The sequence below is a fragment of the Shewanella sp. Pdp11 genome, assembly GCF_002838165.1.
GTDB lineage: Bacteria > Pseudomonadota > Gammaproteobacteria > Enterobacterales > Shewanellaceae > Shewanella > Shewanella hafniensis.
Genome location: NZ_CP015194.1, coordinates 2,299,141 through 2,356,811, shown reverse-complemented (window position 1 = coordinate 2,356,811; position 57,671 = coordinate 2,299,141). Strand labels below are relative to the sequence as shown.

49 protein-coding genes (2 of these 49 only partly in view) are annotated in these 57,671 nt (G+C 46.9%); 10 read left to right on the top strand and 39 right to left on the bottom strand.

The window, feature by feature from the left end:
- The 9 genes from AYJ58_RS10425 to AYJ58_RS10385 all read right to left on the bottom strand — a co-directional run.
- Positions 1-432 carry the 5' portion of an SDR family oxidoreductase gene (locus AYJ58_RS10425; protein WP_106650065.1) on the bottom strand. 327 nt of this gene lie to the left of the window's left edge, so the window shows 432 of its 759 coding nt (coding positions 1-432); its start codon is at positions 430-432; the stop codon falls past the left edge of the window.
- Positions 433-456: 24 nt separating this feature from the next.
- A complete protein-coding gene (gene mmsB, locus AYJ58_RS10420; RefSeq protein WP_106650064.1) occupies positions 457-1,359 on the bottom strand; it encodes a 3-hydroxyisobutyrate dehydrogenase in 903 nt (300 codons plus the stop codon).
- 176 nt (positions 1,360-1,535) lie between these two features.
- On the bottom strand, positions 1,536-2,687 hold the full coding sequence (locus AYJ58_RS10415) for an enoyl-CoA hydratase/isomerase family protein (protein WP_106650063.1): 1,152 nt from the start codon (positions 2,685-2,687) through the stop codon (positions 1,536-1,538).
- A complete protein-coding gene (locus AYJ58_RS10410; RefSeq protein ID WP_106650062.1) occupies positions 2,687-3,460 on the bottom strand; it encodes an enoyl-CoA hydratase in 774 nt (257 codons plus the stop codon). The genes AYJ58_RS10415 and AYJ58_RS10410 overlap by 1 nt, the downstream gene beginning before the upstream one ends.
- 59 nt (positions 3,461-3,519) lie before the next feature.
- Entirely contained in the window at positions 3,520-4,677 is a 1,158-nt protein-coding gene (locus AYJ58_RS10405) for an acyl-CoA dehydrogenase family protein (protein WP_106650061.1), read from the bottom strand.
- Between the two features lie 127 nt (positions 4,678-4,804).
- Entirely contained in the window at positions 4,805-6,304 is a 1,500-nt protein-coding gene (locus AYJ58_RS10400) for a CoA-acylating methylmalonate-semialdehyde dehydrogenase (RefSeq protein WP_106650060.1), read from the bottom strand.
- Between the two features lie 132 nt (positions 6,305-6,436).
- Positions 6,437-7,627: a thiolase family protein gene (locus AYJ58_RS10395; protein WP_106650059.1), complete on the bottom strand. Its 1,191-nt coding sequence runs from the start codon at positions 7,625-7,627 to the stop codon at positions 6,437-6,439.
- Between the two features lie 299 nt (positions 7,628-7,926).
- Entirely contained in the window at positions 7,927-8,868 is a 942-nt protein-coding gene (gene metA, locus AYJ58_RS10390; protein WP_106650058.1) for a homoserine O-acetyltransferase MetA, read from the bottom strand.
- A 70-nt stretch (positions 8,869-8,938) separates the two neighbouring features.
- The gene (locus AYJ58_RS10385; RefSeq protein WP_106650057.1) at positions 8,939-9,358 is read right to left on the bottom strand and encodes a YbaY family lipoprotein; all 420 of its coding nucleotides are present in this window, start codon (positions 9,356-9,358) and stop codon (positions 8,939-8,941) included.
- Between the two features lie 117 nt (positions 9,359-9,475).
- Here AYJ58_RS10385 and AYJ58_RS10380 point away from each other — a divergent pair, with 117 nt between their 5' ends.
- Positions 9,476-10,219, top strand: coding sequence for an SDR family NAD(P)-dependent oxidoreductase (locus AYJ58_RS10380; RefSeq protein ID WP_106650056.1), 744 nt, complete (start codon positions 9,476-9,478; stop codon positions 10,217-10,219).
- A gap of 96 nt (positions 10,220-10,315) precedes the next feature.
- On the opposite strand, the gene ompW is transcribed toward AYJ58_RS10380, so the two are convergent.
- On the bottom strand, positions 10,316-10,960 hold the full coding sequence (gene ompW / locus AYJ58_RS10375; protein WP_198555651.1) for an outer membrane protein OmpW: 645 nt from the start codon (positions 10,958-10,960) through the stop codon (positions 10,316-10,318).
- A gap of 512 nt (positions 10,961-11,472) precedes the next feature.
- Complete coding sequence (locus AYJ58_RS10370; protein WP_443019237.1) at positions 11,473-12,156, bottom strand: nucleotidyltransferase family protein; 684 nt, start codon at positions 12,154-12,156, stop codon at positions 11,473-11,475.
- 227 nt (positions 12,157-12,383) lie between these two features.
- On the opposite strand from AYJ58_RS10370, the gene AYJ58_RS21915 reads away from it, so the two are divergent.
- Positions 12,384-12,527, top strand: coding sequence for a hypothetical protein (locus AYJ58_RS21915; protein ID WP_198555649.1), 144 nt, complete (start codon positions 12,384-12,386; stop codon positions 12,525-12,527).
- 82 nt (positions 12,528-12,609) lie between these two features.
- Here the strand turns inward: AYJ58_RS21915 and maiA are convergent, their stop codons facing one another.
- The 5 genes from maiA to phhA form a co-directional block, all read right to left on the bottom strand.
- Positions 12,610-13,260: a maleylacetoacetate isomerase gene (gene maiA / locus AYJ58_RS10360; RefSeq protein WP_106650053.1), complete on the bottom strand. Its 651-nt coding sequence runs from the start codon at positions 13,258-13,260 to the stop codon at positions 12,610-12,612.
- Positions 13,261-13,346: 86 nt separating this feature from the next.
- Positions 13,347-14,333 carry a fumarylacetoacetate hydrolase family protein gene (locus tag AYJ58_RS10355; RefSeq protein WP_106650052.1) on the bottom strand — a complete coding sequence of 329 codons (987 nt, stop codon included), beginning with the start codon at positions 14,331-14,333 and terminating at the stop codon, positions 13,347-13,349.
- A gap of 385 nt (positions 14,334-14,718) precedes the next feature.
- Entirely contained in the window at positions 14,719-16,257 is a 1,539-nt protein-coding gene (gene tyrR, locus AYJ58_RS10350; protein WP_006085271.1) for a transcriptional regulator TyrR, read from the bottom strand.
- 266 nt (positions 16,258-16,523) lie between these two features.
- Positions 16,524-16,862: a 4a-hydroxytetrahydrobiopterin dehydratase gene (locus AYJ58_RS10345; protein WP_106650051.1), complete on the bottom strand. Its 339-nt coding sequence runs from the start codon at positions 16,860-16,862 to the stop codon at positions 16,524-16,526.
- Between the two features lie 146 nt (positions 16,863-17,008).
- Positions 17,009-17,809: a phenylalanine 4-monooxygenase gene (phhA, locus tag AYJ58_RS10340; protein ID WP_106650050.1), complete on the bottom strand. Its 801-nt coding sequence runs from the start codon at positions 17,807-17,809 to the stop codon at positions 17,009-17,011.
- A gap of 323 nt (positions 17,810-18,132) precedes the next feature.
- Here phhA and galU point away from each other — a divergent pair, with 323 nt between their 5' ends.
- The 6 genes from galU (at position 18,133) to AYJ58_RS10310 (ending at position 25,302) form a co-directional block, all read left to right on the top strand.
- Positions 18,133-19,041, top strand: coding sequence for a UTP--glucose-1-phosphate uridylyltransferase GalU (galU, locus tag AYJ58_RS10335; RefSeq protein ID WP_106650049.1), 909 nt, complete (start codon positions 18,133-18,135; stop codon positions 19,039-19,041).
- On the top strand, positions 19,041-20,054 hold the full coding sequence (gene galE, locus AYJ58_RS10330) for a UDP-glucose 4-epimerase GalE (protein WP_106650048.1): 1,014 nt from the start codon (positions 19,041-19,043) through the stop codon (positions 20,052-20,054). Before galU ends, galE begins: the two co-directional genes overlap by 1 nt.
- 91 nt (positions 20,055-20,145) lie before the next feature.
- The gene (gene napF / locus AYJ58_RS10325; protein WP_106650047.1) at positions 20,146-20,628 is read left to right on the top strand and encodes a ferredoxin-type protein NapF; all 483 of its coding nucleotides are present in this window, start codon (positions 20,146-20,148) and stop codon (positions 20,626-20,628) included.
- A 111-nt stretch (positions 20,629-20,739) separates the two neighbouring features.
- Positions 20,740-21,189: a bactofilin family protein gene (locus AYJ58_RS10320; protein WP_106650046.1), complete on the top strand. Its 450-nt coding sequence runs from the start codon at positions 20,740-20,742 to the stop codon at positions 21,187-21,189.
- 316 nt (positions 21,190-21,505) lie between these two features.
- A complete protein-coding gene (locus tag AYJ58_RS10315; protein WP_106650045.1) occupies positions 21,506-22,480 on the top strand; it encodes a LysR family transcriptional regulator in 975 nt (324 codons plus the stop codon).
- Positions 22,481-22,986: 506 nt separating this feature from the next.
- Positions 22,987-25,302: an OmcA/MtrC family decaheme c-type cytochrome gene (locus AYJ58_RS10310; RefSeq protein ID WP_106650044.1), complete on the top strand. Its 2,316-nt coding sequence runs from the start codon at positions 22,987-22,989 to the stop codon at positions 25,300-25,302.
- Between the two features lie 142 nt (positions 25,303-25,444).
- On the opposite strand, the gene AYJ58_RS10305 is transcribed toward AYJ58_RS10310, so the two are convergent.
- From AYJ58_RS10305 to AYJ58_RS10270, 8 genes are all read right to left on the bottom strand, one after another.
- Complete coding sequence (locus AYJ58_RS10305) at positions 25,445-26,128, bottom strand: DUF2982 domain-containing protein (protein ID WP_106650043.1); 684 nt, start codon at positions 26,126-26,128, stop codon at positions 25,445-25,447.
- A 57-nt stretch (positions 26,129-26,185) separates the two neighbouring features.
- Positions 26,186-26,887 carry a YdcF family protein gene (locus AYJ58_RS10300; RefSeq protein ID WP_106651798.1) on the bottom strand — a complete coding sequence of 234 codons (702 nt, stop codon included), beginning with the start codon at positions 26,885-26,887 and terminating at the stop codon, positions 26,186-26,188.
- Between the two features lie 217 nt (positions 26,888-27,104).
- Positions 27,105-28,022 (bottom strand): fructokinase, encoded by a 918-nt coding sequence (gene mak, locus AYJ58_RS10295; protein ID WP_106650042.1) that lies wholly within the window; start codon positions 28,020-28,022, stop codon positions 27,105-27,107.
- A gap of 61 nt (positions 28,023-28,083) precedes the next feature.
- Positions 28,084-28,890 carry a 3'(2'),5'-bisphosphate nucleotidase CysQ gene (gene cysQ / locus AYJ58_RS10290; protein WP_106650041.1) on the bottom strand — a complete coding sequence of 269 codons (807 nt, stop codon included), beginning with the start codon at positions 28,888-28,890 and terminating at the stop codon, positions 28,084-28,086.
- Between the two features lie 366 nt (positions 28,891-29,256).
- Entirely contained in the window at positions 29,257-30,375 is a 1,119-nt protein-coding gene (gene rfbD / locus AYJ58_RS10285) for a dTDP-4-dehydrorhamnose reductase (protein ID WP_106650040.1), read from the bottom strand.
- Positions 30,376-30,390: 15 nt separating this feature from the next.
- Positions 30,391-31,161 (bottom strand): phosphatase, encoded by a 771-nt coding sequence (locus tag AYJ58_RS10280; RefSeq protein WP_106650039.1) that lies wholly within the window; start codon positions 31,159-31,161, stop codon positions 30,391-30,393.
- 50 nt (positions 31,162-31,211) lie between these two features.
- A complete protein-coding gene (locus AYJ58_RS10275) occupies positions 31,212-34,433 on the bottom strand; it encodes a DEAD/DEAH box helicase (protein WP_106651797.1) in 3,222 nt (1,073 codons plus the stop codon).
- A gap of 267 nt (positions 34,434-34,700) precedes the next feature.
- Positions 34,701-36,560 carry a DUF885 domain-containing protein gene (locus tag AYJ58_RS10270; RefSeq protein WP_106650038.1) on the bottom strand — a complete coding sequence of 620 codons (1,860 nt, stop codon included), beginning with the start codon at positions 36,558-36,560 and terminating at the stop codon, positions 34,701-34,703.
- A 568-nt stretch (positions 36,561-37,128) separates the two neighbouring features.
- Here AYJ58_RS10270 and cspE point away from each other — a divergent pair.
- Positions 37,129-37,338 (top strand): transcription antiterminator/RNA stability regulator CspE, encoded by a 210-nt coding sequence (cspE, locus tag AYJ58_RS10265; RefSeq protein WP_106650037.1) that lies wholly within the window; start codon positions 37,129-37,131, stop codon positions 37,336-37,338.
- A gap of 108 nt (positions 37,339-37,446) precedes the next feature.
- Here the strand turns inward: cspE and AYJ58_RS10260 are convergent, their stop codons facing one another.
- Positions 37,447-39,393 carry a monovalent cation:proton antiporter family protein gene (locus tag AYJ58_RS10260; RefSeq protein WP_106650036.1) on the bottom strand — a complete coding sequence of 649 codons (1,947 nt, stop codon included), beginning with the start codon at positions 39,391-39,393 and terminating at the stop codon, positions 37,447-37,449.
- 170 nt (positions 39,394-39,563) lie between these two features.
- Between AYJ58_RS10260 and dgcS the strand changes: the two genes are divergently transcribed.
- Positions 39,564-40,454, top strand: coding sequence for a diguanylate cyclase DgcS (gene dgcS / locus AYJ58_RS10255; protein WP_106650035.1), 891 nt, complete (start codon positions 39,564-39,566; stop codon positions 40,452-40,454).
- A gap of 281 nt (positions 40,455-40,735) precedes the next feature.
- Here dgcS and tilS read toward each other — a convergent pair whose 3' ends face one another.
- The 14 genes from tilS to frr form a co-directional block, all read right to left on the bottom strand.
- Positions 40,736-42,166 (bottom strand): tRNA lysidine(34) synthetase TilS, encoded by a 1,431-nt coding sequence (tilS, locus tag AYJ58_RS10250; RefSeq protein ID WP_106650034.1) that lies wholly within the window; start codon positions 42,164-42,166, stop codon positions 40,736-40,738.
- Positions 42,167-42,207: 41 nt separating this feature from the next.
- Positions 42,208-45,681, bottom strand: coding sequence for a DNA polymerase III subunit alpha (gene dnaE / locus AYJ58_RS10245; RefSeq protein ID WP_106650033.1), 3,474 nt, complete (start codon positions 45,679-45,681; stop codon positions 42,208-42,210).
- 164 nt (positions 45,682-45,845) lie between these two features.
- On the bottom strand, positions 45,846-46,478 hold the full coding sequence (rnhB, locus tag AYJ58_RS10240; RefSeq protein WP_106650032.1) for a ribonuclease HII: 633 nt from the start codon (positions 46,476-46,478) through the stop codon (positions 45,846-45,848).
- Complete coding sequence (gene lpxB, locus AYJ58_RS10235) at positions 46,478-47,656, bottom strand: lipid-A-disaccharide synthase (RefSeq protein WP_106650031.1); 1,179 nt, start codon at positions 47,654-47,656, stop codon at positions 46,478-46,480. Before lpxB ends, rnhB begins: the two co-directional genes overlap by 1 nt.
- 220 nt (positions 47,657-47,876) lie before the next feature.
- A complete protein-coding gene (lpxA, locus tag AYJ58_RS10230) occupies positions 47,877-48,647 on the bottom strand; it encodes an acyl-ACP--UDP-N-acetylglucosamine O-acyltransferase (protein ID WP_106650030.1) in 771 nt (256 codons plus the stop codon).
- Positions 48,644-49,108 carry a 3-hydroxyacyl-ACP dehydratase FabZ gene (fabZ, locus tag AYJ58_RS10225; RefSeq protein WP_106650029.1) on the bottom strand — a complete coding sequence of 155 codons (465 nt, stop codon included), beginning with the start codon at positions 49,106-49,108 and terminating at the stop codon, positions 48,644-48,646. Before fabZ ends, lpxA begins: the two co-directional genes overlap by 4 nt.
- Positions 49,109-49,139: 31 nt before the next feature.
- A complete protein-coding gene (gene lpxD / locus AYJ58_RS10220) occupies positions 49,140-50,165 on the bottom strand; it encodes a UDP-3-O-(3-hydroxymyristoyl)glucosamine N-acyltransferase (protein WP_106650028.1) in 1,026 nt (341 codons plus the stop codon).
- Positions 50,166-50,168: 3 nt separating this feature from the next.
- Entirely contained in the window at positions 50,169-50,666 is a 498-nt protein-coding gene (locus AYJ58_RS10215) for an OmpH family outer membrane protein (RefSeq protein ID WP_011846353.1), read from the bottom strand.
- A 64-nt stretch (positions 50,667-50,730) separates the two neighbouring features.
- Positions 50,731-53,214 carry an outer membrane protein assembly factor BamA gene (gene bamA / locus AYJ58_RS10210; protein ID WP_106650027.1) on the bottom strand — a complete coding sequence of 828 codons (2,484 nt, stop codon included), beginning with the start codon at positions 53,212-53,214 and terminating at the stop codon, positions 50,731-50,733.
- 31 nt (positions 53,215-53,245) lie between these two features.
- Positions 53,246-54,616, bottom strand: coding sequence for a sigma E protease regulator RseP (gene rseP, locus AYJ58_RS10205; RefSeq protein WP_106650026.1), 1,371 nt, complete (start codon positions 54,614-54,616; stop codon positions 53,246-53,248).
- Between the two features lie 39 nt (positions 54,617-54,655).
- Positions 54,656-55,846 carry a 1-deoxy-D-xylulose-5-phosphate reductoisomerase gene (ispC, locus tag AYJ58_RS10200; RefSeq protein ID WP_106650025.1) on the bottom strand — a complete coding sequence of 397 codons (1,191 nt, stop codon included), beginning with the start codon at positions 55,844-55,846 and terminating at the stop codon, positions 54,656-54,658.
- Positions 55,847-55,850: 4 nt separating this feature from the next.
- Positions 55,851-56,708 (bottom strand): phosphatidate cytidylyltransferase, encoded by an 858-nt coding sequence (locus tag AYJ58_RS10195; protein WP_106650024.1) that lies wholly within the window; start codon positions 56,706-56,708, stop codon positions 55,851-55,853.
- A gap of 20 nt (positions 56,709-56,728) precedes the next feature.
- Positions 56,729-57,556 (bottom strand): polyprenyl diphosphate synthase, encoded by an 828-nt coding sequence (gene uppS, locus AYJ58_RS10190; protein WP_106650023.1) that lies wholly within the window; start codon positions 57,554-57,556, stop codon positions 56,729-56,731.
- A gap of 82 nt (positions 57,557-57,638) precedes the next feature.
- Positions 57,639-57,671 carry the 3' end of a ribosome recycling factor gene (gene frr / locus AYJ58_RS10185; protein WP_106650022.1) on the bottom strand. It continues 525 nt past the right edge of the window, so the window shows 33 of its 558 coding nt (coding positions 526-558); the start codon falls outside the window, past its right edge; the stop codon is at positions 57,639-57,641.

Here is a 57,671-nt window from a genome sequence, read left to right as displayed (position 1 = left end):
CACGCCCGCTTGACCGGATTCAATCATGGCCGCTGCCGCTTCACGACCGCAGAGGAAGCTACCCGTCAAGTTCACATTGATCACAGATTGAAATTGCTCGAATGACATACGGTCGGTGACTTTGCCGTCTTTGGCCTTGACTAACAGGCCATCGCGCAGAATACCGGCGTTGTTCACTAACACGTTAACTTGGCCAAAGTCTTCGAGAATATAGGCAAAACCTGCCACGACGTCTTCTTCGTCGGTAATGTCTAAGGCATAACCTTGGACTTCAGTGTCCGATCCAAGCTCAGCGCAAGCTCGCTCGAGTTTTTCTTGGTCCACGTCGATAAGCGCTATCTTAGCACCCGCCTGCGCAAAATTTTGCGCCATTGCCAGACCTAAGCCACCCGCGCCGCCAGTAATGACGACAACCTTATCTTTTAAATCCATCTGGTTATCCCTTGTTAACTATGTCTATTTTTTAAGTTGTGCAAATTGTTCAAAAATACTGGAAAAATCTCGGCGGCCGTTGCCTTGTCTTGCATGATTAACATACAAGCTGCGGGCTAAAGCGCCCATTGGCGTGCTGGAGTTGCTCAATAATGCGGCTTCTTGGGACAGACCGAGATCTTTAACCATCAAATCTACCATAAAGCCGCCCTGATAGCCCTTAGAAGAAGGTACAGTCTCCATCACACCTGGGCAGGGATTGTACTTCTCTAACGTCCAGTTGCCACCACTGCTGACCTTCATAATGTCGGACAAGACTTTAGGATCGAGACCATGGTCAATGCCCATTTGCAACGCCTCTGAAGTACCGACCATCAACACAGATAACAGCATGTTATTGCAGATTTTAGCGACTTGTCCCGCACCTGGGCCACCGGCGTGGAATATGTTCACCCCCATAGCTTTCAGCACTGGCTGACCCCGCTCAAATGCGCTATCGGAACCACCACAAATAAAGGTTAAAGTGCCCGCCGCCGCGCCTGCAGTGCCGCCAGAAACCGGTGCATCCATAAACTCTATGCCGCTTTTAGCCGCTTCGGCCGCCACTAATTGCGCGCTTTGCGCATCTATGGTCGAGCAATCGATCAGTAAAGTATCACCCGCAACGACCTCGAGCAGGCCTTTGTCTGTGCCATTGCCTAAATATAAATTTTTCACATGCTTACCCGCAGGCAGCATAGTGATCACTACATTGGCACCCGCCGCCGCGCCGCAAGCCGTACTAGAAACAAAGGCCCCTTGCTCGGCAAGGCTTTGCATGGCTTCTGGGACTAAATCAAATACGCGAACCGTCATGCCCGCTTTTAATAAATTGGCTGCCATTGGGCCGCCCATATTACCTAAACCGATAAATGCTACTGTACTCATGCTGTCACTCCTGTGTGCTGTTCTCTTTTTAGTGTAGTGATACTGCTAGTATGTTGATTATGCTGTCGTTATCACAGAGTAAAGCGAACTTGGCTGAGCCTATACACTCAGCACTATTCAAGTCCGCGCTAATCAAGTCAACGCTTAGCCAACTCTATGCACAATTAACTCAACGCTTAGCTCAGTTGGCTAAAGGGATGCGCCTCGCCCCAAGGGGAAGTCAATATTTGCTCAAGTACAGCGGTAGGCACTGAGCTAAAATCCTTAAAGCGCCACTGGGGTTGTCTGTCTTTATCAATCAAGAGTGCGCGAACCCCTTCGCAGAAATCACCATGGGCACACACGTTAACGCTGACGGTTAATTCCCATTTAAAACATTCAGCTAGGCTTAACTTAGTACCAAGTTGTGATTGGATATTAACCAGATGCCAGCTGATAGGACTGCCTGCAAGGAAGGTATCGCGCGCCTTCATTAACCAAGCATCTTCCGAGGCTAATGTCGACATACGCATGACGATATCCTCCAAGCTGCCTGCCATCAGTCGATCGATATTATCTTGGCTATCCGCCAATACACTTTCGCCCTTCGGGATATCCACTTGATTAGATAACTCGTTGATCATGCTATCTAAGCGTTGATGATTAAGCGCAGGTGTATCGCTCCAATCTAAGGTGGCCATGGCATCGAACATCAGTTCTTTGTCGTCACGGTTCAGGTAATGATCCGCAAGGCCCACATAACAGGCATCGGCAGCATTGAGTTGATAGGCAGTGAGCCCTAAAAACAGTCCCATTTTGCCCTGCATGCGATTAAGGAAATAACTGCCGCCCACATCGGGGTAAAGGCCAATCGTCACTTCAGGCATAGCAATGCGCGAAGTTTCGGTAACGACTCTGTGGCTCGCGCCCGCCATCAAACCGAGCCCGCCGCCCATCACAATCCCATCGCCCCACACCAACACAGGTTTGCCAAAGGTATGCAGTAGATAATCGAGACGATATTCCTCTTCGAAGAAAACCTTCGCCTCCTCAGTCACTTGTCCCTTCGCGGCAATGGATGCATGGTATAAAGCACGCACATCACCCCCCGCACAAAATGCCTTCTCACCGCTGCCATCTAACACGATACAAGCGATAAGTGAGTCTTTCTTCCATAGATTGAGCTGCGCCGTCATAGCGCGCACCATGTCTAAATCTAAGGCGTTGAGGGCTTTTTCCACATTGAGTGTCACCACCCCAATCAACTTACCGGACGCGGTGGCTAAGGTTTGAAACACCACGTTTTGCGTGGTCGTGGCCTGATTTACCTTATCTACTACATTAGTCATTAGCGGTTCTTCCAATCAGCTTTACGTTTGCCCAAAAACGCATTCACGCCTTCGGCCTGATCTTCGGTATCAAATAACCCGACAAATAATTCACGCTCAATCGGCAGCGCTTGGCTACGCGCCATAGTGCGGCCCGCTTGAATGAGTGTCTTGCACGCGGTGACGCTGCTTGGGCTTTGGTTGGCCACTTTCGTTGCAAGGGCAATTGCCGCATTGAGCGCTTCGCCCGTTTCAACCACTTCTTCAACTAAACGCAGATTCAAAGCCTGAGTCGCATCGACGCGCTCACCGCATAAAATAATCCGTTTAGCCCAACCTTCACCGACTAAAGCGGTCAAATTCTGGGTGCCACCCGCGCAAGGTAATAAACCCACTGTCGCTTCAGGCAATGCCATTACAGCTTGGATTTCAGCGATACGAATATCGCAGGCCAGTGCGACTTCTAAGCCGCCGCCCATGGCATAGCCGTTAATCGCGGCAATCGATACACCGCGAAATTGACTTAGGGTTTCAAAAGCTTCGCCAAAGTGCTTTGCCATCGTCGCCGCATTGCCTTTGTCGCCGTCACTAAACAGCTTTAAATCGGCACCGGCAGAGAAAAACTTTTGCCCTTGGCCCGTTAACACTAAGGCATAAATTTCTTTATTCGCGTTCAGCTCAAGCACTTTGGCTTTGAGCGCCTGCAAACTCTCGGCGGTCCAAGTGTTTGCCGGTGGATTATTCATCGTCAGAATGGCCGTATGGCCTTCGATACGTTCTACTAAATATTCCATCTATATAGACTCCTTTTATGTTATCGCCAACCGATAAGTCACACTGCTTGCGAGTGGACTTAGAGGATTTGTCCTGCGTTTTCATCGAGTAAACGACGGGCGATAATTAAGCGCATAATTTCGTTGGTGCCTTCTAAAATTTGGTGTACACGCACATCACGGAAATGACGTTCCAGCGGGTACTCCCTTATATAACCATATCCGCCATGAATTTGCAGCGCCGCATCACAGACTTGAAAGCCCACATCGGTGGCAAAACGCTTCGCCATGGCGCAATAGGCAGTGGCTTCAGGATCGCTGCTGTCGAGTTTAAAGGCCGCAAGGCGCACCATTTGGCGGGCTGCGACTAATTCTGTCGCCATATCGGCAAGTTTAAATTGCAATGCTTGGAAAGCCGCTAACGGTTTACCAAATTGCTGACGCTCATTCATATACTGAGTTGCACGCTCCAGCGCCGCTTGCGCAGTGCCTACTGAACAGGTCGCGATATTGATACGTCCGCCGTCTAAGCCTTTCATCGCGAAGGCAAAACCTTGGCCTTCTTCACCGAGCAAATTCGCGACTGGCACGCGCACGTTTTCAAAGGTGATTTGGCGGGTCGGCTGGGCATTCCAACCCATTTTATCTTCAGCTTTACCGTAGATAACGCCAGCGGCATCTGCTGGGATCGCAATCGCTGAAATACCCTTAGGTCCAGCTTGGCCTGTGCGGCACATCACTACCAATAGCTCGGTAGCGCCCGCTCCTGAGATAAACATCTTCGAGCCTGAAATCACATATTCATCGCCGTCGCGCACCGCTTTGGTTTGCAAAGATGCGGCGTCCGAACCCGCACCCGGCTCAGTTAAACAATAGGACGCTAACATTTGCCCTGTGGTTAACGGCTCAGACCAAGTCTGACGCAGGGTTTCAGTTCCCCAAGTTGTCACCATCCAAGTGGCCATATTGTGAATGGTCAGCATGGCCGTGGTCGCGGTGCAGCCCTTGGCGAGCTCTTCAAAAATAATCGAAGCATCAAGGCGCGATAAGCCCATGCCACCTTCAGATTCTGGCGAATAGAGTGAGCAAAAACCCAGCTCACCGGCTTTTTGGATCACGTCTTTGGGGAAATGATGTTCTTCATCCCACTTAGCCGCGAAAGGCGCTAACTCATCTGCGGCAAATTGGCGCGCCAGATCGGCAAACTGGCGTTGGTCATCATTGAAATTAAAATCCATTGGGCTCTCCTATGACTCTGTGGTCACTTTTTTATTGAATAAATTGGGCGCCGTGAAGACGCCGTGGTTTATCGATTAATCACTGAGCTTCATCACTGAGCTTCATCACTGAGCTTTGCGTACGAGCTTAGCGTAGATTAATGCTCATGTTTGGCGTAGACGCCACGGCGATATCGGACTCGAACCAGCGAGAAGTGATGGTCTTAGTCTCGGTATAGAAACGCACCGCTTGTTTACCGTAAGCATGTTGATCGCCGTAGAAACTGCCCTTCCAACCGGTAAATGAGAAGAATGGCAATGGCACAGGAATAGGTACGTTAATCCCCACTTGGCCGACTTCGATTTCATGCTGATATTTACGGGCCGCAGCGCCGCTGGCAGTAAAGATAGACGTGCCGTTGCCATACGGGCTGGCGTTGACTAATTCGATGGCGGCTTCTAATGAGTCTGATTCCATGCAGCACAATACAGGGCCAAAGATTTCTTCCTTGTAGATGCTCATGTCGGTAGTGACTTTATTGAACATGGTTGGGCCGATCCAGTTGCCTGACTCATAACCTTCCACAGTAAAATCGCTGCCATCGAGTAAACACTCGGCGCCTTCATCAATCCCCTGCTTGATAAGCTTCAGCACCCGCGCCTTAGCGGCTGGGCTGATAACCGGGCCATAACCTGCTTCTTTATCGTCCCATAAACCTGGGCGAACCTTGGCTAAGGCTTCTTTTAACTCTGGGATCCACTCTTTAGCGGCGCCAACAAACACGGCAACCGAAATCGCCATACAGCGCTGACCCGCCGCGCCCACAGAGGCGCCAACTAAGTTATTGATCACTTGCTGTTTGTTCGCATCTGGCATGATAACGCAGTGGTTTTTCGCGCCCGCAAAGGCTTGTACGCGTTTTAAGTTATCGGTACCGGTTTTATAAATATATTGGCCCACAGCCACAGAACCGACGAAGGAAATCGCTTTAATCGCAGGGTCTGCCAGCAGAATATCGACGGCAGTTTTGTCGCCATGCACTAATTGCAATACGCCCTTAGGTGCGCCCGCTTCAACAAACAGTTCAACAAGGCGCTGCGGCGTCATAGGATCTTGTTCTGAAGGCTTTAAAATGAAGGTGTTACCGCAGGCAATCGCCAGTGGGAACATCCATAACGGGATCATCGCAGGGAAGTTAAATGGCGTAATACCGGCACACACACCGAGCGGTTGGGTGTAGCTGTAAGTATCAATTGAACGCGCGACGTTCTCGACGGTTTCGCCCATCAATAATGACGCTACGTTACAAGCGTGTTCAGCGACTTCGATACCGCGCCATACATCGCCCTTGGCATCCTCGAAGGTTTTACCGGTTTCCTTTGCAAGAATGGTCGCCAGTTCGTCGTGATGTTCTTTTAGCAGATGTTGATAACGCAACATGACGCGCGCACGTTCAGAGACTGGCACTTCTTTCCACGTTTTGAAAGCGGCTTTGGCGCTAGCAATGGCAGCGTGAACTTCTTCGCTCGTAGCAGCATTAATCACGGCAATCGGCGAGTTATTCGCGGGATTGGTGACAATAATCTGCGATGTGCCCGTACCTTGGGTAAACTCACCGTCAATGTAATGCTTTACTTGTGTGGTCATGTTGCAATCCTTTCCTTGTAGAGTGATGGGCTGGCGGTGCGATATTATGATTATCCTCAAGGGAAGTGATTGCCCTTGCCAGCCCCGTCTTGTTGATTTAACTAAAACCTGATTTGACAAAAACCTTTGCGATTAAACCTCAATCGCCATCGCCGTCGCTTCACCACCGCCGATACACAGCGAGGCGACACCGCGTTTAAGGCCGCGGGCTTTTAATGCATGAATTAAGGTCACCAGTAAACGTGAACCTGAGCAGCCAATAGGATGACCTAAGGCGCAGGCGCCGCCATTGACGTTGACTTTAGCCACATCTAAACCCAGTTCAGACACGGCAAGCATAGTCACCATGGCGAAGGCTTCATTGATTTCGAATAAATCGACGTCATCCGTTGACCAACCCACATTAGCCAGCAATTTCGCCATAGCGCCGACAGGTGCAGTGGTAAAGAGTGAAGGCTCTTGGGCGTGGGTCGTGTGGCCTTTAATGGTGGCTAATACCGCTAAGCCTAAACGCTCAGCTTCGCCGCGAGAGGTCAGCATTAATGCCGCTGCGCCATCGGAAATCGAGCTAGAGTTTGCCGCTGTGATAGTGCCATCTTTGGTAAAGGCTGGACGCAGCGTAGGAATTTTTTCAGGGCGGGCATTACCGGGTTGCTCGTCGGTATCGATAGTCACATCACCGCGACGATCACTGACTGTGACTGGGGTGATTTCGGCTTTAAAGGCGCCCGAGTTAATCGCGGCATTGGCTTTTTCGAGCGAGCTTAGGGCAAAAGCGTCCATCTGCTCGCGGGTGATACCAAATTCATCGGCAGTTTTCTGGGCGAACGTCCCCATGGCGCCACCCGTGTAGGCATCTTCAAGGCCATCTAAAAACATATGGTCTAACACTTTGCCATGGCCCATGCGCATGCCGCCGCGGGCTTTATCGAGTAAATACGGCGCTTGGCTCATGCTTTCCATGCCGCCTGCGATCACCACTTTTGCACTGCCAGCTTTAATCAAATCGTGGGCTAACATGACCGTCTTCATGCCTGAGCCACAGACCTTGTTCACTGTGGTCGCACCAACGGATAAGGGCAATCCCGCACCCAAAGTTGCCTGACGTGCTGGCGCTTGACCTAAGCCTGCGGGTAATACGCAGCCCATCAAGACTTCATCAACATGCTCACCCGCCAATTGCGTTTCCGCTAACAAGCCTTTAATGGCCGTCGCAGCTAATATGGGTGATGCTACGGATGATAAGTTGCCCTGAAACCCGCCCATTGGGGTCCGTTTAGCCGCAACGATAACGATATCTTGATTTAACTGTTCAGTACTCATGAAGGCTCCAACCTAAATTGACCACGAAACCTAGCAGCAGTCTCGGGACGTTTAATAAAATCGACAATAAAACCACTCTGACGTTTACGCGAACGTAAAGCAAGTATCTAATAGTCTAATGTGCAGATTTTATCGAGGGAAAATGTCAGTAAGGATTTACAGCAAAGCAGAGATTAAGCGCAGTCAAACGTGGACGGCAGGATCTAAGGGAGAGATAGGAGAGATAAATGAAGGGCTTTTGGGTATCAGACTAAGTCACATCCATGTGACCACATCACCCTAAGAGGCTAAACAACACCTTAGCGAGACTCCCACGGTGTCATCGCCGTCATATCGCTTAAATCGTAAGGAGTTAACTGATAGACGTAGTAGTTAAGCCAATTACTGACCAGCAGGCTACCGTGGCTGTGCCAGCGGGCAATGGCGTCGGCTTTAGGGTCATCATTGCGATAGTAATTTTGTGGCACATTTGGATTTAAGCCCTGGGCTAAATCCCTGCGATATTCATCATTTAAGGTCGATTTTTGATATTCAGGATGGCCCATCACAAACAAGTTACGATTATTGCGGCTAAGGACCAGATAAGCGCCTGCCTCATCGGATTCGGCGAGCACTTGCAACTGCGGGTGTTGTCTAATTTCTTCCACATCCATCTCGGCAAAACGCGAATGGGGTGCAAAGAACTCATCATCAAAACCACGCAGCAGTGGGAAATGCTGAGAAGTACGGCGATGCACGAATACGCCAGAACGCTTCTGTTGCAATATTTTTCGATTTAAACCATAGAGGTGATACAAGCCCGCATGGGCCGCCCAGCATAAAAACAACACTGAGGTGACATGCTCTTGCGACCAGTCGATGATTTCACGGATATGATCCCAATAAACCACATCTTCAAAATCGATTTGCCCAAGCGGCGCACCTGTGATGATAAGACCATCGTAATTTTTATGGCGCACGGCTTCAAAGTCACGGTAGAAAGTATTCATGTGATCGATGGAAGTATGCTTGGATTCTTTGTCGTGAATGCGCAATAAATCCACATCGACTTGTAAAGGCGTGTTGCCCAGTAAGCGCAGTAACTGGGTTTCTGTCTCGATTTTATTGGGCATCAAGTTCAAAATCAGCACCTTCATCGGCCTGATATCTTGATTCGCCGCCCGCGTCTCGGACATAACGAAAATATTTTCTGACTCTAACACTTCTGCTGCGGGCAGATGATCTGGAATTCTAACCGGCATACCGCGCCTCTTCTGTTCGTAAATACCAACGGATTCGGCGCGTATGTCAGCTCACTTCTGAGCGGGCTAACTAGCCACCGACTTTCTCTAGCAGTATCGTCATTGGCTCAGTCGAATTGAGGTCAATATGATAGGCTTGAGTATTAATAAACAATAACTTATCACCGAGCATTATCCGTGCACCTATGGCATAAGTGTGCCCAGGTTGGAACTGATCGCTGCCAATCGCAAAACTAAATGGCGTGGGTGTTGCTGCACCTTGTTGTACACGCTCCGCCATCACTATGGCTGGCACATCCATTTTTGAGACATCGAGCAATTGCACTACGACCTTAGCTTCGGCGGGCAGAGCAATCCGTTCGCGATACAAGGTCTCGCCTTTTATCTCCACGATAGCATTGGGTGTCGCACAACCCGATAACACACCCATTAGCGCCATTAATGCTAAAGCGGTAAATCTCAACGCGCTTAAACGCAACCATTTGTTCATTTTGTTTCTCCTAATCATACATAAAGACTTCTAGATGTCCATACGCCCAAGCTATAAATCTTGTCTTGGCGAACATATCTTCCTATCATAAGCCACCATTTCGTTGCCGAAAAACCTATGACCCAAGCAACTGCAGTCATTGTGGGAGCTAGCTCACAATTAAGTCGTGAAATTGCAAAGCAATTGGCAGATCAACAGGTTGAATTAGTCTTATTCGCCCAAGATCCAGAATCACTCCGCGATTTTGCCTTATCCTTGCCAACAAAAGTACAAGTATTTTCACTTCAAATTGAACAGCCTCAAGCTATTATCACTCAACTTGAATCCGTCTGGCAGAGTCTGGGCGGCGCGCACTTAGTCTTAGTCAATACAGGTCTCAATAGTTATGACCCTGAGCTGCCTTGGCTGCCAGAGCAAGACATTATCGATGTCAATGTGCGAGGTTTTGCCGCTATCTGCAATACGGCATTTAGACTATTTCGCGAGCAAGGTTATGGACAACTGGCGGCAATAAACTCTATCGCAGGTTTGCGCGGTGGCCCAAGTGTGGCCTATCACGCCTCAAAAGCCTTTGGGCAGAATTACCTTGAGGGCTTAAGTATGCATGCTCAGCGCCTTAAGCTACCGATTACGATTACCGATATCCAACTTGGTTTGCTCGATAAAGCCGCTATGCAGCAAAGTGCGATGTGGCTTGCACCATTGCCACAAGTCGCAGCACAAATCATCAAGGCGATGAAACAAGGCAAACGCCGCGTCTATGTGACCAAACGCTGGCGCCTCGTCGCTTGGCTCACCATATTATTACCCGAATTTATCTATAACACTCGCCACTGGAAAGCTAAAAAGCCAAAGCGCTAAATCGGCTTAGCCTAAGTGGAACAGAACATGGCGCGATAAAAAGTGCACAAACGAAAAAGGAGCCTAAGGCTCCTTTTTTACGCTTATCTAAGTGGATTAGAAAGTGTAACCCACGCTGACCATATAAACCCATGGGTTGATATCGGTGTCGATAACTACAGTGTCACCAGATAATTTAAACTTCACATCGCTGCTAATTTGCGCGTACCACACTGAAGCGTTCAGTAACCAGTTTTTGTTAACCTGATAGTCAACACCCGCTTGTGCCGCTAAGCCCCACGAAGTGCTCATGCTCAAGTCAGTTAACGCACCACCTAAATCATTAGTGAACTCATTGTCGAAGAAATTAGTGTAGTTCACACCAACACCCACATATGGACGTAATTTAGACTGTGCATCACCAAAGTAGTACTGCGCCACTAAAGTAGGCGGCAAATGTTTAGTTTCGGCAATCTTAGTGCCACCCAAAGAAACGTCATGGCTGAATGGCGTAGCCGCTAATAACTCTACCCCAAAGTTATCTGTCAGCATGTAGCCGAAGTTCAAACCCAATTGAGTGTTATTGCTAATTTGGAACTCGCCCTTACCCGCAACATCATCACTTGATTCGTTTGGCGCAACAACCACAGCACCCGCACGAACGATAATGTCACCTGCTTGGTGAGCCGATACAGTAGCAGAAAAACCAGCAGCTAAAAGGGTGGCAGCGATCAGTGTAGAAACAGTGTTTTTGTTCATCATCATACTCCATATGTACAACATAGGTTTTTGTTTTAAATTACATCCTTAACAATTGACGCTTACACTGCCAGAGAAGTGCGACCACTTTATTGATCCAAATCAAAGTGAATGAGCAATACTCATTTCTAGGTACTGCACATGGGAGCTGAATCACGAAATTCAAACATTTATCGACAGTACACCTTTGTTTTCTGTGAGCTAAGTTCTTTATTAGTCATCACTAATGACTACAGCAAGAGGTAGAGAACATTAGTAAAATAAACATTTAAGTAACAATAAAAAGCACTTAGCTGAGGGGATTTGGCCATTAAGTTCAAATTGATGGGACTAGATGAGGAAGAATAGAAGCAGAAAACGGCCGAACCTAAACGGCTTAAGGATGATACCCATACTGTTAGCGGTCTTAATTAGTGAGTAACTCAATTGAGTCGCTAAATTACATGGGACGAATTGAGTCAGATGCTTGAGTCGATTTAGGAGTGAGTGAGAGATAAAGTGGGTGAATGAGAAAATCAGCTTGTGCGGTAACACTCAAGCAAAGGATACCGAGTGAGCCACCCCTTAGTCGCAACTCTGTGTTCAAACACGGATAATGATCGCTTTGGATTAGCACTCAGTTTGAGTGCAAACAAGGAGTTCAGCCCAAAGGGAGCCACCAGCTCAATATCATAAGACGCGGGATGATTTTTCATCCCAACACAAGTCTGAGTCTCAGCCTTAATCTGAGTCTGATCATCAGATTCTGTATCGACAGCTTGATAGCTTACCCCGATTGCGGTTTCAAGCTCTGGCCAATAGGACATAGCATCAACACAAGATGTGTAAGCCATGTCTTGATTTCGAACATGCATGCGCGCCTGATTCTTCACCGACCAAGGTAACTCAGGGGCAAGCTGATTGAGATAAGTTTCAATTGCCAGATCCCGCTCGGGGCTGATATCTAACGGGCAAAAATAGATCAGATCGATATCGTTCAGTGGACTCAACTCAAATCCGTGCAAGCGATCCCAGACTAAATTACGGACAAATCCCGCTGCCAGACACCACTGCGGCATTGAGTGTACTTTGGCACATTGAAGCGCGAGTTCAAGCGCCCTCACCCGCTCGCAGTCTTGAGCTATCCATTCGAGTAATTGATGCTCTAGCGCTGCTTCACTCATTGCATCATTCATAACATTATTCGTAGCAACACTCATGACATTACCCCTAGCACCACTCATAACAGTATCGCCCGCTTCAATATCAGATAAAAACACGGGAAAGACATTAGGCTTACTCCACTTCGTCATCGGTTTCTGAGCACTTTACGACCTCATGACAGAGTAAATAAACGAGACTATAAATCGGTGCCATCACCGCAAAACAAATCCAAAACCCATAGACATCTTTGTCTAGCAAATTAACGCTAACAGTAAAGATGGGCATGAACAGTAGCATCCATTTAATTACATTGAGTTTGTACCGTATTGGCTTATCACAGTGGCAGCAGCGTCCTTCCTTAATCGGCACATCCTTAGCGCCGAGTTTACCTTTGCAATACGGACATTTTTTACTGAAAAGCATTTAAACTCCATCGCTGAGATTAGACTCGCAAAGCAAGTCTCATCATCCATTCTTTCTATTCGTAAAAACCGTATCCGCGCAATTCGTTACACCGCATCCGCTTGACGCTCTGGGGCCGCATCGGCAAAGGCTTCAAGCTGATTACATTCAGCCCACACGCGCATGATATTGGGATAAGGCGTTAAATCCACATTAAAACGCTGGGCGTTATACACCTGCGGCACTAAACATAAGTCGGCTAATGTCACTGTATCTCCAAAGCAATAACGACCACTGTGCCTAATCAACAATGTTTCTAAGGCTGCAAAACCACTCGCAACCCAGTGGTGATACCAAGTATTTTTAGCCGCTTCATCGACCCCTAAGGTTTGGGTTAAATACTGTAATACCCGCAAGTTGTTTAATGGATGAATTTCACAGGCTACCGTGAGCGCCATGGCGCGCACATGGGCACGTTCAAGAGCCGATGCAGGCAATAATGGGGTTTGTGGATGTATTTCATCGAGATATTCAATAATGGCTAAGGATTGCGACAAAGCATCCATATCTAACTCATCATCCAACGTTAAGGTTGGCACTAACTCGAGCGGATTTAGTGCAGTATAAGCCGCTTTATGCTGCTCGCCGCCATCACGTACAAGATGCACTGACAACTGCTCGGCTGAAATCCCCTTAAGATTGAGGGCGATGCGAACTCGATACGCCGCGCTTGAGCGCCAATAACCATAAAGTTTCATATTTTCATATCCTTATAAAAGTCAGTATAAAAACGGGGCAATTAAGCCCCGTTAGTTTGAGTCGATGTGCCCTTTAAGGGAAAGCTTTAGGCTTTGTATTCAACCACTTTTTGATCGATAGAACCGAAAATCGTTACATTGTTGTCATCAAGCATTTCGATGCGAACAGTGTCGCCAAAACGCATAAATGGTGTAGTGGCTTTGCCTTCTGCAATCACTTCTAACATACGTTTTTCAGCTAAACAGCTAGAGCCTGCGCTACGGTCATAGTTAGAAATAGTACCAGAGCCAATAATCGCACCTGCGCCCAATGGACGGGTTTTCGCCACATGTGAAACTAACTGGCTGAAATTAAATGTCATATCGACGCCCGCATTCGGACGACCAAATAATTCACCATTTAAATAGGTGATCAGCGGTAAATGCACTTTCGAATCTTCCCAACGGGCGCCCAGTTCATCCGGTGTCACAGCCACAGGCGAAAAACTGCTCGATGGCTTAGATTGGAAGAAACCAAAGCCTTTTGCCAACTCACCTGGGATTAAGTTACGCAGTGACACATCGTTAACTAGCATCAACAATTTAATGTGCTTAGCTGCATTGGCAGTGCTCACGCCCATAGGCACATCATCGGTAATAACCGCAATTTCAGATTCGAAATCGATACCCCAGTCTTCACTCGCCAGTGGAATATCGGCTTTAGGGGCAATAAAACTGTCTGAACCACCTTGATAGAACAGCGGATCTGTCCAGAAGGTTTCAGGCATTTCTGCGCCGCGAGCCTTACGGACTAGCTCAACGTGATTCACATAAGCACTGCCATCGGCCCATTGGTAGGCACGCGGTAGTGGCGACAAACACTTAGCTTCGTCAAACGCTTGCGCGTTATCTAACATGCCTTCATTTAACGCGTCGTACAATTCTTGCAATTGCGGTTTCAGTAAATCCCAACCGTCGAGTAATTGCTGCATAGTGTGGGCAATAGCAGGAACGGCAACCGTTTTAGTGAGATCGCGGCTAACTAACATCAACTGACCATCGCGGCGACCATTGTTATAACTTGCAAGTTTCATATTGGCTCCAGTGCTCTTCGGCTAGGCGTACAATTTTATTGTGCTGGAAAACGCGCGGCGTCATTCAGCTTATATTCGGCGATTTTAATCGGACTCTTTGACTCATTAAGGGCGCACACGTTACGCACTCCGCGCCAACAGAGGCACGCCCTTTTGCTTGCTTTAACGTATTTGTTGCGCGTAGAAATACCCGAAGCTGGCGCAGATTCCTATAGCGTGACCCAAATCACATTTAGGTCAATTATTTCACATTTCGTAAACTAATCATTACGTTTATAACCTAGTTGCCGCTTATCAATATCTCGGTAAGCAATATGCCTGAAAAGTCGGCAACTAAGTGGAACGATACTGTTACATCTATCGCGTCAAGCTAGCAATACTCGGCTTAACGACGCTTGGCTATCTTGTACTCACGCAGCTTATTGGCAATAGCGGTGTGCGACACCCCGAGCTTTTTCGCTAACTGCCGAGTACTCGGATAGGCTGGATATAATCGACGCAACAGACTCGCTTCAAACTGCTTCATCGCATCGTCGAGATTGCCTTCAAACTCATTGTCAAAGTAACCAAAACCTTCGGCGTAGGACGGCAATTTTAATTGTTCGACCGTCAACTCGGCCGAACCATCCCACATAGACACAGCTCTAAATACTGCGTTCTTTAATTGGCGTACGTTACCTGGCCAAGCGTAGGTGAGTAAATGATCGCGGCACTGGGCCGAAATCCGCCGCACTGGGCTAGACAACTGTTGGCTGTAATGTTCGAGGAACATTTCCGTCAGTGGAATGATATCGACTTTACGCTCGCGCAGTGACGGTATGTGATAACTCAGCACATGGATGCGATAGTACAAATCTTCCCTAAACTCACCGGTTTGGCACAGTTCGGCTAAATTCTTCTGGGTTGAGCAGATGATCCGCACATCGGCACGGACTTCTTCATCGCCACCAATACGTCTAAAGGTACCATCTTGCAATAGACGAAGCAGCTTAACTTGGGCGGCCTTGGACATCTCAGCCACTTCATCGAGAAATACTGTGCCGCCCTTGGCTTCTTCAAAGAAACCCCGTTTAACGACTTTGCCCTGGCTGACATAACCGAATAGTTCTTCTTCGGCGGCGCTGTCGGGCAGAGCGGCGCAATTGATGGCGATAAAGGGTTTCTCGCGGCGCATGCTGGCATCGTGGCTGGCTCTGGCCATTAATTCTTTGCCAGTACCCGTTTCACCTGTGATCAATAAAGGCGCATCGAGCTGGGCCATCCGCCGCGCTTGCTTAAGCACTTCCTTCATTTTGTCACTGCTGGCTAATACATTTTCAAAGCCAGTGGTTTGATTCTGCAGCGCGTTAAATTGTTTTCCAACCCGCGCGGGGGATTTTAGCGACACCACAGCGCCAACTAAGATGGTTTTTTCATCCTCATCGGGCAGATAAATCGGCAGCATTTCGGCTAGATATTCGTTTGGACCAATTTGTACCCTCGCCGCTTGCGGTAAGACTTGGCTTTCACTCAACCAGCGGCTGAAATTAAAACCTTGCACCCAATGATTGAGCGACTCTTCGAGCACTTCGTGCTCACCCATGCCGATATTGAGCAAGGCGGACTCGTTAACGATACGGATACGCGCTTTGGCATCGATGGAGAAAACGGAGTCGGGTAAGGTTTTGAGCAAGGTTTTAAGGGCGTAATGTTCCTGCTCTGAGGGCATAAACGAAACCGTACGCACATCATGGACACTTTCCACTTTGCGGATCTGAGGCATCAAGGCACTTAAGGTTTCAAAACTGATTTCGGCAAATTGTAAGTACAGGAATCCTTGGTTACTGGCATCAATAGCAATTAAATTAATACCATAACGCTCTAACACGACTAAGATATCTTTGGCTAAACCAACACGATCCTGACAGCTGACTTCCAAGCGCATAATGACTGATATTCCCTTTTTTGATTCGAATTTTGGGGATAAACCGTGCAGAGCTATTTTTCGCCTTAAGCTTTACAACAAAAATGACGCTTGCTAGGCAAGTTGTTACCTTAACGAAAACGTCAGCGATGAGGGTAAATAGCAGAGCCCGTATACGTTAGAAGGTTAAACAGAAAGTGGCAAGCCTAGTTTACAGTTGAATTGTAACAGGAAGAAAAAATCAGCATCGAAAATAGATTAAAATGCTGATTAAATTGATTAAATAATTAACCTAGTAACTGGTCTGTCTTGGCGGCCATGATGAAGTCATTCTTATGTAGGCCCTTAATAGAGTGTGACCACCAAGTGACGGTTACTTTGCCCCATTCAGTGAAAATGCCTGGATGATGGAATTCTTCTTCCGCTAAATCCGCCAGCTTATTCGTGAATGCCATCGCCAGTTTAAAGTTTTTAAACTTGTAGACACGCTCAAGCTGCATTACGCCGTCACGCACTTGCACGCCCCAGTCGGGGATCATACGAATAAGTTCGGCCAATTCTTCATCGGTCACTTTTGGTGCATCGGCTTGGCACGCTTCACATTTCATATTCGATAACGCAGTCATACATACTCCTGTTGGCAACATTGGTAGGGATTTTCTGTTGCACTTTACTCATTTTCTATTAATAACTTAAATCGCATGACTCAATATCAGATGGCTAAATTAGACGCCAGCCAAATAACGAGTCAACTCATCAACCGAATCGTGACTTAACTCGCCTTAGCTTTTGGCGGAAACTTAGGGGCAAATAAACCTAACTGACGCGCCTTAGTGACATAAGTCATAATATCCATCTTGGCAATTTCATCCAGCATATCAATGTGCTCAATCACATAATAAATCGGCTGCATAATGTCGATGCGATATGGGGTTCGCAGCACATTCAATAAATCAAAAGGTTGACGCTCTGGCGCGTCACTTTCCATTGCATACAAGGTTTCACCGGGTGAACTTAAAATGCCGCCGCCATAAATACATAAGGGACCGTCTTTAGGCTGTAGTAAACCAAACTCAACCGTAAACCAGTACAAACGCGCTAAAAATACCCTTTCCTCTTTGCTGGCATGTAAACCTAACTGCCCATACATGTGAGAGAAATTGGCAAATGAAGGGTTGGTGAGCAAAGGGCAGTGACCAAAAATCTCGTGGAAGATATCTGGCTCTTGCAAGTAATCAAACTCTTCCTTGCGGCGAATAAAAGTGGCCACTGGAAACTCTTTATTTGCCAGCAGTTCAAAAAAACGGCCGAAGGATATCAGCGCAGGGACCGCCGCCGTTTTCCAACCAGTGGTCGCTTGTAATACCGCATCAATTTCGGCAAGTTGCGGAATGCGATCCTTTGGCATCCCTAAGGCATCGAGCCCTTGCAGATATTCCTTGCAGGCACGACCAGGGAGATTAACAGCTTGACGGGCGTAAAGCTGACGCCAAATATCGTGTTCTTCTTGTGGGTAATGGATAAACCCAGTGTCATCGGCTCTGCGAGCGATGTACTCTGTTCCTTTCGTCATAATCTTCACTCGGTGGCTAACACTCATGGCTCCATAGTGATCTAAGGCTTTAAATTTGTTAACTCCCTCACACTTTATTCTTGTGCCGCCACTGTGACGTAAACGTAAAGCAAATATTACAAGGTCATTAAAATCACCCTGTTGCTGCACGCCATGGGTGCTGGATTAGATCCACTGTGCTACCTTTGCTAAAACTTATGCCCGAATTTGCCGTTAAAATACTTAGATTTCCTCAATTTTTTAGTGTTTGTAAATAGCTTTTCTGTGTAGGTCATTTACAATATTGGCCATTAATCGCATCTCCTTGACCTAAAAGGTTCGCAATGAAACAACATCAAATTCGTAAAGCCGTTATTCCTGTCGCAGGCCTAGGCACTCGTATGCTTCCAGCGACCAAAGCAATTCCAAAGGAAATGTTACCTGTTGTCGATAAGCCATTGATTCAATACGTAGTCAGTGAAGCTATCGCGGCTGGGATCAAAGAAATTGTACTCGTGACCCACGCCAGTAAAAACTCTATCGAAAACCATTTCGATACCAGTTTCGAATTAGAAGCTCAACTCGAACGCCGCGTTAAACGTCAGTTACTCGAAGCCGTGCAATCTATCTGTCCTAAAGACGTGACTATCATTAGCGTGCGTCAATCTCAGGCGAAAGGATTAGGCCACGCCATTTTGTGTGCAAAATCTGTCGTCGGCGATGCACCATTTGCAGTATTGCTGCCTGATGTGATCATCGATGAAGCCAGCTGTGATCTGCGCCGCGATAACTTAGCCGCTATGGTTACCCTGTTTGATGAAACCCAAGTGGGTCAAATCATGGTTGAAGGCGTGCCACACAATGTCGTTAACCAATATGGTATTGCTGATGTGAATGGCCATGATTTACAACCTGGAGAGTCAGAACCATTAGTCGAACTGGTTGAGAAGCCAGCCGTGGATGAAGCACCATCTAACTTAGCCGTTGTAGGCCGTTATGTGTTACCTGCCAGCATTTGGCCGTTACTGGCTAAAACCCCTGCAGGCGCGGGCGATGAAATTCAATTAACCGATGCAATCGCTATGTTAATGAAACAAGAAACCGTAAATGCTTACTACATGGAAGGTAAGAGTCACGACTGTGGTAACAAACAAGGGTATATGCGCGCGAACGTTGAATATGCCCTGCGCCACAGCGAAATCGGTGAAGATTTTGCGCACTATTTAAAAACCGTTGTAAAAGGAATTAAGTAATGACGATTTTAGTGACCGGTGGTGCTGGCTATATTGGCACCCACACAGTAGTAGAACTGCTCAATGCTGGTAATGATGTGATTGTATTGGACAACTTGTCTAATTCAAGCATAGAAGCCTTAAACCGAGTCGAGCGGATCACTGGTAAATCGGTTACTTTCTATCAAGGCGATATTCTCAATAAAGCGTTATTGCAGAAAGTGTTTAACGATCATGCTATTGATTCAGTTATCCACTTTGCAGGATTAAAAGCGGTGGGAGAATCCGTCGCAAAACCCCTTAAGTATTATGAGAATAACGTCACAGGAACTCTTATCCTCTGCCAAGTTATGGCGGAGTTTAAAGTGAAAAATCTCGTTTTCAGCTCATCGGCTACTGTGTATGGCGATCCTGCAAGTTTACCTATCACCGAAGACTTCCCCACTGGGGCGACCAATCCCTATGGCCAATCTAAATTGATGGTTGAACATATACTGGCAGATGTACACAATGCCGATCCGAGCTGGAATATCGCACGTCTGCGCTATTTTAATCCGGTTGGCGCCCATGCCAGTGGCTTAATCGGCGAAGATCCTAATGATATCCCTAACAACTTAATGCCCTTTATTGCGCAGGTTGCTGTGGGTAAACGTGCCGCCTTAAGTGTGTTTGGTGATGATTATCCGACTCATGATGGGACTGGCGTGCGTGACTATATCCATGTGGTGGATTTAGCCAATGGCCATTTAAAAGCACTGGCAAAATTGGCCACTAAACCGGGTCTGGTCACCTATAACTTAGGCACAGGCCAAGGATATAGTGTTTTAGACATGGTTCATGCCTTTGAAAGAGCCTGTGGTAACACCATTGCCTACCAAATTGCGCCACGTCGTCCGGGTGATATTGCCGCCTGCTACGCCGATCCCACCCACGCAAGGGAAGATCTTGGCTGGCAAGCAACACATACGCTAGAAGACATGGCCAACAGTAGCTGGCATTGGCAATCAACCAATCCCAATGGTTATAACGGCTAATAACTTGAATGGCTTGTGGAAATCTCCCAAGCCATTTTTCTTTACCCTCTAAATACCATCGCTTTACAGCATTAACCTCCCGAGGAGCAACATGACTCAAAGTATTAATCACAGCCGTCGCAGCCTCTTTCGCCGGCGTAAAGATAATGCGATAAGGCCGCCTTGGGTACGTGATGATATCGAGTTTACCGATGTGTGTACTCGTTGTTCCGCCTGTCTTGAGGTTTGTGAAACTCACATTATCATCAAAGGTGATGGCGGATTTCCTGAAGTCTCCTTTAAGGACAATGAGTGCACATTTTGTACTCTGTGTGCTAAGGCTTGCCCTGAAAATATTTTCGATTTGACTCAAGCACCTTGGCAATACCAAGCCTATATCCAAGAAAGCTGTTTAACCTTTCAAGGGATCTGGTGCCAAAGTTGTAAGGATGCCTGCGAACCAAGAGCCATCAGTTTTGTGCTCAGTATTGGTCAGGCTCCGAGCCCCAAAATAGACCTTGATCTTTGTACTGGATGCGGTGCCTGCGTAGCTCCTTGCCCTAGCAAAGCCATTGAGATAAAACGACCAACTTGATAGAACACTGTAATTGCATTAACACATGCAGAGCTGTGCTTCTCCTGGATTTTAAGCTAGTATCGCGCTTCTGTTGAACTCAGTGAATCCCTTCTTGAATTAAGTTAATTTATGATGATGTTTGTAAAAAAACTGTTTTTCCCGCCTAAAAAAAGTACCTCTTTTAGCTTTATTGCTCGAGGCACTAAACTCACGGGAAATATCGAATTAACAGGCGACGTGCTTGTTGGCGGTGATATCCAAGGTCAGCTGCTTTCTGAGGCCAATATCACCATAGAACAAGGCGGTGTAATTCAAGGTGAGGTAAAGTGCCATGAATTTATCGTCGATGGGCACTTCAAAGGCAGACTTATTTGTGAGCGTTTAGTGATCCAACGTAATGGTGTTGTCGACGGCGAAGTGGCAAGTACCTCAATGCAAATCCTAGAGGGTGGCCAATTTATCGGGATGCGGATTAAAGAAGATGCGCCAACCATTTATTCCCATGCAATTGGCCACACATCTGTAACAGCCAATGGTAACTTATCGCACGTACAAAACGATGTTATAGAATCTCGCTAAAACAGCGAATAAATGATGCTCGCAAGCTCACCCACTTAGGCGAGCTTGTATTTTTAACGCATTATTTACTCGATTTTTTTAATACCCCGACTCAAAACCCTTACCAGCCAAATAACTGCCTGCGAAATAGCACCCTTTACAATAGTTAAATAATTGTTATTTTGCCGAGAGTGATCACAGTTAATCCGCACGACTGCTGTTAATCTCACAGCTAATAGCGATGTTAGGGGAATAGCAAGGAGCAGAGTCAGGGCCGCAGAATGCCCCTAATAACCCCGCAAAAAATAGTTAAGACTCATATAGGGCAACATACAAAATGAGCAACGTATTACTCAAACAAATCTGTGAACTCGATGTTTTTACCTTACTGGTATTTAAAAGTATTTTCGACACTGGGCACGCGAACAGTGCCGCCAAAGCGTTGGATGTTTCTGCACCGAAAATCAGCCGTTGTCTCAACGCATTACGCCTGACCTTTAACGATGAACTCTTCTATCGCCGACAACAGGGGCTAAAACCTACTCCTTTAGCAGAAAGCCTGTATGTGGCGATTTGCCAGTTTACTGAATCGGTTTATCACCTCGAACAATCAGCAACTCAGATACAAAATGCGGCCATCAATGCCGATTTACCGCTGCATATCGCCGCCTGTAATGGGCTATTGAGCTTTTTAGCGCCGCAATTAAGCACGCCTGAAGTCGCCCAAGCGCTAGGGCAAATACGTTTACATAAATGGCAGGAAAATAGCGCAGAGTTGATCCACGCAGGTGTACTGGATTTTGGCATCACCTTAGAAAGCGCTGAAAATAAAGAATTAAGTTACACCAAACTTGGCACGATCAATGGTGTCTACATAGTGGCGGCCAAACAACATCCTCTGTGGCAAATTGAAACTGACATTAGCTTAGAGCAAATTTGTCGCCATCCATTTCTATTTATAGAAGTTAAAGGCTTTAACAGTAAAATTGACCCCTTAGAATTGTTTTGCCAACGCCAAGGTATCTTACTGCCTGCGGTGGAGAAAGTTATCGACCGAGAGGAATGGTACGCCCATTTACTCACCATGAAGAGCGTGGCTTTCTGTTCCAGCATTGATATGCACACAGTCAAACATATGCCCGGATTACACTTAGCACGCTTAAATGATAAAGAACTCAACAGACTTCACGATTCTATGATGGCGCCACAATATTATCTTATTGAAAAACCAGCAATTCATCGGCGTTACAGTCAGAGTCAAAGCGCGCTTGTCGTGCGTTCCTTACTTGCCGCACTCGATCGCGCCCGCTAACGCGAGACAATCAGCTCAGCCAAGCTCGTGGACATAACATTCACTAAACCTTGTTTATACCATTGCGATGATTCGATGTTAAACGGGATTTAAATAGTGAGATGCCGAAGTTTAAAACATCAAAATTTCATTGGTATGTTATCTCTTAACAATACTAATCCTCAGATTACATTACCGCCTCTTTTCCCCTTTGCTTTGAAGATCTCAACGTCCATTCCATCACTGAGATTTAGGCCATCTTAACCTCATGCATTTTGCTTAACTGAAAATGAATTCATGGCTGAAGCCCAAGTTGAAAAATAAAAATTGTGATGCTCATCATGGCTTTCCAACTGAATTTCATTATTTAAAATATCAAAATGCAAATTTTAGAATTTCCATCTACGGGTGTTAAATCATCGTTCACATATCAGATACAAACTTGCAAATACCACTTTATAAGTAGGTGAATCCTCCTATATTAGAGGCACTGCACACGCAGTCTTATAGAAAGAAAAAGGGACGCGATGATGAAAAACTACAATAAATCTCTACTGGCACTAGCTCTTGTCAGTACCTTAAGTCTTACCGCCTGCGGGGACGGAAGCGATGGTCAAGATGGGGCACCTGGCACACCAGGTACACCCGGAACACCAGGCACTCCCGGAACACCAGGTACACCGGGAACCCCTGCGGGATCCTTTGTTAATACTGTTGCTTCAGCAGGCGATGTGACCTTTATTATCGCCCCAGAAGACATCAATATCGCTGGTGCTGGGACATTCAAAATTAAGTTTAATGTTGAGGGCAAAAACGCCCAAGGCAAAGCAGTTCCGTTTACTGGGTTGGATATGGTGTCACTCTATTCGGTGACCGCCATGGTTAATAATTCAGGTTCGGGAGCCCCGCTGCAATGGGTTAACAACGGTGCAGCAGCAGGCAATAGTACATCAATGTACTGCACACTGACGGGGGAATACACTTCACGCGGTCAAACCGGAAAAGCCTGTACTTTAGTTGAAGATCCAGCCTCTCCCGGCACTTATACTGGTACATGGACCTATGACGGTGCAGCACCAATCATGAACGCCAATGATGATTTAACGGCAGCGCATCGTTTCTTTATGCGTGCTTATAACATCACTGACGCTAGTGGTACTAGTATTTCAGATAAAATCTTATCTGAACCGCTGAACTTCATTCCATCAACCAATGCAATTGTCGAAACATCAGGTAAAGATACGGTTACCGATGCAGCTTGCATCAACTGTCATGGTGCGGTCGATGGCAGGATAGCCAAAATTGAAGCCCACCATAACTATCAAAGTGTTGAAAATTGTATTGCCTGTCATAACCCTGCAAATCAACCTGATGAGCAGCAATTGGCCGATGGCTGGTTATTTGATTTAGGCCCTATGGTTCACCGCATCCATGCGGGTCATCATGTTGCCGATTATCTCAGTGGTGATGCTAAAGAGTACTTCGGTGAATTAGGTTTCCCATCGGATTTGAAAGAATGTACGACCTGTCATACTACAGACCAACCTAGCTATAACACCGTGTACGCCCAAGCTTGTGTCGGCTGCCATATAACAGTCAACTTCGCGACAGGTGAAAACCATTCAGAATTTGGTCTAGCTCAAGCAGATGACACTCAATGTAGCTCTTGCCACGGCACAGGTAACTTGTCGCCCGCGGTAGTTCATAGTGTCGGTAAACGTGCAGAGTATGCATCGCTGTTTAAAGTGGACTTTACCAGCGCAGCAGTCGCGCCATCTGCCACTCTGGGTATGAAGACCTTAACCATCAAAGCTAATGTGACCATGAATGGCGCACCAATCGCTGACGGTACCAGTCTCGCTACCTATAATGCCACCAGTAATCCAACGGGTATGTTAGTCGCTAACGGCCTGTTATTAGGCAATGTAACAACTGACAGTACTGTGTATGCGTGGCGAGATGTTAAACCAACAGCAATCAATCTAACCTTGGCAGACGGTATACTTGCGGGCGGCATATTAACCTTCGTGAAAGATATTCCAGATGTGCAAGCAGTGGGTACTTTCTACGTCGGTTCAGAAGCCAACTTCTGTGCTAAAGCGGGTAAAGTGGTTAGCTGTAATACCACGGGCTTAGAGTTTGGTCCAACTAGCCCTATCGGTAACGAAGCTGCAGTGAAATTCTACAGTCTTGATGGTAGCGCAGTCACTAAAGCCCGTATGACTGACCCGACTCGTATCACAGTAGAAGAAGCTAAGTGTAATGCATGTCATGGCACCTTAGATTATGCCAAAGGCACCAGACACGGTACTTATACCTTCGACCAATGTATGAACTGCCATAACGATACAACAGGCTCAACATATCACCCAACAGTCGCATACAAAGGTGCTGATGGTACTAAGGTCGTCAATCCAGATGTCACTTTTGGTAACAAAGACTTATTTACTGTGGCTCACCGTTTCCACAGTGGTAACTTCGATGGTATTGAAGGCATCTTCCGTAATGCTGACGGAGAGTTAGAAGGTTATCCATCACCAGAAACAGCATGTTCCGCTTGTCATAAAGACAATGCCAAACTGTTTGCAACTGACGGCGGTTTAACTTCAGGCAAACGCTCAATCAAAGTAGGTGCTTACTATATTAGCCCAGTGGCTGAATCATGCCGTACCTGTCACGCTCACTCTGATGCGGCAGCTGTCGCTCACTTTAGAAGTAACGGTGCGGTCGTTGAAGCGGATGCAATGACAGATCCTAACCTACCAGTAGAATCTTGCGCGACCTGTCATGCTGAAGGAAAAACCTACGGCGTAGATAAGGTACACGCAGAGGTAGCACACTAGTACTAGTACCTTTGGGTTGCCCCTGCACAACCCAAACTTCATCTCTGCAACTCATTGGGGACCCTTAGGGTCCCCTTTTTTATTGCCAATTATCTTCACGTAAAAATGCAATATCAATCGTATTAATAACTGCGATAAAAACTTAATCCGCTAAGCGACTGGCTTGTGCAATACGTTGTCTAAGCAGCTTAAGAAAGTCCTTAGCTTCTCTGTCCAAACTGTCGTGGGGAATATACAAGTGATAACCTAAACGCGTATCTAACATCACGCAGCGATGCCCAAACATCGCCAATACACCGCGATAACGATCCCCTTCTATCACCAAAGGACCAAACTCTGCGCCGAGATAAGTTTCTAAAGTCGCTAAGTCCGCATCTTGCGAGGCTGCAGTCACCAATAAAGGCCGCTGCTCGGTTAATAAGCCTGTAGCTAGACGCAGGGAAATATTGTCCAAAATAGGATTTAAGTGTTTTAACTTAATACCTAAATAAGATAACTCTATGGTATCTAAACCATTAGTCACCCGCGGGATATCGACCCTTTGAATATTATCCCAATCGATAGACACTTTGCCGCGGCGATGAAAATAGGTCAGCCCCTTGTCATCTAGTGCTAGAGTCGTTTCCGGCTCATACACCTTGGCTAAACCGAGAATTAATGAAATCGCGCCCAAACTAAAAAACATCAAACCAACAGCAAACAAGGCCGGCCATGTCAGAAACAGCCCCAAACCCAGCAGCAGACTTAAGCCGCCTAGCCAAGTTAAGGTTAACCCATTTCGTTTTGATAAAGGACGCACAGACACACTTTCTGACTCAATTGTCATTGTTCATATTCCTGTTAAAACTCACTCTCTTTAGACTGAACTCGGCAAACCACACCTTTAACTTACTGCCTTTATCCATAACCACAAACGGCCAATGTATTCGTGAATCGCCCGTTGAGAAGCCACTAAATTATCGGCGGTTAACCGCCACCCAAAATCATCTCGGCCAATAAAATCCGTTGGTGCGGCTTCAGGATGTAAACCTTTATCGGCGAAAATAGCCATCGCCCTTGGCATATGAGTGGCCGATGTGACTAAGCGAAAGGGCTCCTCCCCTAACTCCCACTTTAAGTATTGCGCTTCTTCTATCGTATCGCGCGCCAGTGGAAATTGAATAATTCGGCTTTTATCAACACCTAGCTCTACCGCGGCTTTAGCCATCATTTCAGCATGGGAAAATTGAGTGAGTTCACCGCCCCAGCCGCTGACGATCAACATACACTCTTGACCCAACTTAAGTTGCCGAATTCCTTCAGTTAACCTTGTAAGGGCGACATCTGATAAGGATTGCACCGCAGTCGCTCCTGCTATATCAGCATGCCCTGAACCTAATACCATCACAAAACAAGCGCCTGCGATGGGCGTGGAATTAATAGGGTAAGCTGATTCTAACGGCCGCACTAAGGTATTCACACTCAGTTGACTGCTTAAAAACAGTAAGAGAAAAAAAGCGCAGGATACTAAGTATTTCGCCATACTGCGACGGCGCCATACTAGAAAAGAAATCAGTAATAACAATAGGATAAAGGGAATCGGCATTATCCCCTGTGAAACAACTTTCTTAACCCAAAACATGATGTCCATGCCAAGCAACCCAAAGGAGCGCAATCATAGCATCAAAATACGGCGAAACGCACAGCAGATAACATTAGCCCAGCGTTTTGCTGGGCTAATCTTTATAAAACGTATAAACCATTAAGCATTGATCTCAAAGCCGAATAAGCTCACTAGATGAGTACAGATATCCAAGCGAAGATTACTTTTCCCACAACCAAGCTGCGCCGCGCACACCCGATGAACAACCATAAAGATTCTGCACCACAGGCGTATGGCACTCACGCCCCACCACATAATGGGCCAGCAATGCCGGTAATCTTGGGTAAATCGCTGCGACATTCGACATTCCGCCGCCCAGCACTATGGCATCGGGATCGAGCATATTGATCACATGGGCGAGTGAACGAGCGAGTCTATCCATATAACGATCAAATGCAGCAACCGCAATAGTGTCACCCTCATCGACTAACAACATAATATCAGCACCTGATTTGGCAGCAGTACGCACTGTACCTGCAGCCGTCAAAGCCGCATTATAATCACGCACAAAGCCAGTGCCGGAGATAAAGGTCTCGATACAATCGGGATTGCCACAGAAACATCGGGTGGTATTGAACTCTTCCTTGGTCATCCAAGGCAAAGGATTATGACCCCATTCACCGCCGATACCATTACCACCGCCGTGCACTTTGCCGTTAATTGCCACGCCAGCGCCACAACCAGTACCAATAATCACGCCAAACACCACAGATGCACCAGCGGCAGCACCATCGACCGCCTCAGATACCGCAAAGCAGTTGGCATCATTGGCAACCCGCACTTCACGCTGCAACAATTCCCCTAAATCCACATCGAGGGGATGACCATTGATCCACGTCGAGTTAGCATTTTTGACTAAACCTGAATAGGGCGATACCACACCTGGAATACCCACGCCGACAGTGCCTTGCTCGCCAAGAGTCGCTTCTGCTTCCTTAACTAAATTGACAACCGCAGCAAGCGTGCCCTGATAGTCACGTGGCGTCGTCACACGTTTGCGAAATAGCTCATTACCTTCATCACTCAGTGCGACTAATTCTATTTTTGTTCCGCCTAAATCGACGCCCATGCGCATCATGAATTACTACTCCAGTGTTTAGCCCGCCCTTTCATCAACGAATGTCGATGCTAGGCGGTTGTTATTTCACCCAGCCTGGGGCTGTGGCAATAAAGTAAGGGTTTAAAATGTCAGGTTTTTGATTATAAGTTAATGGTTCACCTGACTCATAACAGACAACTGTGCCGCCTGCACTTTCGAGCACAGCTTGTGCCGCTGCGGTATCCCACTCGCTAGTTGGTCCCAGTCTGGGGTACAGATCGGCACTGCCTTCTGCCAACATACAAAACTTAAGCGAGCTACCCACGCTTAAGATGTCATGCTCGCCAAACTGTTGTAAATATTGCGCTAAACCTGGGCTCAAGTGCGAGCGACTGCCAACAATCATCGGCATTTCGCGTGGCGTGTTGGCGCCCAATAAGGGGCTCTCTTGACCCGCTTGTTGACGCCATGCACCTAAATGCTTAGCGCCGTAATAATAGGTATCGAGCACAGGCGCATATACCACACCTGCGATAGCAACCCCTTGATGGATAAGCGCAATATTGACGGTAAACTCGCCATTGCGCTTAATAAACTCCTTAGTGCCATCTAAAGGGTCAATTAACCAATAGGTTTGCCATTGACGACGCACGTCCCACGCAATATCCGCCGCTTCCTCAGACATAATAGGAATACCGACAAACTGCTGCGCCAATGCCGCCACTATCACGTGGTGCGCGGCTAAATCGGCGGCCGTCACGGGGCTATCGTCACCCTTGTGGCTCACCGAAAAGTCATCTTGACCATAAACCGTCATAATGGCATCGCCCGCCGCTTTGGCAATCGCGACCACTTGCAATAGATCTTGTTTGGTCAATGTCTGTGCTATTGTCGTCTTGTTTGTCACTGAAACTTCCTTAATGCATTAAATATCTTGGCATTATGCCATTGTCATCCAAGGGGAATTTAGAACAAATTCATCATACATCAAGCAAAATAGACTAAGACTCGCGGCCTAAACCGCGGCACACAAAACCACAGATTAACAAAGTGATTACGATACTAAGGCAAGCCATCGGCGCTGAGAAGGGGCTTGAGTCCAGCTGCATTCGTATTCACAGTCTATGTTTTCATATTGATAGTCTACATTTGTCGCTTAAATCTGATTATTGGCGGGCTTATGGTTTTCGACAGCATTAAACGCTGGATAACCTAAACGCTTAACGCCTGATTAAAATTGCCTAAAGCAAAATGTGGGTCACACTCAATATCGTCAAGATAACCGCCGCAACATGCGATTCAGTTGCTGACACCAATCTTGCCACTCGATTTGTTCAGGCATCGACAGTGCATTATGGGCCACCAAAGTGGAGCGTAATTTACCACTGTTCAACACGCTATAACTCGGCCTTTTTGCCAAACTCACGCCGCGGTTTAATACCTGTTTAGCGTAATCAGGACTGGTCATCGGCTGGATGACCACAGGTTGACTTAACAAATTAAGCGCTAGGGCTTGTCGCTGGATTTCACAGGCAAATTCATACCAACTGCATTGGCCTTGAGCGCTGTAATGAAATACGCCCGAGCGCTGCTGCATGACTAATTGCCAAATCACCTTAGCGAGTGCATCACTCCATGTCGGGCAGCCGATTTGATCGACTATCACCTGCAAGCTTGGCTGAGTACGCATCAAGTTGAGCATGGTTTTGACAAAATTATGCCCATCTTGACCGTAAAGCCATGAGGTGCGCACAATCGTTGCCCGCTCACCCAAGACCGCCAATACCTTCTGCTCACCGAGCAACTTACTCTTGCCGTAAGCAGACAACGGCTCGGGAGCATCAATTTCAACAAATGGCCTTGGTAAATGATTTGAAGCTGAGTCTGGATTTTGATACTGCTCAGCGCCAGTTTCTCTAACATCACAAACAGCATGACCACCAAACACATAATCGCTCGACACATGCAGTAGGCGCGCCCCCGACAGCCAACATTGCTGCGCCAATAACTCAGGGCCGAGTGCATTCACGCCATTCGCTTCGATTGCATCATGCTCAGCAGCATCCACTGCATTATAGGCCGCACAATTGATCACCCAGCTTGGTCGATATTGAGTAAACACGGCAGCAATATTGGCGGCATCGGTAATGTCTAACTGACTACGACTTAGCGCATAAAGCTTAAGTGGTACGACTGAGTTTGTACTTGTACTTGTACTTGTACTTGTACTTGTATTTGGGGCTAGCTCACCTATATCGGCAGCGACTCTCAGCAAGGCCTCTGCGAGCTGACTCTTCGCACCAGTGATTAACACCACTTGAGGAGTGTTAGCGTCAGTGGCTCTTGCCGCCCCGCATTGAAGTGGCGTCACTTTAGTTGCCACTATTTTCATCACTAATCATATTCACTATGCATCTATTAATTGAGCATCGTCACTAAATAAAGGGATCAAATCAGCAACGGTTTCATGGCCACGGGCGGCTAAAAAGGCCAAGAGTGCAGAAGGACTGCGATTGAGTAAGCGCGATGGCGGATAAGCCACTTCATCGATGATCGCTTGCGCCCGCGCAAAACCGCCCAAGCTGAAAGCCACATGGGAATCAGAGCCCATAACTAAAATAGTGCCAAACTCCTTGGCCGCTTTAGCAATCGCAGTGCAATTGGCTTCGCTGCCCTTACGGGATACTTCAAAGGAGGAATTGTTAATTTCAAGCGCTACACCGTATTCTGCAGCGGCGCGGGCAACGGCTTCAATATCAATTGGATAGGCGGGGTTACCCGGATGAGTAATGATATCGACCTTGCCGCTTTTAATCGCATTAATCATGGCCTCTGTGTGAGTTGCTTTATCTGACGGCGGATAAACTGGTTCATGGAATCCCGCGAGCACAATATCGAGCTGCTTTAAATAATCGCCAAAGAAATCAATCTCGCCGTCGATATTTTTAATATTGGCTTCGATACCACGCAAAATCCCGACACCATCGACCATACGCGGCAACACTCTTAAATTCACAAAGTGCCAAAAATGCGGCGCATCGGCCATCGCAGGCCCATGATCTGTGGTGGCAAATAAGCGAATCCCCTTTTGCTTTGCCACCGCTAAGTAGTCATGAATCGTGCTATAAGCATGGCTCGAAGCCACAGTATGGGTATGAGTGTCGACTTGGTACTGCATGGTTCACCTCAGTCAAATGATTCAATCAATTTAGAAAAACTGGCCACGATTTAGCTAAAGAGCGATAACAATTCATCGGCGCTTCCTTGCCATGTGCCCTTGCCTTTACCTTCGAGAATACTGTCCGCTAGGCTTTGCTTATGCTGCTGCATTTCTTGGATTTTTTCTTCTACTGTGCCTTCGGCAATCAGCTTATAGACAAACACGGGCTTATCTTGGCCGATACGATGTGCTCTGTCCGTTGCCTGCTTTTCCGCCGCTGGATTCCACCAAGGATCATAGTGGATCACAGTATCCGCCGCGGTGAGATTAAGCCCAGTGCCGCCTGCTTTTAAACTGATTAAGAACACAGGCGTATCGCCCTCTTGGAACTTATCTATCTGCGCTTGGCGCAGGCGAGTTTGCCCAGTGAGCTTACTGTAATCGAGCCCTAAGTCCACCAGCTCTGCTTCAATCAGGCTAAGCATGCTAGTGAACTGGCTGAAAATTAATATCTTACGCCCCTCTTGCACCATCTCGGGCAAGTTCTGTTTTAGCCAGTCTAACTTAGCATTACTCTTCACTTTTTGCGCTTGCTCTAACTTCACCAAGCGCGGATCGCAGCAGGCTTGGCGTAGCTTAAGTAAAGCATCGAGAAACTCGATATGGCTGCTAGCAACACCTTGAGAGGCAAACAAATCCCGCAGTTTTTTCTCCATCACCAGTCGAATACTCTCGTAGAGATTTCGCTGATCTTTTTCTAACTCTAAGCTCTGGGAGATTTCGGTTTTAGGGGGTAATTCACCGACCACTTCATCTTTGGTTCGGCGCAGCACAAAAGGCGCAATCCGTTGACTCAAGATTTGCGCTTTTTCCCTATCGCCATAACGTTCAATTTTGTGCCTAAAGGATTTGTTAAAGAAGGCATTCGTGCCGAGTAATCCGGGCAAACAAAAGTCCATCAAGGACTTAAGTTCACCTAAGTGATTTTCAAGCGGCGTACCCGACAGACACAATCTAAACGGCGCTTTAAGAGCTTTAATCACTTGAGTCACTTTCGCCTGCGCATTTTTAATCTGCTGCGCTTCATCGAGCACGATATGTTCAAACACTTGCCGTTGGTAATAGTCACTATCGCGCACAATCAGCGGATAGGTCGTCACCACAATATCAAACTCACCTAAGCGCTCGAGCAAAGGCTTACGCAAGGCGCCATGAATGACGACAAGCTTTAACGAAGGTGCAAATTTCGCGGCTTCTTTCGCCCAATTACCCACTAAGCTCGTTGGGCAAATAATGAGGCTTGGAGCATGGTTAGCCCCTACGGGTTTTAGCGCTTGCTGCTTGAGTAAAAAGGCCAAGGTTTGAATGGTTTTCCCTAGCCCCATATCATCGGCCAAAATACCGCCAAGCTGATATTCCTTTAAAAAACAGAGCCAATTCAACCCTTGCTGTTGATACTGACGTAACTCAGCTTTTAAGTTGTCTGGGACTGCAACCTCTAACACGCCGTTAAAGTTTTCAAGTTTAGTTGCTAAACTGCGCACCCGTTCACCATTAAGCAGGCGAATATCACTGTCGGCAAAATCATTTAATAGGTGGGCACGGTATTTAGGCAAAGACACGCTATTGCCTTTGTGACTGTCAAACAGCTCTAAAATAATGCTGATCAGCGGCTTAATCACGCTAGCTTTGACTTTAAACCAATCGCCATTTGGGCTGGGCAGCAGTAATTCTGCATCATCGGCGGGCTCACCATACTGCTTAAGCCAAGTGGCAATTAAGGGCAGCATAGGCACTATTTGACCATCGATGTCAGCATTCAGTGACAGAGAAAACCACCCCTCTTGGGTATCATCCAGTTCAATCGCCAGCGGAGTATCGATAACATTCAAGCTGAAATGGTCGGCAAAATGCACTTGGTAGCCTAAGACCTCTAGCGCTGGGATTTCCTGTTGGATAAAGTGCAACCAAGCATCAATGGTTTCTGGCAGCGGCCCTAACCCCCAAATACTGGCATAACTGCCGCTATTCGGGATAAAAGAAGGCGCCAGCTCCACCAGTTCCAATGCCATCAAACGATTAATCGCATCCATTTCCGCATCCAGTTGACGCGCGACTTGATAGGTTTTGCCTTGCTGAGTGACTAAGGACAAGGGCTCATCGGGATATTGGCCGCCAAGCACCACGTCTTGATAAACAAATTCCAGCAGCACTAATGGCTGCGCCATAGCAAACTCGGGTAATTCCTGCGAGGTTAAGGTCAACCAAACTTGCAGCGGCACTTGCAGCTCGACAAAATCAATCGAAGCCGGCGTAGGTACGGTTTTCGCAGAAAAATGCTTAATCAGTTTGTGGCTCACTAGTTCAATTTGTGAGCTAGGCACTGGCGGCATCTGACTGAGTAATAAGAGTTTTTCAACGCTGATCTCTGTCTCTAATGCGCCTATCTTAAAATAATCTAAATCGATATAAGTCGGCGGCTCACAGGGGATCAGCTCCCAATTGTCCTTATTGGGCAAGGTTAACTGCATTTGCTTGTGCTCGGCATCCTTATCCAGCCAAATGAATTCTGGCTTTAACGGTTCACCTCGGGTGAGCGGTAAACGACTCTCTTCCCAAAAACACCGTTCAGTAACAAGCATTTTTTCCAGCGCCATGGCACCTAACTGAGCTTTAAGATATAGACGCGAGGCTCCGTGACGACGAGTCGACATGATGAGATTGATGATGAGCACGTCTTCGGCGCTAATCCAAGCGGGCATGTAGTATTGCACATCGGATAACGCGATTTTAGAGCCTTTGTTATAGCCGCCCTTCTTCGCCAGCTTACCTTTTCTTAGTTCAAGGTAAACGCCGTTATCATCTTTGGATAACACGTACAGCACGCGGTCGTCATAGAGTAAATCGACATTTGAAACCGTGAGATCATCACTTTCGTCTAGCAGATGTAACCATTGAGCAATACGTTGATCTTCAACGGTTCTATCACTCAGTAAACTGTAAAGCACGGCGGCAATATGCTTGCAATGCCCAGTGGCGGGGCATGAACAGAAGCCGTTCATGATCAACTTATGGTTCACACTGACGAGGCGAATATCTTGCCGATAGGGCTGGGATTCCGTCCCCATGACGCGACCTTCAATATGACGAAAATCGGCATTCGCTTTGGCGCTCAAGACCCGTCCTTTCATCACATAATCACGGGCGCGCATTAAGGTTGGCGGCGTGAATAATGACTCAATCGTGGTGCGAGTCAATTGAATAGGTTCTTGGGGGGACAAGCGATTCATGTACAAACCTTGAAACTTAAAAATATCGATACCTAACAATAGCAAGCCATTGCCGAGCGACATTTATCAATGAGTTGTGTGGAATTGTATTGAAAGCCTTGGCCGAAAGCCAGAATGATAACCTCTATCGATAAACTCACCCTGCCTGCAAGATAAAAGAACAGACTTATTCGCAGGCAGGGCATGGATTTAAAATTGCCAAAAAACATTAATAAATAAGGCGTTAACCTTGCATCCCCCCAAGACGTTAACGGTTGCAACCAAGGGCTAAACTTTTGCTTTAGCCTCAGTACTTTTTGCATCAGTACTATTTTTATCAGCAATGTAGCGGTCGACCAGTGTTTCTAAGATATCCAAGGGCACAGCACCATTTTTAAGCACTACATCGTGGAAATCCCTGAGATCGAACTTATCACCTAAGGCCAACTTGGCTTTTTCACGCAGTTCGAGAATTTTCATCATGCCGACTTTATAAGCCGTCGCTTGACCTGGCATAACGATATAACGCTCAATCTCAGCCGTGACATCGCGATCGGACATGCCAGTATTTTTCTTCATATAGTCAATCGCTTGCTCGCGAGTCCAACGACTATGATGAATACCCGTATCCACCACTAGACGCACAGCGCGGAACAACTCAGCCTGCAGACGACCGATATTATCAAAGGGATCTTTTTGAAAACCAAGTTCCCACGCCAAACGTTCGCTATATAAAGCCCAACCTTCAATGTACGCCGTAAAAGGCGCCATCTTACGAATAAGTGGCATACCCTCTAACTCCATCGCCACTGCGATTTGGAAATGATGCCCAGGGATCCCCTCGTGATAGGCTAACGTGCGCATACCGTATTTAGGCGTGGCCTTGATGTCATATAAATTGGCATAGAAACGCCCCGGACGACTACCGTCAATCGCGGGCTGCTGATAATAGGCACCTGGCGCTGATTTCTCTTTAAACTCAGGAATACGCACCACTTCCATTCCCGCTTCGGGTCTAATACGGAAGGCATCACCCAGTCCCGCATTCACTTCATCAAGAATCTGTTGATAATCAACCAGAATTTGCGCTCTGCCCGCATCGCTATCTTCGTAGTAAAACTTAGGATCGGCGGCTAATGCTTCAATCGCGATCGAAAAACCTTGACTCACATCGTAACCTTCTGCGGCTAAGATAGTCATGATTTCACTTTGAATGCGATCCACCTCAGCCAGCCCTTTAGCATGGATTTCATCAGCTGTGTAGTTGGTGGTCGTAAAGAACTTCAGCAATTGCTCATAGGCAAGGTCGCCATTTGGCAGCGCCCAATAACCATCGTCCGTCCCCGCTTTGGCTTGTAACTGGGAAAAATAATCAATAAAGAGTTGATACGCTGGATGCACGTAACCTTTAATGTCCGCTTCAGCGGCGGCCAATAAGCGTGCTTGTTCATCGGCACTGATATCCGTGTCAGCCAATTTGGTTTTAAATGAACTATATAAAATATTGTCTTGAATCGGCGTCGCGACAAAATCATTCATCTCGGTGAGCACCCGCTCAATCACAAACTTAGGCGGAATAATCCCTTTAGCTTCACGGATTTTTAAGCCTTCGAGAGTTTGCGCAAACTTAAGTTTCACCTTTTGTAAACGCGACAGATAGTTTTCAGCATCGCCCACCGAGTGCACTTGGTGCTGCGCCTGCATAAAGCTGGGATAACCGTTTTGCACACCAAACAACTGATTAAGCGGATAGTTATGGTAACGATACGGCTCAGAAACCAGCGCGAAATCGGCAAGATATAGGGCAATATCCTTGGAGATACGTTGATTTTCATCTAAATCCGCATCGGAATAGCTCAATAAGGTTTCACGCAGATCTCGCACTTGCGCGAAAGTCTTATCCATCGCCTCTGGACTATCATCATCCAACTCGGCGTTATGGCCTGTAATCCCTACCGATTCTAAGAAGCCCAATGAGGTCAAGGTTTCAGGGCTTTCGAAAGCCATCTTGACCACACTTCTGTCTAGAAACGCGCGAAAGAAAAACGGCTTTTTCGCAAACCATTCATGGGCGGCCAGCGCCACGAATAACAGCACTAAGACTAAGCTGCCGAGTCCAATCCGTTTTAGTAGTGTTTTCAACATCATTCTCCCTTCTTATTATATTGGGTCTACAGTTTTCGCACTGAATCTAAAGCTCAAGCACGCTGTTATTTTGCTGACGAGAATATCACCAACACAAATAAGCAACAATTTAATAACGTAACTAAGCGTGACTGAATCCTGTCTCTGGCATTCAGGTCGCCTTTCAACTTCCACAGACACCTAATAGGCAAACTGTCGTCACTCAGTCGCGACAAACAGACAAAATATTTTTTACGCTCGATAACTTTCAAACTAGCTCCGTATCCAATTGAATATAAACAGTTATAAAGCATCACTTCCACAATATCTTTCTATAACCCACTCTATAGATGAAAGGTATTTCAAAATAAAGCTATACAAACCCCTAGAGTGTGTTAATCTGCACTCCGGCCTGTGATTCAGACCTATTTATAAGTAATATTATGTATTTGAAATCCTTCGCTACGCCTGTAATATTTTTTGCTGTCATGAAGCTTTCCACTCATAACTTATCATCAATGTAAATAATTCTATTTCTGGCTAACATACCGCATAATTGCGAATTATTTGTTTGAAAATTTTGGAGACATTCATGTCTAAAACTACTGGTTTAGTAAAATGGTTTAACGAAGATAAAGGTTTCGGTTTTATTTCTCCTGACAATGGTGGCGCTGACGCATTCGTTCATTTCCGCGCAATCGTTTCAGAAGGCTTTAAAACTCTTGCTGAAGGTCAAAAGGTTTCTTTTGATATCGAACAAGGCCAAAAAGGTCCTCAAGCTGCGAACGTAGTTATTCTGTAATTAGACTTTGTCTAATTTAAGTTAACAAGTTCCAGACAAAAATGCCGACACTATGTCGGCATTTTTATATCTGCAATTCAGCTGTATCTAAAAAGCCAGCCTTTGGCTTTAGCCGTGCAAGAGTTTAGCCTCGGCTTTCTCAAGTCTTCGTGGTTTACCCACTATCAGTAAGATATCCCCTGCACGAAAAACCCAGTCCTGCTCAGGATGTTCCACTTCGGCGCCACTGCGACGAATCGCCCTTAACTCAACTCTTAAGGTTTCCCACATAATATCGGCAACGGTTTTACCAATCGCATCTGCGCCACGCGGTAGCGCCACCGCATGCAATGACTCTAAGGTGAAGTCGGTTTCTGTACCGGAAAAAAAACCATGTAAAAATTGATAATGATTGCGCCGCTCTGACTCTAAACGTTTTAAAATCCGCGCTAATGGCACACCGCATTGATGCAATACCTGTGACACTAGCATCAAGCTACCTTCTAAAGATTCTGGGATCACTTGATTGGCACCCGCTTTTTTCAGCAAGTCTAGATCACTGTCGTCTTTAGTTCTGACTAAAATTTTAGCTTCTGGCGCCAATAACTTACATAAGGGTAGGACTTCTTCTAAACTGCGCGATTCACAAAAAGTGATGACGATCATCTTAGCCTGCTTAACGCCTATTTGTTTTAAAATCGCCCGTTTACACACGTCTCCAAAATAAATCGGTTCGCCAGCACGGCGTGCCTCAGAAACACGAGTCGGATCGAGATCCATCACCAGATAAGGTACGGCTTCAGTTTTCAAAAATCGCGCTATGGTCTGCCCTACTCGACCATAACCGAAAATCATCACCAGCTCTTGCTCATCCATTAAAAGTGGTACGACTTCATCTACGTGTTTTGCCTGCCGGATCCCCAACACCCACTTAGCAATGTCCACGCTATGGCGAACTAACCAAGGTGCGAGCGACATGGAAAGCACGGCGACCATGACCAACATGGTACTGATTTCATTATCTAAAAGTTGATAATTAACCGCTAAAGCCAACACCACAAAACTGAATTCGCCCACTTGGGCTAGGCTCATGGCCGTACTCATCGAAATTCGAAAAGGCTCGCCTACTAGTCTTAAAATGCCATGAATGATCAACGCCTTACCAAGCAAAACCGCCACTAAAATCAGCAATATCTGCCACCAGAAACGCATCACTAAGGTAAAGTCCAGCATCATGCCTATGGAGATGAAAAACAGCCCCATCAATAGATCACGAAAAGGCCGGATATCGGCCTCAAGTTGGCGGCGGTACTGGCTTTCTCCCAGCAGCATACCCGCCATAAATGCCCCCAGCGCCATGGATAGTCCCAGCCATTGGGTGAACGCGCCAGTGACTAAGGCCACCACCAGCGTTGATAACACGAACAGTTCGTTAGAGCGGGAGCGGGCAACTTCGTCAAAAATCCGCGGCAGTGCCCATTTACCGAAAGCCATTAAGAGGAAAAAAGCCAAAATACCTTTCAGCAAAGCAAAGGCGATATCCGCAACGATCAAAGGTTCGCCACCATTGGCCAGTAATGGCAATAAGATCAACAGCGGCACAACCGCTAAATCCTGGAACAATAAGACACTGACAGAGAGCTCACCGTGACGGCGCCTCAGCCATCCCTGTTCATTGAGTAATTTAAGGACTATGGCTGTGGATGATAAAGCGATAGCGGCACCGATAACCAAGGCTTCAACCCAATTCAGGCCGCACAATAGGGCCACGCCCATGGTCAACAGGGTCGTGATCACCATCTGCGCACTGCCTAAGCCAAATACAGTCCGGCGCATGGCCCACAGCCGCGGCACAGAGAACTCTAAGCCTAAGGTAAACATCAGCAGCACAACGCCAAGCTCGGCGACAGATTGCATTTGATGCTGGGTAAACCAATGAAAACCACTCGGGCCACTCACAACCCCTGTGAGTAAATAAGCCAGAATTGCGGGTAGGCCCAAACGACGCAGCACAGCAATGGCCACAATGGCAATCACTAACATAAGTAGTACTTGGATTAAAAAGCTATGTTCCATTGGGGCTATGACTCCTGTCAAAATGCTGACGTGTCAAAAAAACTAACGCTGAGTTTTAAGCTTAACTGAATGACTAACAAAGACAAATTTTATTAACAAATATTGCGGCACGGTATTTGCTTAGACTAGGTAAGAGATGTATCGCACTAACATTTGCTGGAGTGATGATTATGGACTTTGGCCTAGCGACCGAGCTGTATCCCGACGAATATCGCTATCAAACAGAACATTATAGTCCCAATGATAATCCATTGGACTTAGTACAAGTGATCCAACAACTGCACGCCAGTTTAGATCCAAGGACAGTCTTTGCCTGCTATGGCAAAGTGCTGGGACAACACTTGCCGATCCAAGGTGTGCGCTTAAGTTATGGCGAACATAAATTCAGCTGGGGCAAACGTTATGGTATCAGCGTCAAACGACAGCTGATATGTGCAGGTTTGCCGCTGACGATCCAATACCAGTTATTGACGCCACTAACGCCATCACAAGCCTCAAACTTACAGGATATTGAACCGCTGTTATTGCAACCGTTATTAAATGCGATGCAATATCAAGAAATGTCGATGCAGGCCATGTTTGACTCGCTCACTGGCTTAGGTAATCGCCATTACTACAGTCAAAGCATCAACAATGCGACCGCCAGAGCCCATAGAAAACAAGGTTCTGTTGCACTCATAGTGCTCGATTTAGATAACTTTAAACAGCTAAATGATAAATTCGGCCATAAATGCGGTGATTATATTCTGAAGGAATTTGGCGACATCATTCGTGCAACCATACGTAATACGGATCAAGCCTTCCGTATCGGTGGTGACGAATTCGTGATTATTGTCCAAGGTAATATTCATGCGGCAGGCCTATTGTGCGAACGGATTGTCTCGGCCATCAATCTGCACACTAGTTTCACTCAATTTGGGGTGAGCTGTAGCTTAGGTGTGGCAGAATCACACGATACCATTGAAGCCGAACAACTTTATGAACTTGCCGATAAGGCGCTTTATCAAGCCAAAGCCGCGGGACGTAACTGCTATAAACTCAGCCAAAATCAATTAGTTTAGACGCGCAAGGATGCTAAATGAAATGCGATAACAAACTCGCAGCGCGTAATCTGTGAAGGTTCAAAACAAAAGGAAGATTACTATCTTAAGGTAGATCTCAAGGAAGATTCGAATCAAACTGACGTGCTGCGACCTACGCTTTCTTACTTTGCTGCTTTCCTACTTCAAAAGAATAATGCTGCAACCACTCACAAAAACTCCAGCGATAACTCCCAACCCACCCCCCTTGCTTCGCCAACAGGCACTTAAACAAGCTCTTGAAAAAAAGCTTAAACAAGCACTTAAATAGAAGTTTGAAGCACCTGCAAACCTAGTTCATTCTGCTCAACAATAAAGCTTTTTTCAACCCAGAGCCCAATCGCCATCACCAGTTGCTCGTTATAAAACACAAAACCAACCTTTTCACGTACCCAAGGCGGCACGCCAAACTCTTGCCATAGTTTCTTTAATTCTCGGCCCTTGCCACGGGAATGGGGATGACAGCGATATTGCCCCGCGAGTTGATAACGCACACTCACCACTTCATCTGGCTGAGGAAAGCGGGCTCTAGCCCCTTGCTTTGTCACTATCAGCCTAATCTGCTCACCATTTGCTATGCCCGCTGGCGACACGACTAATTCGGCACTATCTCCCTGTAATAAAGAAATAAAGTAATGCTGTGGCAACGTCCAACTCACAGGCTGAGTGTGACGTTTGTGAGTTTGATACTTAAATAAATACACTTGATTAGCAAAGCGGCGGATTTCACACTCACCCACTCGAATATGCACTTTAGCATCATCTTTTGCGGTTAACAGCTGAGTGATGATCTGCTTAAGCTGCACCTTTGAGGGCAAGGCAAAACCTTGTGATTCGATAAATCCCCGCAAGAGTAACGCTTGCCAGTCGGCTGACTGCTCGGCAAAACCCTCGAGCTTAAATACACTTTGAGTATGGTAAGGCGCTTGGGTTAACCATAAAGGTAAACGTTCACTCACCTGTAAATCCAACGTTGCCTGTTGCTCGGCGCACAATGCCGCGCTACGACTCGCAGTTGTCGCAATACTCGGCCAGCGCGCTTTTAAACGGGGAATTATTTCTAAACGTAAAAAATTACGATCGAACTTATCGTCTTGATTACTTTCATCTTCGATATGCACTAAGCCTTGCTGTTTTGCGTAGGCTTCAATCTGCTCACGGCTGATATCCAACAACGGCCGCAGTTGTCTGCCTTGCGCTAATGCTTGAACTTGTCCCATGGCCGCCAGCCCTTTAGGACCCTGACCACGTTTGAGCGCCAGTAAGATAGTCTCAAGCTGATCGTCTTCATGGTGAGCCGTCAACAACACATCACTGGCGCTTAAATGCCGTTTAATCGCTTGATAACGCACTTTTCGCGCTTCGGCTTCAAGGCTCAATCTGGGCCCGTGATTAACTGTCACTCGCTCAACCGTCACGGGTAAACCATAATGCTGACCGCGCTCAAGGCAATGCTGCGCCCAAGCATCAGCGTTATCGCTTAGGCCATGGTGCACATACACCAACTGATAGTTAAACTTAGGATGTTGCCGCGCAAACTGACTTAAGCCAAAGGCTAAGACTTCGGAATCAACCCCGCCACTGTAAGCCAGCACTAACTTGCAGTCAGGCGCTAAGGGTTGCGCAGCCAAAAAAGCACTGATATGCATGCTGAGATCGCCAGCTGCTAATGGCTCGTCAAGCTTAACCGACATAGGTTAACTTCATCTGTTTGCACCTAAGACATTCACCAACATTAGAATAAAATTCGCACCTTGTTTGGCCCGAGCAGCGATTCAAGCGAGAGCATCAAGTCATCGGTCGGATTCACTCGCCAAGCATCGGCTAACCTAAACTGACCTTTGGCTTGGGCTTGAGTGTAGTTGATCACAACAGGCACAGCGCCGTTACGCCACGGGCTTAAGGCTTGCTCGAAGGTATCGAGGGCAGATGGCGTTAACTCACTGCCATCCATGTCGATTTCTAGCGCCTTAGCAAAATGACTTCGCGCCTCACTGATATCAATGATGTTACGCGCCGTCATGCGATTGCCGCCGGCAAAATCATCATAACTCACCTCACCTTCACAAATGAGGATGCGGTCTTTCTCCAGCAGATGATTAAACTTTTCAAAGGCTTCGGTAAACAACATGATTTCAAGACGCGCGCTCTTATCGTCAAGCGTCAACAGGCCCATTTTCGAGCCGCGCTTAGTCAGCATCACTCGAGTTGCCACCACTAACCCCGCAGCCTTAGCGGTTTTACCGCGTTCGGTCGGATGCACATCTTTCAAACGGCCAGAAGTGTAATGCTTAAGCTCTTTTAAATATTGATTGATCGGATGACCGGTCAAATACAAGCCTAAGGTTTCACGCTCGCCTTCAAGCCAAATTTTATCCGGCCAAGGGGTGCATTCAACAAACTGCTGCTTACTGTCTTCGGGTTCACTGTTGAGCAAACCAAACATATCGTGTTGACCAATCGCCTCAGCTTTAGCGTGTTGATCGGCGGCGCGAATCGCTTCGGGCAAGGTGGCCATCATAGACGCACGATGCGGTCCAAGAGTATCGAGTGCGCCCGCGCAGATAAGCTTTTCAATCACGCGCTTATTGAGCTTTTTCAAATCGATACGGGCGCAAAAATCGAATAGATCCACGAAGGGGCCATCCTTACGCGCTTCTAAAATCGATTCAACTGGGCCTTCACCCACACCTTTAATGGCACCAATGCCATAAACAATGCGCAGATCATCATCTACGGTAAATTTGAACAAGCCTTTGTTCACATCCGGAGGAATGAGCGGTAGCCCCATACGCTCACATTCATCGACCAAGGTCACAATTTTATCTGTGTTGTCCATATCGGCCGACATTACCGCCGCCATAAACTGCGCAGGATAATGGGTTTTTAGCCATAAGGTCTGATAAGACACCAACGCATAGGCGGCTGAGTGAGATTTGTTAAAACCGTAGCCGGCGAACTTTTCCACTAAGTCGAAGATCTTCATCGACAAGTCGCCGTCGACGCCGTTATTGATTGCGCCTTCTTTAAAAATACTGCGCTGCTTGGCCATCTCTTCGGGCTTTTTCTTACCCATAGCACGGCGGAGCATATCGGCGCCGCCAAGGGTGTAACCCGACAGCACCTGCGCTATCTGCATTACCTGCTCTTGATACAGAATAATGCCGTAGGTCGGTGATAACAGTTCTTTTAGTGATTCATGCTGGTACTGAGAATCTGGATAAGATACTTCCTCGCGCCCATGCTTACGCTCGATAAAGTTATCGACCATGCCCGATTGCAACGGACCTGGGCGGAACAAAGCAACCAGTGCGATCATGTCTTCAAAACAGTCGGGCTGCAGACGCTTAATCAAGTCTTTCATACCGCGGGATTCGAGCTGGAATACTGCTGTGGTTTCATACTTTTGCAGCAGGCGGAACGACGCAGGATCCGTTAACGGAATCGCTTCAATACGCACAGGCGGACGACCGTTTTTGACTTCGACCTTATTCACCATCTCCAGTGCCCAGTCGATGATAGTCAAAGTACGTAAACCCAAAAAGTCGAATTTAACCAGACCTGCAGTTTCGACGTCGTTTTTATCGAATTGGGTTACTGGGTTTTTACCTTCAGCGTCGCAATAGAGCGGCGCAAAATCGGTAATTTTTGTCGGTGCAATCACCACACCACCCGCGTGCTTACCGGCGTTACGGGTCACACCTTCGAGCTTGCGGCACATGTCGATCAGATCTTTGACATCTTCATCGGCATCATAGGATTCTTGCAGTGCAGGCTCAACCTCAAACGCTTTCGCCAGCGTCATGCCTGGTTCTGGTGGAATGAGTTTAGAAATTCGGTCAACAAAACCATAGGGATGACCCAGCACACGGCCAACGTCACGGATAACCGCTTTCGCCGCCATAGTACCGAAGGTGATGATTTGCGATACCGCTTCACGGCCGTACAATTCGGCCACGTGATCAATAACCTCATCACGTCTATCCATACAAAAGTCGACGTCAAAGTCGGGCATGGAAACCCGCTCTGGATTGAGGAATCGTTCGAATAGCAGATCAAATTCCAATGGATCTAAATCGGTAATCTTAAGCGCATAGGCCACGAGTGAACCCGCGCCCGAGCCACGACCAGGCCCGACTGGAATACCGTTATCTTTACCCCATTGAATGAACTCCATTACGATCAAGAAGTAACCTGGGAACCCCATCTGGTTGATCACTTTAAGTTCAATGTCGAGGCGCTCATCGTATTCGCCGCGTTTCTCGGCGCGCACCTGGGGATCGGGGAATAAAAACTCGAGCCGCTCTTCAAGACCCTTCTTCGAACAATCGACCAGAAAGTCTTCGATGGACATATCGCCCGTCGGAAAGTTGGGCAAAAAATACTCGTACAAACGAATCGTCACGTTGCAACGTTTAGCGATTTCGACACTGTTCGCCAACGCCGCAGGAATGTCGGCGAATAGTTCACACATTTCCTCTTCGCTACGCAAATACTGCTGTTCACTGTACTTTTTAGGTCGGCGAGGATCGGCAAGGGTAAAGCCATCGTGGATAGCGACGCGAATTTCATGGGCATCGAAATCTTCAGGTTTAAGGAACACCACCTGATTGGTGGCGACCACGGGAATCCCTTTCTCCTGCGCTAAGGCCACAGCCATGTGCAGATAGCGCTCTTCGTCTGGGCGTCCAGTGCGGATAAGTTCAAGAAAATAGCGATCGGCGAAATGGGTTTGATAAAACTCACATAAAGATTCGACTTGTGTGCCATTGCCCTTGAGCAGCGCCTTACCCAGATCGCCTTCTTTGGCGCCTGATAACAGCAAAATACCTTCGTTATAGGTGAGTAACCACTCTTGATCTATCACCACACGGCCAGCCACTTGGCCACGCAAATAGGCCTGACTGATAATTTGGGTCAGATTCTGATAACCGACATTGTTCATCGCAATGATGGTCAAGGCGCATAATTCGCCTTCAAATCCAGGCACTTGCATCCAAAAATCGGCGCCGATAATCGGCTTAATCCCCGCACCATGGCAACCACTGTAAAACTTCACCAAACCACAAAAGTTGTTTTGATCAGTCAGGGCGACAGCCGCCATTCCCTGCGCTTCCACCTGCGCCAAAATCGGCTTAACCTTGGCCACGCCATCGGTCATAGAGAAGTCACTGTGGACACGAAGATGCACAAAACGAGGATCGGACATAATTAGGATTATCTTTGAATAGCAGGTTAACAATAACTAGAAAGCAGCCTAACAAAGTCACGCAGCCAGAGCCAGTGACTTTGCAGGATAACGGCAACTATATACCCAAACAACCTCAAGATACCTATTTCGGCTTGTTTGGGTCAAATGCTAAAAATCAGCGCTCACAGTCCCAGTAATGCTTTGACGGGTTTGAAACTTTTACGGTACTGGTCAAATACCCCATGCTCGGCGATGGCCGCAAAATGCGCCTTAGTCGGATAGCCCTTATGCTTAGCAAAACCATATTGCGGATAAGCGGCATCGAGCACGTCCATCTCGCGATCCCGCGTCACTTTGGCGATAATCGATGCAGCACTAATACTGGCAATTAAACCATCACCTTTAATGATGCTGTGACTGGTAAGCCCAGCGCCATTATGAGCAATAAAGATGGGGCTACGATTACCATCCACAAGCACAAGCTCAGGGGCAATATTAAGCCCAGCAACCGCGCGCTGCATCGCCAACATAGTGGCGTGCAGAATATTCAGCTCATCGATTTCAGCAGGACTGGCGCGGCCAACGTGATAACACAACGCTTTATCACAAATCTCATCGAACAGGGTTTCGCGGCGCTTCTCAGTGAGTTTTTTCGAATCATTCAGGCCACTGATGGGCTTGTTTGGATCTAAAATCACAGCCGCAGTCACTACATCGCCGACTAAAGGGCCACGACCGACTTCATCCACTCCGGCAATCAACCCCGTCGAAAAGGCCAGCAAATCGGCTTCAGTTAAACTTTTATAGGTTGCCACTAATTAGCCTCCGGCGATTTAGCCTGAATGTGTTTAGGCTCAACCAGCGCCATTACCGCTTCAGCAGCTTTTAAGCTCGCATCACGACGTAATACTTGGTGTAGTGCTTCAAACTCGGCTTTGAGCGGCGCAAAATCGCGATTGAGCTCAAGGGTCACGGCCGCCGCAATTTTCTCTGGGGTGCAATCTTCTTGGATAAGTTCTGGGACGAGATCTTTTCCAGCAAGCAAATTCGGTAACGAGAAACGCTCGACCTGCATCATGCGCTTAGCAATGCGATAGGTTATCGGGCTCACGCGATAAGCCACCACCATAGGACGCTTGACTAACATGGCTTCTAACGTCGCAGTGCCAGAGGCCAATAAAATACCATCGGCCGCTGCCATCACTTCACGGGACTGGCCTTCAATCATGTGGATTTCAAGATCAGGCGCAAAATCCTTCAGTGCTTGCTCAAATTGGTCACGGCGTTTTTGATTCACCAGCGGCGTCACAAAACGTATATCAGGGAAGTTCTGTTTAATCAGTAAAGCCGCCTTCACAAAAGGCTCAGCCAGTTGCTTTAGCTCTCCACCACGGGAACCGGGCAGAATCGCTAAGTATTCAGCATCGGCATCTAATCCAAGCAAGGCTCGGGCTGCAGCTTTATCACTTTGGAAAGGAATATCGTCAGCCAAAGTATGACCCACAAAGGTACAAGGCACCTGATGCTGATCGTAAAAGGCTTTCTCAAAGGGCAACAGCGATAACACCATATGAGTAGCCTTGGCGATTTTGAATATCCGTTTTGGACGCCACGCCCACACGGACGGACTCACATAATGGACCGTCTTAATGCCGCGCGCTTTGAGTTTAAGCTCAAGACCAATATTAAAGTCCGGTGCATCAATGCCAATAAAACAATCGGGCTTAAGCGCGGTAATCTCTTTAATCAGGGAGGCACGTACTGTTAATAAACGAGGCAAACGGGATAGCACTTCAACAATGCCCATCACGGCGAGTTCTTCCATCGCAAACAGGGATTTAAAGCCAAGGGCTTCCATGCGGGGACCACCGATACCGACAAAATGCGCATCGGGATGAGTCTTTTGCAGCGCCGCCATTAAACCTGCGCCTAAAATATCGCCCGAGAGTTCTCCGGCAACCATGGCAAACACTAATGGAGTTTTATTGCTCATAAACCAATCATGTCTCATGAATGAATGACATTGGATGACGGGGCGAACAACAGCTAAAACGCATCATGCCAAGCCATACTGCTGTAAATTAATGATTAAGCTCATTGATGGTTGAATGCACAAGGACATTACTAACGACAACGTCTAACCACCCAATAGGCTTAAGCCAATAATACAAAAGGGCATAAAAATGCCCTTTTGATGTCGTGTGGTCATCAAGTTAGCGAATAATGCCGCGACTCGATGACTTTACAAATTCAAGGAACAATTTCACTTGCTCATCGCTCTGTGCATCTTCAGCTAGGGCTTCCATCGCTTCGTCAACTGTTAAGCTGCTGCGATATAAGGTTTTATAAGCACGACGCACCGCCAGCTGGCTTTCTTTAGAAAAACCACGACGTTTCATGCCTTCGCTGTTTAAACCGCGTGGAATCGTCGGCTGACCCGCCGCCATCACAAAGGGAGGCACATCCTGCAGCACCAAAGAACACCCTGCAGTAAACGCATGGGCACCGATATGCACAAATTGGTGAACACCTGTCATACCGCCTAAAATCGCCCAATCACCCACGTGTACATGACCCGCGATAGAAGCGTTATTGGCCATGATTACATTATCGCCGACCACACAGTCATGGGCGATATGCACATAGTTCATAAACAGGTTATTCGACCCAATACGGGTTTCACTGTTATCTTGAACTGTACCACGGTGAATAGTCACGTGCTCACGGATGACGTTATTGTCGCCAATGATCAGTCGTGTGGGTTCACCAGCGTATTTTTTGTCTTGGCATTCTTCGCCTACTGAGGCGAATTGAAAGATACGATTACCTTTGCCGATAATCGTTGGACCTTTAACAACCACATGGGAACTCAACCAACAATCATCACCAATTTCAACGCCTGCACCGATATAGGTCCAAGGGCCAATGGTGACGTTATTGCCAATTTTTGCATCGGGATGCACAAACGCTAATGTATCTATCACTGACTAATCTCTCTGCGGGCACACATGATTTCAGCGGAACAAACCACTTCACCATCCACTTTGGCCTCACCGTAGAAGACGCCAATCCCGCGGCGCTCTTTAATCATTTTGACATCAAAATGGATTTGATCTCCTGGCTCAACCACACGTCTAAAACGCGCATTGTCGATACCAGCAAAGTAATACAACACCCCTGGAGGTGGCACATCACTACTCATGGTTTTAAAGGCTAACAGGCCAGTTGCCTGCGCCATGGCTTCTAAAATAAGCACGCCTGGCATCACAGGCTGAACCGGGAAATGTCCCTGAAAAAATGGCTCATTTATTGAAACGTTTTTGATCGCCTGCAGACTAACACCAGGAGTGTAATCAAGCACACGATCGATCAATAGGAATGGATATCTATGGGGTAGATATTTAAGTATTTCTTTAATATCCATAGTGTTCATTTGATTAGACACGAACCGAGTTCCTCAAATTGCCTTGGAGCAATTAATCTGGTGTTTTTAAATTTTTTTCCAACGTTTTAACACGCTGGAACAGTTCATCTAACTGACGGAAACGAACTGTATTTTTACGCCAAAGTTTATTGTCCATTGCCACTGTGGCAGAAGAGTATAAACCGGGCTCACGCATATTAGTGGTAATATTGGTAGCACCAGACACATGCACACCATCGGCAATGCTCAAATGACCTGCGATGGCACAACTACCGCCAATAATGCAATATTTACCAATAGTCACACTGCCAGCGATAGTCGTACTACCAGCGATTGCGGTATTTTCACCGATAATATCGTTATGGGCAATTTGTACTTGGTTATCGATAATCACCCCATCGTGGATCTCGGTATGGCCTAATGCACCGCGATCTACCGTTGAATTCGCACCTATCTCAACCCGATCGCCGATACGAACGCCGCCCGTTTGTGGAATTTTAATCCACTGGCCGCGTTCATTGGCATAACCAAAACCATCTGAGCCTAATACGGCACCCGAATGGATAATACAATTTTGCCCCAAATGCACATCGTGATAGACGGTAACATTAGCCCATAAACGCGTTTTTGAGCCAATAACCACATCTTGTCCAAGCACAACACCGGCACCTATCTGGACATCTTCACCTAAAATAACGTTCGCACCAATAACCGCATTCGCCCCAATCGCAACACCTTCACCTATATGGGCAGAAGCGTCTATTTGAGCCGAAGGATGGATACCCACCGCCGCTTTAGGCGTAGTGTCCAAGTACTGGGCAACACGGGCGAAACCAACGTAAGGATCTTTTACAATTAACGCAGTACCTTGATAATCCTGCGCATCTTTAGCTGACAATAACACCGCACTCGCTTGAGTTTCCTCAAGCTGAGAGCGATATTTACTGTTGGCTAAAAAAGAGATTTGACCCGCTTTGGCATGTTCTAAGGTCGCCACACTATTAATAACTAGCGTTTCGTCGCCTTGGATATCACCGTCTAATAACAGGCCTAGCTCTTTTAAAGTCACACTATTCATCTATTACTTGCCTTTGCTTAAGGCTTCAACCACTTTGCCACTGATGTCAGCGTTAGGCTTAACATAAATGACTGCACCACGTTGCAATACCAAATCATATTGGTCTTTTTCAGCGATAGTGTTGATGGCTTTTTGCACTTTAACTAACAGTTTATTTTGCTCTTCACCTTGGCGACGACGTAAGTCTTCATCCAATGCTTTGCCTTTTAACTGATATTCAGATTTTAGCGATTCCATTTTACGAACCAGTTCCGTTTTTTGTGCATCGTTCATTAACGCACCGTCACGTTGCTGCTTCTCCATTAGAGAGCGCATTTCTTCTTGCATTTTTTGGACATCAGCCATGCGATCGCCAAACTCTTTCTTCAGAGATTGAGAGATCTGCTCACGTTGTGGCAGTTGCTCAAACACAGCGCCCATATCGACTACGGCAATTTTCTCAGCATGTGCCATTAACGGCGCGCCTAACAAAACTAACGTCATCAGTGCGCGATTTACCATCTTGTTCAAAATAAACTCCTTGTTACCTTGTTATTGTCAGCAAAACTTGCCGAGTGTATGCCTTTTAAAAAGTTTTGCCAATATTGAAAGAGAATATCTCTGTTTGGTCGCCTTCGTATTCTTTAATCGGCCACGCTAAGCTAAACACCATAGGACCCATAGGTGATAACCACTGCACACTTAAGCCCCAAGAGGCGCGCAGGCGTGCTGGATCACTGTAGTCCTGTAACTTAGCAAACTCGTCTGCTGGCAAGCTATTTTTATAAAAATCGTAGTCAAACTCAGTATCCCAGACGTTACCCGCATCAACGAAGAAACTCGTACGTACTGAATTCGTGTAAGCCTCATCCAAGAATGGCGTCGGTACAATCAACTCCATGCTCGCTGTCGCAAGGGCATTACCACCGATTGAGCGACCAGAACTCACTTGGATACTATCAGGATCCGGCTGAGGGAAGTTACAGCCATCGCCGGATGGATCGAAGCAAGGTTCACTGCCACTATACATATAGAAGGAGCGAGGACCGACCGAGTTTGACTTAAAGCCACGTAGAGAGCTACTACCACCCGAGTAATAGTTTTCCCAGAAAGGCAGAATTTGATCGTTATCGTTAAACTGACCATAACCGTTGCCATAACCTAATCGACCACGGGCCAAAAGCACAAAGCTCTGACTACGATTGATAGGGAAATAGAAGTTAGTGTCAAAGTCTGTCTTAAAGTACTGTAAATCAGATCCTGGCGAAGTCATTTTACCGTTCAAACGCTGAGACGAGCCGTCTGTTGGGAAAGTGCCACGGTTCAAGGTGCTACGATACCAACCCAAACTCAATTCAAAGTTATCGAAACTTAAGTCCGCATTTGGATCGTTATCACGATAGATGTTATAGAAACGACGCGCTTGCTCGTAGGCGGAAATTTCAGAAATCGTGTTATGACGATAGCCGATGCCACCGTTGATACGGTTGTATTCATTGATCGGGAAACCCGAGTTCAATGCCACACCGTAAGAACTGTTTTTATAACGTTCTAAGTTAGCTTCATTGGCGTCAAACTCACTCCAATAAACGCTCCCCCCTAAACTCACGCCATCCTTCGTCCAATACGGATCGGTATAGGATAAGTTAACGTTCTTAGAGTACTTGTTGGTGCTCAAACTCACACCAGCTTGGTTACCCGTACCTAAGAAGTTATTTTGCTGCACACCAAACTGCAAGCTCAGGCCTGATTCAGTACCATAACCTACGCCAGCGTTGAATGAGCCCGACGGCTGCTCTTTCACTTTCACTGCGACATCGACTAAATCATCGGTACCTGGCACTTGAATGGTTTCAGTGTCAACAGTTTCGAAGAAGCCCAAACGGTTAAGACGCGCTTTAGATTGCTCAACTTGTGCAGAGTTTAACCAAGCCCCTTCCATCTGACGCAGTTCACGGCGCATCACTTCATCTTTGGTCACTGTGTTACCAGTGAAGTTAATCGCACGAACGTAAACACGTTTACCCGGTTTAACATTGATGTTTAAGGTCACTTCTTTGGTCTTATCATCAATTTCTGGGTACGTTTTGACTTCTGGGTAGGCATAACCGAAGCGGCCTAAATATTTGCTGTACATTTCTTCGGTGAAAGTCACATCGCCGCCGTTGTACATATCACCCGCTTTGATTGGCAGAATTGATTTCATCAACTCTTCACGGCCCATCAAATCACCCGTCAGGTTTACTTCTTTAACTTTATATTTCTCACCTTCATCTACGTTGATGGTGATATATAAACCTTTACGGTCAGGCGTCATCGCCACTTGCGTCGAGGTGACTTCAAAGCGGATATAACCTTTATTGTGATAATAGGTTTTGATGGTCTCGAGATCGGCCTGCAGCTTTTGCTTCTGATAACGGCGTTCGCCGAACAGATCCCACCAAGCCACATAATCTTTAAGTTCCAACATGCCAATCAACTCAGCATCGGTGAACTCATGATTACCGACCACGTTAATTTGGCGGATTTCGGCCGCTAAACCTTCGGTGAACTTAAATTTCAGCTCAACCCGGTTACGGGGCAAGTTGATCACTTGAGCTTCCACTTTAGCGCCGTATTTACCCACGCCGTAGTAGAAATCCTGCAGACCCTTTTCAATACCGGTCAACATAGTGCGATCGAGCGACTCACCGACTTTAACGCCAGAACCGTCCAGACTTTCCTGTAACTGTTCGTCTTTAATGTCTTTGTTGCCATCAAATGTCACGGCACTGATGGTGGGACGTTCAGTGACTTTCACCACTAATACGCCGCCATCTCGGCTCACGGAGACATTTTCAAAGTTAGTCGATGCATACAAGCTTTTAATCGCTTGTTGAATTCTTAACTGGTCAACAGTGTCACCTACTTTTACTGGTAAGCTTAACAGGGCAGCACCGAGTGCAACTCGCTGCAAACCTTCAACTTGGATGTCGGTCACTTCAAACGGTTGGAAAGTATCAGCCAACACAGTCCCTGAAAACGACGCACCGACGAATAACATCGAGGCAAAAAGTTTATTCAATCTCATAGAGCACTTCTAATTATTAGTCTGTCCTTGCTCAGAGTCGGGCAAAATCATTGAAAAGCGCAATGCTCATCAACATCAGCAGTATTGCTGCCCCAAATCTGAATCCTATTTCCTGCACCTTTTCAGGTACAGGTTTACCAGTTATTACTTCAATAAAGTAATACAGCAGGTGTCCCCCATCGAGCACAGGTAAAGGCAACAAGTTAATGATGCCTAAATTGACGCTGATGAGCGCGAGGAACCCGAGAAAATAGACCAGACCATAGTTTGCACTACTGCCCGCACCCTGTGCGATCGAGATGGGTCCACTCAGGTTTTTCACCGACACATCGCCGGTAAATAATTTGCCAATCATCTTAAAGCTCACAGCAACAAGTTGCCATGTTTTATCCGCTGCGATGCCGAAAGAATCGATTGGTCCATATTCAAGTTGTAAACGCATATTGTCTGGCCATGGCGCTTGGGTTGGGCTCACCCCCAGCATACCTATCTCTTGGCCATCGGCGTTTTTACTGCTTAACGGTGTCACTGCCACGTTAAACTGCTCGCCATTGCGACGCACAGTTAAGCTCACAGGCACATTGGCAGAATGTTGAATAATGTCAACAAAAGCCTGCCAATCGGAATAATTTTTACCATTTATCGCCACTAAGGTATCGCCGACTTTCAGCTCACTATTCGCAGCGGCGCTGTCAGGGCTAATTGCAGCTATTGTCGGGACAATTTCAGGGCGATAAATCCCTAAACCTAAAGTGGTAATCGGTGATTCTTTTTCAGGATCAAAATGCCAATTGCGGGTATCTAAAGTATAAGAGCGCACACTGGAATCTAAGCCCTGTAAACCGTTAACAGGTGTCAGCGATACACTCAGACTTTCATCGCCTATGTGGCCCGCTAAGGCTAAATTCACCTCTTCCCAGTTACGCACAGCCTGACCGGAAATGGCCGTAATTTGCATGGGCTCAGTAACTTGGATTTGCGCGGCGGCTGTCCCAGGCGTTGTCGATGTGATAACAGGTTTCAGTGAGGGCACACCAATCAAATACATGAAATACAAGGCAACAATAGCAAAAATGAAATTCGCAATCGGGCCAGCAGCCACAATCGCAATGCGTTGCCAAACGGTTTTACGATTGAATGCTTGATCTTTTAATTCATCGGGAACATCTTCAACGCGCTCATCGAGCATTTTGACATAACCACCGAGTGGGATCATGGCTAACACGTATTCAGTGCCATCTTTACCGACACGGCGCCAAATCGCCTTACCAAAACCTATGGAGAAACGTTCGACTTTGACACCACAACGGCGCGCGACATAGAAATGGCCGTATTCGTGGGCTGTGATTAACAGGCCCAGTGCAACGATAAAAGAACCTAAGTTCCATAAAAAATCTAACATCCCACTCCTTACGTCATTGATTTAATCATTCAGCCATTGCTAAGCGATGCTTGCTAAGGTCTCACGCGCATAGACGCGGGTTTGCGCATCTAAGGCTAAAATATCTTCTATGCTGCCCATAGGGCGCTTAGGCACAGTCACTAAACAAGCTTCGTTCACTTTTGCAATTTGCGTAAAGCCAATTTGCCCCTGTAAAAATGCTTCAACGGCAATCTCATTGGCAGCATTTAACACTGTTGTCGCCTCTTGCCCTTGGGCACACGCGTCCATTGCCAGAGCCAAACAGGGGAAACGTTCAAAATCAGGTTCATAAAAGCTTAACTGTCCGACTTTGAAAAAATCTAAAGGTTCAACGCCAGAATGAATTCTTTGCGGATAAGCCATGCAATGGGCAATCGGTGTGCGCATATCTGGGTTACCCATTTGGGCAATAACTGAGCCATCACGGTACTGCACCATAGAGTGGATCACGCTTTGCGGGTGGATAACCACCTTCAGTTGCTCAGCCTGAGTGTTAAACAACCAACGCGCCTCAATAAACTCTAAGCCCTTATTCATCATAGTGGCGGAGTCGACGGAGATTTTAGGCCCCATGGACCAATTAGGATGTTTACAGGCCTGAGCTGGCGTCATGGCGGCCAGTGTCGCAAGATCCGAGCGCAGGAAAGGCCCGCCAGAACCGGTTAACAGAATATGGGAAATACCCGATGCCGCTAAGTCACAACGGCCAAGGTTGGCTTGCACTTCTTGGGGGAGACATTGGAAGATGGCATTATGCTCACTATCCACAGGCAAGAGCACAGCACCAGAGCGCTTAGTCGCCTCAATAAACAGCTCACCTGACATGACTAAGGCTTCTTTGTTGGCCAGTAATACCCGCTTACCCGCCTTTACGGCTTCAAGCGTCGGTACTAGCCCTGCAGCCCCAACAATCGCCGCCATCACAGTATCCACTTCGGCAGCGGTCACTAAACCGAGTAAATCATTCATGCCTGTGGTGACTTGGATATTGAGCGTCGCAGGTAAAACGGCACGCAACTGTTTTGCTGCCGCTTCATCCACCATATGCGCCACTTTTGGTCTGTGAGCAACACAAAGTGCGAGCATCTTATCGACGCTGGCGTTAGCCACTAGTCCATACACGCGATAAGCGAGTGGATTCGCTGAGATCACACTTAAGGTACTGGCACCTATAGAGCCGGTAGCACCCAAAATCACCATATTTTGCATAGCGTTACATCCAGAATGCAATGTAGATCAGGGTAAACACCGGCAAGGCTGCTGTCAGGCTGTCGATGCGGTCTAGCACGCCGCCGTGACCTGGCAAAATGGTGCCAGAATCTTTGATACAGGCCGCACGCTTAAACATACTTTCAGATAAATCACCCAGTGCTGACACTAAGGCAACAAATAAGGTCACGGCCACAACTAAGCCCAGTTCTTGCTCAGGCGAATAATACATCACAATCGCAACCACTATCATGGTGGTAGCTAAACCACCGAGTAGGCCTTCAAGCGTTTTCGCTGGGCTCACCGCGGGCATTAGTTTGGTTTTACCTATCGCCTTACCAACAAAGTAAGCGCCAGAATCGGCAGCCCACACAATCAACATCACCAATAATACCAATACTGGGCCAAAATAAGGCGAAGCTTGTGAACCAATAGATTTGAGCGCGATAAGAGCGACAAAGCAAGGGATTAAGGTTAACTGTCCAAACATGGACTTAAACATAGGATTTTTTTGCCAAAACTTAGCGCTCTTAGGATAAGTCACCACTAATAATAGTGAGGCTAACCACCAAAGTGCGCCAATATAGAGAATGGCTAAATAGATAGGGTGTAATTGATGGCTTAACCAAACCGCATCGATGGGCACAATCAGATTCAGTGCCACCAATAAAATACCGACCGTGCAAGTGAAACTCCACTGAGTCACATCACACTGATTATCGATAATTCTTCCCCATTCCTTTGCTGCAATGAGAAAGACGCCGACCAAAGCCCAAGCGAAGTAGCTGGCAGGGAGCAAGAATATCGCCCCCAAAACTAATGGAACTAACCAAATTGCTGTTATTATTCGTTGTTTTAGCAAAAAAAATCCCTCATGAGGTTTTACAATGCACGCATCTCATCAATCTGACTTCCAGTCAAACCAAAGCGGCGCTGGCGACTTGCAAAAATGGCAATCGCTTCATGAAAAGCCTGTTCATCGAAATCAGGCCAAAGGGTGTCGGTAAACACCAATTCTGCATAGGCCGCCTGCCACAGCACAAAATTGCTGATGCGACAGTCCCCGCCCGTGCGGATCATTAAATCAACTTCACTCTGATTTTGCATGCACAAATGTGCACTTAAGGCTTCTTCGGTGAACTGACTGCTGGTCATTTCGCCAGTTTCGACCTTTTCCGCTAATTTTTGGGCTGCTTGAAGTATGTCCCAACGGCCACCATAGTTAGCGGCAACATTCAGAACCAAGCCAGTATTGCCTGATGTCTTCTCTTGCGCAGCTGCAATTTGCTTCTGTAAGCGCGCCGAAAAACGGCTGATATCACCAATAATCTTCAGCTTAACCTGATTCTTATGCAGCAATTTAATTTCGCGCTGTAATACGGTAAAAAACAATTCCATCAGCAAGCTGACTTCTTTATCGGGTCTACGCCAATTCTCGCTAGAAAATGCAAATAACGTTAGCGATTCAATACCCAATTGGCTTGCCGTGCTTACGGCTCTTCTAACGGCCTTAACACCGGCCTTATGCCCCAACACTCGTGGCTTACCTTGGGTTTGTGCCCAACGCCCATTGCCATCCATAATAATGGCGACATGCTTAGGTAGCGACTGTTTCACGAGTTCGGGTAATTGTCCCGGCAAGGTCGTTTGAGTGTATAAATCACTCTCACTCGTCCTAGGGTGCGGATCAAGTTCCACTGTGGATGACATCTAATACAGCCCTTTAAAATAGACAAACGCCGTGTAGTATACCCCTACACGGCGCATCAACTCTAGCTTATCGAACTTGAGATTAGACTTCCATCAACTCAATTTCTTTGGCTGC

Coding starts and splice junctions, on each gene's coding strand:
- maiA (WP_106650053.1), bottom strand. CDS start 13,260: ATGAAACTTTATGGTTATTGGCGCTCAAGCGCGGCGTATCGAGTTCGC.
- galU (WP_106650049.1), top strand. CDS start 18,133: ATGAAACAACATCAAATTCGTAAAGCCGTTATTCCTGTCGCAGGCCTA.
- AYJ58_RS10270 (WP_106650038.1), bottom strand. CDS start 36,560: ATGATGTTGAAAACACTACTAAAACGGATTGGACTCGGCAGCTTAGTC.
- AYJ58_RS10370 (WP_443019237.1), bottom strand. CDS start 12,156: ATGAGTGTTGCTACGAATAATGTTATGAATGATGCAATGAGTGAAGCA.
- AYJ58_RS10300 (WP_106651798.1), bottom strand. CDS start 26,887: ATGCCGATTCCCTTTATCCTATTGTTATTACTGATTTCTTTTCTAGTA.
- AYJ58_RS10320 (WP_106650046.1), top strand. CDS start 20,740: ATGATGATGTTTGTAAAAAAACTGTTTTTCCCGCCTAAAAAAAGTACC.
- AYJ58_RS10395 (WP_106650059.1), bottom strand. CDS start 7,627: ATGAGTACTGAACAGTTAAATCAAGATATCGTTATCGTTGCGGCTAAA.
- AYJ58_RS10310 (WP_106650044.1), top strand. CDS start 22,987: ATGATGAAAAACTACAATAAATCTCTACTGGCACTAGCTCTTGTCAGT.
- AYJ58_RS10380 (WP_106650056.1), top strand. CDS start 9,476: ATGACCCAAGCAACTGCAGTCATTGTGGGAGCTAGCTCACAATTAAGT.
- ispC (WP_106650025.1), bottom strand. CDS start 55,846: ATGCAAAATATGGTGATTTTGGGTGCTACCGGCTCTATAGGTGCCAGT.
- AYJ58_RS10315 (WP_106650045.1), top strand. CDS start 21,506: ATGAGCAACGTATTACTCAAACAAATCTGTGAACTCGATGTTTTTACC.
- rfbD (WP_106650040.1), bottom strand. CDS start 30,375: ATGAAAATAGTGGCAACTAAAGTGACGCCACTTCAATGCGGGGCGGCA.
- tyrR (WP_006085271.1), bottom strand. CDS start 16,257: ATGCGCTTGGAAGTCAGCTGTCAGGATCGTGTTGGTTTAGCCAAAGAT.
- AYJ58_RS10385 (WP_106650057.1), bottom strand. CDS start 9,358: ATGAACAAATGGTTGCGTTTAAGCGCGTTGAGATTTACCGCTTTAGCA.
- AYJ58_RS10305 (WP_106650043.1), bottom strand. CDS start 26,128: ATGACAATTGAGTCAGAAAGTGTGTCTGTGCGTCCTTTATCAAAACGA.
- ompW (WP_198555651.1), bottom strand. CDS start 10,960: ATGATGAACAAAAACACTGTTTCTACACTGATCGCTGCCACCCTTTTA.
- tilS (WP_106650034.1), bottom strand. CDS start 42,166: ATGTCGGTTAAGCTTGACGAGCCATTAGCAGCTGGCGATCTCAGCATG.
- AYJ58_RS10400 (WP_106650060.1), bottom strand. CDS start 6,304: ATGACCACACAAGTAAAGCATTACATTGACGGTGAGTTTACCCAAGGT.
- AYJ58_RS10280 (WP_106650039.1), bottom strand. CDS start 31,161: ATGCAGTACCAAGTCGACACTCATACCCATACTGTGGCTTCGAGCCAT.
- rseP (WP_106650026.1), bottom strand. CDS start 54,616: ATGTTAGATTTTTTATGGAACTTAGGTTCTTTTATCGTTGCACTGGGC.
- mak (WP_106650042.1), bottom strand. CDS start 28,022: ATGATGCGCATGGGCGTCGATTTAGGCGGAACAAAAATAGAATTAGTC.
- metA (WP_106650058.1), bottom strand. CDS start 8,868: ATGCCGGTTAGAATTCCAGATCATCTGCCCGCAGCAGAAGTGTTAGAG.
- napF (WP_106650047.1), top strand. CDS start 20,146: ATGACTCAAAGTATTAATCACAGCCGTCGCAGCCTCTTTCGCCGGCGT.
- lpxD (WP_106650028.1), bottom strand. CDS start 50,165: ATGAATAGTGTGACTTTAAAAGAGCTAGGCCTGTTATTAGACGGTGAT.
- uppS (WP_106650023.1), bottom strand. CDS start 57,556: ATGTCATCCACAGTGGAACTTGATCCGCACCCTAGGACGAGTGAGAGT.
- cspE (WP_106650037.1), top strand. CDS start 37,129: ATGTCTAAAACTACTGGTTTAGTAAAATGGTTTAACGAAGATAAAGGT.
- bamA (WP_106650027.1), bottom strand. CDS start 53,214: ATGAGATTGAATAAACTTTTTGCCTCGATGTTATTCGTCGGTGCGTCG.
- AYJ58_RS10345 (WP_106650051.1), bottom strand. CDS start 16,862: ATGACTGCGTTATCGAATATGAAATGTGAAGCGTGCCAAGCCGATGCA.
- AYJ58_RS10410 (WP_106650062.1), bottom strand. CDS start 3,460: ATGGAATATTTAGTAGAACGTATCGAAGGCCATACGGCCATTCTGACG.
- AYJ58_RS10215 (WP_011846353.1), bottom strand. CDS start 50,666: ATGGTAAATCGCGCACTGATGACGTTAGTTTTGTTAGGCGCGCCGTTA.
- AYJ58_RS10415 (WP_106650063.1), bottom strand. CDS start 2,687: ATGACTAATGTAGTAGATAAGGTAAATCAGGCCACGACCACGCAAAAC.
- AYJ58_RS10355 (WP_106650052.1), bottom strand. CDS start 14,333: ATGAAACTTGCAAGTTATAACAATGGTCGCCGCGATGGTCAGTTGATG.
- AYJ58_RS10260 (WP_106650036.1), bottom strand. CDS start 39,393: ATGGAACATAGCTTTTTAATCCAAGTACTACTTATGTTAGTGATTGCC.
- AYJ58_RS10405 (WP_106650061.1), bottom strand. CDS start 4,677: ATGGATTTTAATTTCAATGATGACCAACGCCAGTTTGCCGATCTGGCG.
- AYJ58_RS21915 (WP_198555649.1), top strand. CDS start 12,384: ATGAACAGTAGCATCCATTTAATTACATTGAGTTTGTACCGTATTGGC.
- lpxB (WP_106650031.1), bottom strand. CDS start 47,656: ATGAGCAATAAAACTCCATTAGTGTTTGCCATGGTTGCCGGAGAACTC.
- dgcS (WP_106650035.1), top strand. CDS start 39,564: ATGGACTTTGGCCTAGCGACCGAGCTGTATCCCGACGAATATCGCTAT.
- dnaE (WP_106650033.1), bottom strand. CDS start 45,681: ATGTCCGATCCTCGTTTTGTGCATCTTCGTGTCCACAGTGACTTCTCT.
- phhA (WP_106650050.1), bottom strand. CDS start 17,809: ATGACGAAAGGAACAGAGTACATCGCTCGCAGAGCCGATGACACTGGG.
- AYJ58_RS10275 (WP_106651797.1), bottom strand. CDS start 34,433: ATGAATCGCTTGTCCCCCCAAGAACCTATTCAATTGACTCGCACCACG.
- galE (WP_106650048.1), top strand. CDS start 19,041: ATGACGATTTTAGTGACCGGTGGTGCTGGCTATATTGGCACCCACACA.
- mmsB (WP_106650064.1), bottom strand. CDS start 1,359: ATGAGTACAGTAGCATTTATCGGTTTAGGTAATATGGGCGGCCCAATG.